39 protein-coding genes and 1 pseudogene are annotated in these 47,451 nt (G+C 42.8%); 15 read left to right on the forward strand and 25 right to left on the reverse strand.

Annotated features, from left to right (window positions below; genetic code table 11):
- On the forward strand, window positions 1-1,820 hold a 1,820-nt coding region (locus V7K41_RS05655; RefSeq protein WP_334846288.1), incomplete at its 5' end, for a DUF4114 domain-containing protein.
- A gap of 142 nt (window positions 1,821-1,962) precedes the next feature.
- On the opposite strand, the gene minE is transcribed toward V7K41_RS05655, so the two are convergent.
- The 6 genes from minE to V7K41_RS05685 all read right to left on the reverse strand — a co-directional run bounded on the left by minE (window position 1,963) and on the right by V7K41_RS05685 (window position 7,194).
- Complete coding sequence (minE, locus tag V7K41_RS05660) at window positions 1,963-2,259, reverse strand: cell division topological specificity factor MinE (protein WP_322674880.1); 297 nt, start codon at window positions 2,257-2,259, stop codon at window positions 1,963-1,965.
- A 35-nt stretch (window positions 2,260-2,294) separates the two neighbouring features.
- Window positions 2,295-3,101 (reverse strand): septum site-determining protein MinD, encoded by an 807-nt coding sequence (gene minD, locus V7K41_RS05665; RefSeq protein ID WP_104908781.1) that lies wholly within the window; start codon window positions 3,099-3,101, stop codon window positions 2,295-2,297.
- 172 nt (window positions 3,102-3,273) lie between these two features.
- Window positions 3,274-4,317 (reverse strand): septum site-determining protein MinC, encoded by a 1,044-nt coding sequence (gene minC, locus V7K41_RS05670; RefSeq protein WP_334846291.1) that lies wholly within the window; start codon window positions 4,315-4,317, stop codon window positions 3,274-3,276.
- A 210-nt stretch (window positions 4,318-4,527) separates the two neighbouring features.
- Complete coding sequence (locus tag V7K41_RS05675) at window positions 4,528-5,850, reverse strand: four-carbon acid sugar kinase family protein (protein ID WP_334846293.1); 1,323 nt, start codon at window positions 5,848-5,850, stop codon at window positions 4,528-4,530.
- A 146-nt stretch (window positions 5,851-5,996) separates the two neighbouring features.
- The gene (locus V7K41_RS05680) at window positions 5,997-6,659 is read right to left on the reverse strand and encodes a hypothetical protein (protein WP_334846295.1); all 663 of its coding nucleotides are present in this window, start codon (window positions 6,657-6,659) and stop codon (window positions 5,997-5,999) included.
- 37 nt (window positions 6,660-6,696) lie between these two features.
- Window positions 6,697-7,194, reverse strand: a complete 498-nt coding sequence (locus V7K41_RS05685) for a DUF29 domain-containing protein (protein ID WP_334846298.1) — start codon at window positions 7,192-7,194, stop codon at window positions 6,697-6,699.
- 148 nt (window positions 7,195-7,342) lie between these two features.
- Here V7K41_RS05685 and V7K41_RS05690 point away from each other — a divergent pair, with 148 nt between their 5' ends.
- From V7K41_RS05690 to V7K41_RS05700, 3 genes are all read left to right on the forward strand, one after another.
- On the forward strand, window positions 7,343-7,564 hold the full coding sequence (locus tag V7K41_RS05690; protein WP_334846299.1) for a hypothetical protein: 222 nt from the start codon (window positions 7,343-7,345) through the stop codon (window positions 7,562-7,564).
- Between the two features lie 491 nt (window positions 7,565-8,055).
- Window positions 8,056-8,532: a hemerythrin domain-containing protein gene (locus tag V7K41_RS05695; protein WP_334846302.1), complete on the forward strand. Its 477-nt coding sequence runs from the start codon at window positions 8,056-8,058 to the stop codon at window positions 8,530-8,532.
- Window positions 8,533-8,635: 103 nt separating this feature from the next.
- Window positions 8,636-9,775 (forward strand): Gfo/Idh/MocA family oxidoreductase, encoded by a 1,140-nt coding sequence (locus tag V7K41_RS05700; RefSeq protein ID WP_334846304.1) that lies wholly within the window; start codon window positions 8,636-8,638, stop codon window positions 9,773-9,775.
- A 209-nt stretch (window positions 9,776-9,984) separates the two neighbouring features.
- On the opposite strand, the gene V7K41_RS05705 is transcribed toward V7K41_RS05700, so the two are convergent.
- The 4 genes from V7K41_RS05705 to V7K41_RS05720 all read right to left on the reverse strand — a co-directional run bounded on the left by V7K41_RS05705 (window position 9,985) and on the right by V7K41_RS05720 (window position 14,252).
- Window positions 9,985-11,274 carry a Glu/Leu/Phe/Val family dehydrogenase gene (locus V7K41_RS05705; protein WP_334846306.1) on the reverse strand — a complete coding sequence of 430 codons (1,290 nt, stop codon included), beginning with the start codon at window positions 11,272-11,274 and terminating at the stop codon, window positions 9,985-9,987.
- A 214-nt stretch (window positions 11,275-11,488) separates the two neighbouring features.
- Complete coding sequence (locus V7K41_RS05710; RefSeq protein WP_334846309.1) at window positions 11,489-12,634, reverse strand: beta-ketoacyl-ACP synthase; 1,146 nt, start codon at window positions 12,632-12,634, stop codon at window positions 11,489-11,491.
- A 90-nt stretch (window positions 12,635-12,724) separates the two neighbouring features.
- A complete protein-coding gene (locus V7K41_RS05715) occupies window positions 12,725-13,525 on the reverse strand; it encodes a peptidylprolyl isomerase (RefSeq protein WP_334846312.1) in 801 nt (266 codons plus the stop codon).
- 157 nt (window positions 13,526-13,682) lie between these two features.
- Window positions 13,683-14,252, reverse strand: coding sequence for a photosystem I assembly protein Ycf4 (locus tag V7K41_RS05720; RefSeq protein WP_334846315.1), 570 nt, complete (start codon window positions 14,250-14,252; stop codon window positions 13,683-13,685).
- A gap of 923 nt (window positions 14,253-15,175) precedes the next feature.
- On the opposite strand from V7K41_RS05720, the gene psbD reads away from it, so the two are divergent.
- The 3 genes from psbD (at window position 15,176) to V7K41_RS05735 (ending at window position 17,921) form a co-directional block, all read left to right on the forward strand.
- Window positions 15,176-16,231, forward strand: a complete 1,056-nt coding sequence (gene psbD, locus V7K41_RS05725) for a photosystem II D2 protein (photosystem q(a) protein) (RefSeq protein ID WP_322694081.1) — start codon at window positions 15,176-15,178, stop codon at window positions 16,229-16,231.
- Window positions 16,215-17,606: a photosystem II reaction center protein CP43 gene (gene psbC / locus V7K41_RS05730; RefSeq protein ID WP_334846320.1), complete on the forward strand. Its 1,392-nt coding sequence runs from the start codon at window positions 16,215-16,217 to the stop codon at window positions 17,604-17,606. Before psbD ends, psbC begins: the two co-directional genes overlap by 17 nt.
- Window positions 17,607-17,735: 129 nt before the next feature.
- Window positions 17,736-17,921, forward strand: a complete 186-nt coding sequence (locus V7K41_RS05735; protein ID WP_334846322.1) for a PCP reductase family protein — start codon at window positions 17,736-17,738, stop codon at window positions 17,919-17,921.
- A 250-nt stretch (window positions 17,922-18,171) separates the two neighbouring features.
- On the opposite strand, the gene V7K41_RS05740 is transcribed toward V7K41_RS05735, so the two are convergent.
- Together V7K41_RS05740 and V7K41_RS05745 are read right to left on the reverse strand one after the other, a co-directional pair.
- Window positions 18,172-19,011, reverse strand: a complete 840-nt coding sequence (locus tag V7K41_RS05740) for an SWIM zinc finger family protein (RefSeq protein WP_334846323.1) — start codon at window positions 19,009-19,011, stop codon at window positions 18,172-18,174.
- Between the two features lie 99 nt (window positions 19,012-19,110).
- Window positions 19,111-22,509: a DEAD/DEAH box helicase gene (locus V7K41_RS05745; RefSeq protein WP_334846325.1), complete on the reverse strand. Its 3,399-nt coding sequence runs from the start codon at window positions 22,507-22,509 to the stop codon at window positions 19,111-19,113.
- 143 nt (window positions 22,510-22,652) lie between these two features.
- On the opposite strand from V7K41_RS05745, the gene V7K41_RS05750 reads away from it, so the two are divergent.
- Together V7K41_RS05750 and V7K41_RS05755 are read left to right on the forward strand one after the other, a co-directional pair.
- Window positions 22,653-23,198 carry a GNAT family N-acetyltransferase gene (locus V7K41_RS05750; RefSeq protein WP_334846327.1) on the forward strand — a complete coding sequence of 182 codons (546 nt, stop codon included), beginning with the start codon at window positions 22,653-22,655 and terminating at the stop codon, window positions 23,196-23,198.
- A 101-nt stretch (window positions 23,199-23,299) separates the two neighbouring features.
- Window positions 23,300-25,456 (forward strand): polyribonucleotide nucleotidyltransferase, encoded by a 2,157-nt coding sequence (locus V7K41_RS05755; RefSeq protein ID WP_334846329.1) that lies wholly within the window; start codon window positions 23,300-23,302, stop codon window positions 25,454-25,456.
- A gap of 155 nt (window positions 25,457-25,611) precedes the next feature.
- Here the strand turns inward: V7K41_RS05755 and V7K41_RS05760 are convergent, their stop codons facing one another.
- From V7K41_RS05760 to V7K41_RS05775, 4 genes are all read right to left on the reverse strand, one after another.
- Window positions 25,612-25,821, reverse strand: a complete 210-nt coding sequence (locus V7K41_RS05760) for a type II toxin-antitoxin system HicB family antitoxin (RefSeq protein ID WP_334846330.1) — start codon at window positions 25,819-25,821, stop codon at window positions 25,612-25,614.
- 15 nt (window positions 25,822-25,836) lie between these two features.
- Window positions 25,837-26,067, reverse strand: coding sequence for a hypothetical protein (locus V7K41_RS05765; protein WP_334846332.1), 231 nt, complete (start codon window positions 26,065-26,067; stop codon window positions 25,837-25,839).
- Between the two features lie 199 nt (window positions 26,068-26,266).
- On the reverse strand, window positions 26,267-27,394 hold the full coding sequence (locus V7K41_RS05770; RefSeq protein ID WP_334846334.1) for an NACHT domain-containing protein: 1,128 nt from the start codon (window positions 27,392-27,394) through the stop codon (window positions 26,267-26,269).
- Complete coding sequence (locus V7K41_RS05775) at window positions 27,360-28,082, reverse strand: hypothetical protein (protein ID WP_334846336.1); 723 nt, start codon at window positions 28,080-28,082, stop codon at window positions 27,360-27,362. Before V7K41_RS05775 ends, V7K41_RS05770 begins: the two co-directional genes overlap by 35 nt.
- Before the next feature lie 148 nt (window positions 28,083-28,230).
- On the opposite strand from V7K41_RS05775, the gene V7K41_RS05780 reads away from it, so the two are divergent.
- Window positions 28,231-29,055, forward strand: a complete 825-nt coding sequence (locus V7K41_RS05780; RefSeq protein ID WP_334846337.1) for a Uma2 family endonuclease — start codon at window positions 28,231-28,233, stop codon at window positions 29,053-29,055.
- A gap of 82 nt (window positions 29,056-29,137) precedes the next feature.
- Window positions 29,138-29,992, forward strand: coding sequence for an HIT family protein (locus V7K41_RS05785; RefSeq protein ID WP_334846339.1), 855 nt, complete (start codon window positions 29,138-29,140; stop codon window positions 29,990-29,992).
- 755 nt (window positions 29,993-30,747) lie between these two features.
- On the opposite strand, the pseudogene V7K41_RS05790 reads toward V7K41_RS05785, so the two are convergent.
- Window positions 30,748-31,428 (reverse strand): annotated as a pseudogene (locus tag V7K41_RS05790) (Uma2 family endonuclease); the annotation flags it as partial.
- An 804-nt stretch (window positions 31,429-32,232) separates the two neighbouring features.
- Between V7K41_RS05790 and serA the strand changes: the two are divergent.
- The 3 genes from serA (at window position 32,233) to V7K41_RS05805 (ending at window position 36,332) form a co-directional block, all read left to right on the forward strand.
- Window positions 32,233-33,813, forward strand: coding sequence for a phosphoglycerate dehydrogenase (gene serA / locus V7K41_RS05795; RefSeq protein ID WP_334846343.1), 1,581 nt, complete (start codon window positions 32,233-32,235; stop codon window positions 33,811-33,813).
- Between the two features lie 182 nt (window positions 33,814-33,995).
- Entirely contained in the window at window positions 33,996-34,916 is a 921-nt protein-coding gene (prmA, locus tag V7K41_RS05800; protein ID WP_334846345.1) for a 50S ribosomal protein L11 methyltransferase, read from the forward strand.
- A 123-nt stretch (window positions 34,917-35,039) separates the two neighbouring features.
- The gene (locus V7K41_RS05805; RefSeq protein WP_334846347.1) at window positions 35,040-36,332 is read left to right on the forward strand and encodes a hypothetical protein; all 1,293 of its coding nucleotides are present in this window, start codon (window positions 35,040-35,042) and stop codon (window positions 36,330-36,332) included.
- 94 nt (window positions 36,333-36,426) lie between these two features.
- Here V7K41_RS05805 and V7K41_RS05810 read toward each other — a convergent pair whose 3' ends face one another.
- A complete protein-coding gene (locus V7K41_RS05810; RefSeq protein WP_334846349.1) occupies window positions 36,427-37,626 on the reverse strand; it encodes a DUF4159 domain-containing protein in 1,200 nt (399 codons plus the stop codon).
- An 81-nt stretch (window positions 37,627-37,707) separates the two neighbouring features.
- A complete protein-coding gene (locus tag V7K41_RS05815) occupies window positions 37,708-38,742 on the reverse strand; it encodes a phage tail protein (RefSeq protein WP_334846351.1) in 1,035 nt (344 codons plus the stop codon).
- Between V7K41_RS05815 and V7K41_RS05820 the strand changes: the two genes are divergently transcribed.
- Window positions 38,734-38,991 carry a hypothetical protein gene (locus tag V7K41_RS05820; protein WP_334846353.1) on the forward strand — a complete coding sequence of 86 codons (258 nt, stop codon included), beginning with the start codon at window positions 38,734-38,736 and terminating at the stop codon, window positions 38,989-38,991. The two genes, V7K41_RS05815 and V7K41_RS05820, sit on opposite strands and share 9 nt — an antisense overlap.
- A 60-nt stretch (window positions 38,992-39,051) precedes the next feature.
- Here V7K41_RS05820 and V7K41_RS05825 read toward each other — a convergent pair whose 3' ends face one another.
- From V7K41_RS05825 to V7K41_RS05850, 6 genes are all read right to left on the reverse strand, one after another.
- Window positions 39,052-41,277 (reverse strand): putative baseplate assembly protein, encoded by a 2,226-nt coding sequence (locus V7K41_RS05825; RefSeq protein ID WP_334846355.1) that lies wholly within the window; start codon window positions 41,275-41,277, stop codon window positions 39,052-39,054.
- The gene (locus tag V7K41_RS05830; protein WP_334846357.1) at window positions 41,274-41,687 is read right to left on the reverse strand and encodes a GPW/gp25 family protein; all 414 of its coding nucleotides are present in this window, start codon (window positions 41,685-41,687) and stop codon (window positions 41,274-41,276) included. The genes V7K41_RS05825 and V7K41_RS05830 overlap by 4 nt, the downstream gene beginning before the upstream one ends.
- 675 nt (window positions 41,688-42,362) lie before the next feature.
- A complete protein-coding gene (locus V7K41_RS05835) occupies window positions 42,363-42,860 on the reverse strand; it encodes a PAAR domain-containing protein (protein ID WP_334846358.1) in 498 nt (165 codons plus the stop codon).
- A 57-nt stretch (window positions 42,861-42,917) separates the two neighbouring features.
- Complete coding sequence (locus tag V7K41_RS05840) at window positions 42,918-44,651, reverse strand: VgrG-related protein (protein WP_334846359.1); 1,734 nt, start codon at window positions 44,649-44,651, stop codon at window positions 42,918-42,920.
- A gap of 68 nt (window positions 44,652-44,719) precedes the next feature.
- The gene (locus V7K41_RS05845) at window positions 44,720-45,295 is read right to left on the reverse strand and encodes a CIS tube protein (protein ID WP_334846360.1); all 576 of its coding nucleotides are present in this window, start codon (window positions 45,293-45,295) and stop codon (window positions 44,720-44,722) included.
- A gap of 33 nt (window positions 45,296-45,328) precedes the next feature.
- The coding region (locus tag V7K41_RS05850; protein ID WP_334846362.1) for a hypothetical protein at window positions 45,329-47,451 on the reverse strand (2,123 nt) is incomplete at its 5' end.

Genomic DNA, 47,451 nt, shown 5'->3' on the forward strand with positions numbered 1-47,451 from the left:
GTTTTGCCTTTGCGGCGTTGAAAGAAGATGGTTCTGTGGTCACTTGGGGCAATAGTTACTCTGGAGGAGATAGCAGTACAGTCACTAGCCAACTTGCCTCTGGGGTAATCAACATTTCCTCTCCCTTTGACCCCATCGGACTAATCGTTGCAGAAAATAGTCCAACTAATATCGCTATCGGCACTTTCAGCAGCGTTGACCAAGACACAGGTGACACCTTTACCTACAGCTTAGTCTCTGGTACTGGCAGCACTGATAATGATTCCTTCACGATTAACAGCAATCAACTGCTAATTAATGCTTCCCCAGACTTTGAAGCTAAGTCTAGTTACAGCATCCGTATCTGCACCACAGATCAAACTAATTCATCCTACGAAAAAGCTTTCACCATCAAGATTACTGATGTCAACGAGACACCAACCTTACAAGCCGTCACCCCTGCTAACCTGATAAATACCGCCGCTAACGACACCTTTACTGACATTACAGACACCCTTGTCGGCGCAGACCAAGACATTGGCACAACCCTTGTGTATGGCATCACAGATGGTAATGTCACTGAAAACACCTCCACCCTGGACGGCAACTACGGCACTCTCAGCCTCAACACTGAAACTGGGGCATACACCTACACCCCCCATGCGACTGCCATCAATGCTCTGACTACCAATGCCTCTGATAATTTTACTTTCACAGTTAGCGATGGTGATTTGAGTGCTACCCAGCCGTTTGCCATCAACATTACTGATGCTAATGACACACCTACCACTACCGTGGTTGATACCAATGACACACCTCCCACTACCGTGGTTGATGCCAAGTTAATTAATAGCACCAATGATATCTTTAAAATCGACGCCAGCGAGTTCACCAAAGTCAACATTAAAATCAAAATTAAAGGACGCAGTTCCAAATTAGTCAACGAATTCGGTGTCTTCAGCGTTGATGACAGCCTTGGCACTATCGACGGCATTGCACCAGATGCAGCAGGTTATCAAGAAAAAGCCCTCTCTAGAGCCAAAACCATCTTCTCAGTTATCGCCAACAACCCCACAGGTTTTAATCCAGAAGACCTCAGCCGCATCCTCGATTTGCAGGGTGGTACACAACTGCGCTTTTATTTGAAGTCTCAAGGTAACATCATCTTCTCTAGTACCACTACCCAAAAAATCACTTCCCAAAGCGAAGGTGGCTTCACTTTGGGGTGGAAAGATGGTTCCCGTGGCAATTCCGTTTTTGACGACTTGCAAGTGAATATTCAACAAACTGATGAACAATTACCCATCGGTACATCTTTGCAAGGAGAATCACAAGGCGAAGCCCTTGATTTGCGGAATTTCGGCACTGACAGCCTGATTAGTGGGACTTTCATTGTTAACCGCGAAGCATCTTACAACAATTTTGTTGGTTTTTATAAAGTTACTAATACTGATGGTGGCATTGATACTAATGGTGATGGCACAGCAGACATTCTCCCTGGACAAGCGGGTTATGTACAAGCGGCAATTAACTCACGGGTAACTGATATTGGCTTATCGGTAGGTAATCAAGGTACGGGAAACTACAATGGCAACTTTCAAGGCGGCGGTATTTATGTGCCATTCTTGATTGTCGATGGTAAAGTTGATGCTTTGTTAGACAGCAATTCTAGCAATGACCCAACAGTTTACTTTACCTTCTTGGGTGCCAATGCTGACAAGACTCAGCACGTCAAGATGTTAGGTGATAATGTCTTTGGTTTTGAGGATCTCTCTGGTGGCGGCGACAAGGATTACAACGATGTCATTGTCAAGATTAATTTGACTCATAACATCGCGTAAGTATAGATCGGTATTAATCTAAAACCCCGCTTTTTAAAACAAAGCGGGGTTTTGCCATTATACAGTATCTCTCTTCTGCCACTCTTTGGCTGGGCAATCTCTCTACAACTATTAACCTAAATAAAAATACTCAAAATTATAACTACAGAGACTTGTCACCTCTTTCCCATTCAGGTATGGCGCCTTTGACCCGGCGGATGGGTAAATTCGCAATTAAAGCTGTGGTTCGTTGGTTGCTTTCTAAAGAGAACTCTAAGCCCTCTGTCTCAACTTCAACATAGCGACAGACTACATCTAGGATCTCTTTCCGCATTTTTTCCAACGTTTGAGGATCTATATCAGCGCGATCGTGAGCAATCACCAATTGCAGGCGACGTTTAACTTGAGTTCGACTGCTATCAGGGCCGCGAAAAAAAAGTTTTTCTAGAAGTTCAATCATTACGAATAGTTCGGGGGCGGAGACTGGAAAATAAATTAAACAATCTTTGTCCTGAACAACCTTCGTATCCGGGCGAAGATGCTGTCTTGGGACGAGTCGATCTCCAGAAATTCGACACTTTCCCCTTCTAATCTACGAGCAATGTTCTCAAAGGCTGTGGCAGCTAAAGAGGGATTTTCCGCTAACACTAAGGGTTCGCCGCGATTGGTAGATACAATAACACGCTCGTCGTCAGGGATTACCCCGATGAGGGGAATGGCGAGAAGTTCCTGAACATCTTGCACTGACATCATATCATTTGCTTGCACCATTGAGGGTCTGATGCGGTTAATTATTAAATGAACACGCTTGATACCTTGTGCTTCAAGTAACCCCACTACCCGATCGGCATCACGAACTGAGGAAATTTCTGGTGTGCTGACAACTAGCGCTTCTTTTGCCGGGCCGATCGCATTTTTAAACCCATTTTCAATCCCGGCGGGGCTATCAATTATCACGTACTGATATTTTTGCGCTAGTGCATTCACCAATAACTTCATCTGTTCGGGTGTGACTGCATCTTTGGAGCGATTTTGGGCTGCCGGCAGGAGTACGAGATTGGGTTGGCGCTTATCTTTCACCAAGGCTTGTTCTAAACGGCACTCTCTGGCTAGGACTTCTACCGCAGTATAAACGATGCGGTTTTCCAGCCCTAACAGCAAATCCAAATTTCTCAGACCAAAATCCGCATCAACCAAAGCAACTTGACGCCCCATTTTGGCTAAAGCCATACCCAAATTTGCTGAAACTGTGGTTTTACCCACTCCTCCTTTACCGGAGGTAATCACAATAATGCGAGTCATGATAGAAATGCGGTCAATGAGGGTTCAGGAAATATAAAACAGTAAATTGCAGTATAAAGTATGAAGTATCGTATCAAGTATGAAGAAATATCTGTTCTCCCTGATGAGGGTGAGGCATGAATATTTGTTTTATTTCATCCTTACTTATATACTTCATTCTTTAAGTAAATATTTATGGTTCTTGATTGCTCTTGGTGAATTGGTTTCTGGAAAAATCAGTCGCCCTAGCGATACGAATTCCTTGGGGCGTAATATGTGCCACCTCTGGAGAAAACTGCATTGGCGGTTTTTCTGGTGCTCTAGCTACAGCATCTGCAATTCGCAGTTGGGTTGGTTCCATTTGCAAGGCCATAATCAGACACTCACGATTGCCTCCAGCCCCAGCATGAGCAATTCCACGCAGACGACCCCAGATAATAATATCTCCATCTGCAATTACAATACCACCTGGATTTAAATCTCCCAAGAGAATTACTGTCCCAGGATGACGAATTTCTACTCCAGAGCGGACTGTCATTTCTAAATAGAGGGCATCTTCTTGGGGGATGGCTGTAGCTGTTGGCTCGGAATTCAGGGAAGTTACGGGCTGTAATTGTTCTACTGAATACCCAGATGTCACGGCAGCGATCGCAGTTTGCCGCCGACTGGTCGAGACAGATATCAGTCGGAGTTGGACTTCACTTAAAGCCTCGGCGAGTTCTTGGAGTTGTCTGGCATCTACCAAACGGTCTTGTGCCATTAAATGCACAGGTGTATTAGATACACGGAAGCGATCGCCTGCACTCAGACGTTGCCTTATTTGTTGCCAAATATCAGACCAAGTGAGTTCTGAGGCAGATACTTGAGATTCCGAGGGCAAAATTAATAAAAGTCGTCCCTCCTTACTCTTTAACTGGACTTGACTATTATCATTTACACGATGCCCTGGTAATGCTAACTCATCGGGATTTAAGTCAGTCAGGATAAAATCCGATCCGGCATCAGTATTTGTTGACTCTACATCTGGGTTAGCAGAATTTGACTCTACATCCCCAAGAACAGTATTTGATTTTAAATAAAGCAGGACAGATTTTAACTCAGCATCCGGGAGGATAGAATCTGACTCTACATCAGAAACAGTAGAATTTACCTCTATCTCAGAAAGGATAGAGTTTGATTCTGCATTAGGAAGTGCAGAATTTGACTTTAGATTGGGAATCGCAGAATCAGAAGTCATGCAGTACTAGCCAAAAGACAACAGATTTTAAATTTTAGGTCGCACCTTTGGTGCGCTGACAGCGCAACTTGGATTTTGGATTTGTGTCACTCACAAGGGGTGTTGGCGTAACGGGATATTAGTCCGACATTAACCAAAAGACTCTTTAATCTAAAATCGTTCGACTGAGCGTAGCCGTTCGCGCAGCGTTCCGCAGGAAAGTTTAAAATCTCAAATTGGTACGGTCAACCTCTCATAAACTGTCACCAAGGCATCAGCATCGCCGACATTACCTGGAAACAGCACCACAGGCAAATCAGGAAACTGGGGATGATCGGATGACGTTAACACCATTGAACAACCAGCTAAAATTTGACCGAGTAAACGGGCTGAAGTTAAAGCTAGTCCAGTACTCAAGACATCGTTTGAAGTAATGCCACCCTTGCTGATTAAGAATCCTATATCAGATGGTAAACCGCGCACAATATCCATCAATAAACTTGAAACTTTTTCCCCAAACTCCAATCGTGTCTTGACATCTTTAAAATTTAGTTCCTGACGGCTAGTATAAACCACTGGTGTTTTGCCAGCTTCGTGTGCTGCTCGTGTACTTTCTTGAATTTCAGTTAGTAATGCCGCAGATTGATTTGGATCGTCAAGTAATCGCGTTACATTCAATTCGATTCCTACAGTTCCCTCTACTTGCAACAGCGCCTCTAATTGCTGGGTAGTTTTTTTCACATGAGAACCAACAATCACCGCACCTGGTTTGCCTTGGCGCACGTACTGTGCCATGTTTTCGGCGGCAATGGGTTGGGGTGGTAAAGCGGCTAAAGCCGTTAAAATACTTGCTGCACTGCGAAACAGAAAGCGTTTCCCTTGACTTGCGGCTGCTAATATATCTACTGCAAAGCGATTGAGATCGGCTTGAGTTTCACCATCGACGACAGCGCACTGATTACCATGAAGTTGTAACAATCGTTCCAAACTACCAGCGCGAATATCAACAAGGAGAAACCTTTCTACAGCTTCGGCACTAATTCGTCCTTGAGTCTTTTCTTCGACGTACTTGGGTAAGTAACTGTGATGGTAGCTGAAGACTGAATCACGGGCAAATTCGGTTTCATGGACTGGGGTGGGTACACCGCCAATAATTAAGTAATGAACGCTATCGCAGGTGATGCGTCCGCCGTCAAAAAATGCTGGTACGAGAAAATGAGCATCAAAGGGGCCAAGTTCTTGGGCGATCGCATCTGTTTCAATAGGATAATGTCCCCGCAAAGTAGAATCAGAACGACTGACAATCAGAAAATCGTCAATTCCTTCAGCATTCAAAGCGATTTTCAGGTTGTGGCAAACTTCTTTGGTGACAGATGCAGCTGACTCTGGCGTTAGCGATCTAGTATTAGTCAGCACAAAGAAAATCGGCGAATCATCCTGCAACCCACTGCGTAAAGTCTCCACATCCCAGTGCATTAACAGCAAGCAGCTGTGGACTGTTTGAGAACCTGTAGGGTCATCATCCAGGACAATTATTTTGGGTTTGTTGCTCATTTAAGTCAACGGGGCGATTGTTTTCTGGGAAAGTGTTGGGCGAGTAGAAGTCACTATTACATAAGCGCGTGGACTAATCAAAATCAAGGGTTTTCAACCTGTGGAAGCAGGTAAAGTCTTGTGTAGCCACTTTTACAAACATTCTCTTAGCCTTTTTGCAATTTTCTGATTTCTGCTTGCACATCGATCGCAATTTGCAATGATTGATTTAGCAGTTGAGCATATTCGCCTGCTTGACTACTAACTTGTAAAGCTCGCAGACTGGCTAAATTATTTACAAATAACTCTTGATTATTAGCAAGCAATTTTTTATTATCTCGCAAAATTCGTTCCGTTTTCAGAGCGCGGACTAAATCTTCTCTAATTAGTTGTAGGGCGGCGGTTACTTTATCTCGGTCATGGATACTGCTTTCTACGTTTCCTGATGCTGCCAATTGGTCATTAATATCGATGGCAGCAACCAGGTCATGATATTTATCAACTTCATCTAAAAGTATTGTCAGTCCTTCAGGACAGGTTAATTGTCGCCACAGCCATCGCCCGACTAATATCGGCATTGGCACTAAAATTAGTAAAAGAATTCCTAGTCGAATTGAAGAACCAATTGTTGGCAGAATAATAAAAGCGTAAACAAAGCCTACAATTATTGGCGTTAGCGCCAGCGTCACCAGCAGTTCATTGATAAAAAACCCTAATCGCTTTTTGCCATCTCGCAAAACTGAGGGTCGAAAAACGTCTTCTGGATCGAACCCAGTCAAACGTCTTAGTTCCCCCTTACTAATTTCCAAGCCTATTAAGTCCGGCTGCACTGCATACTCCTATGGAAACCCAAGTTGCGTATTCATTTTAATCGGGTTTACCGTGATGATTGTGGTTATATTCAGGAAACCAGTTTTCATCTAAGATTTGTTCTAAAGAGCCAATGGGTATACAGGGGAATATGTCAATAGAAAGTTGAGAGCGATCGCTTGCTTCTTTCCTTGCATCTTCATAACATTCATCAAATATTTCTAAAATGTAAGGTTTTAAGCTAGGACTATCTTGAAGAGCTTTTTTAATCTCTCTGCGAAAAGTCCTGATTTCTCCTTTCCAATGTCCTTGATTACGTTCTCGTTCATTATCCCAACACTTGAGTTTTAGTAGATGTTCAAGAAGCTTAATTAATAAACTTTCAATTGTTCGCTTCTCCTTTCTACCCATAGTTTCTAATTCTTCTAACAAATTATCTAAATCAACAGCAGAAAACTGTCCAGCGTGAAGTTGGTTTATAGTTGTCCTCAGCCACAGGTAATAATCTTGGTCGTATAAACTTTGAGTTGCTGGTTGTATTATTGGTGTCACCATACAATAGCCAAACTCCTACTATTTTTTTTAATTTAGCTCAATTGAGCTTCTATGCAATTGGAAGCCCAAGTTGCGTATTTATTTTAATCGGTTTTGGTGTGGATGAATTTCTTTAGCCAGATCGACTTAGGGTAAACACCAACTCAGTGTGACTCGCACCCCTCCATTAGGCAAAGTTAACATTTCCCATGCACCATCTGGAATTTCAGAGGCGATCGCTCATCGTCTTCATATATCGCTCAGGGCTGTTCAAAATCATATCCAACACCTCAAGGTAAAATTGGGTATCGATGAAGTTGAGCAAAAAGATATCAATTCCCGCATCGCCCTTTGTATGAAAGCAATTCAGAAAAAATTATTATCATTTTGATTGAGGTTGTAATCCTTTATCCGGTAAGCACAAGTTAAGTGTCTATTCTAATCGGCTTTACCGTGATGATTGTGGTTATATTTGGGAAACCAGTTATCATCTAAAATTTGTTATAAAGAACCAGTGCATATCAATTGGAATATGTCAATAGCAATAGTTTCTAATTCTTCTAACAAATTATCTAAATCCACAGATGAAAACTGACCAGTGCGAAGAGTCCCTTGTATAAACGATTGGTCTGTGTGGAAATCTTCAATTGGTGTTTCAACTTCGGGTCGTAGCCTTTGCTAATGCTCTATACTCAGCATCCATCATGCTGAGGTTATGAATTTCAGTTATGGTGCAATACCGAAAATATTCCTTAAGTCTAAATTAAAGCTTACTCAAAGAATGAGGTTTTCATTTCCAAAGTCATTGAGAATATACGAGTTACCATTCATCAACCTCCAAATTCTCATCTCTAGAAATCAATAATTACTTAAGGGGAAAAAATGGCTAAAACTAAAGCTAAAGCAATAGATGTTCTTGCATTAATTGAAGCAGAGCATCGTAAAGTTGAGAAGCTTTTTGCAGAAGCAGAAAAAGCGAAGGGCGCAAACCTAGTTGATCAATTCAATCAAATCTATATAGCATTGATCTTAGATGCAAGAATTAAAGAATTAGTCTTTTACCCAGCTTTACGAGAATACGCAGAAACTGAACAATATGTTGAAGAAGCTAAAGAAGAACATGAAGAAGTTTCAGTTATTTTAGAAGAAATTAAGGCGCTTAAGCCTACTAACCCTCAGTTTAAAGAAAAAATGAGCGAATTGAAGGAAGCACTTGAGCATCATGTAGAAGAAGAAAGCAAAATTTTTAATGCTGTACGCGAATGTATAAGTGATAAAGAGCTAACTGAATTGGGACAGGAGTTTCAAGAAACTCAAGCTAAGTTGGTGTCAAATGTAAAAGCTGCATTAGCAATGTAGTAATGCACTTTTTTCTGAGTGTTTGCATAAAAAGTTAGCCATAATTTGTACGTAATTAGGGCATTAAAATTACCAAGCTATTCATTCATTATCAGGTATAAATATGACTGCTACAAATGGTAAAGACAAAATTCGTTACGCTGTTGTTGGTTTAGGTTGGTTTGCCCAAGAAGCCGCCTTACCTTCCTTTGTCCACGCCGAAAACTCAGAATTAGTGGCGCTGGTTTCAGATGACCCCACTAAAAGCGAAGAACTGAGCAAAAAGTATGGCATTAATCATACTTACTCTTACGAGGAATATGAAGACTGTCTGGCAAGCGGCGAGGTTGATGCAGTTTATATTGCGTTGCCCAATCACTTGCATTGCGACTATACTGTGCGGGCTGCTAATCAGGCAATTCATGTGTTATGTGAAAAGCCAATGGCAGTAACAGAAGAAGAGTGTGAGACAATGATTAAAGCTGCCAATGACAATAATGTGAAGCTGATGATTGCCTACCGCTTACATTTAGAAGAAGCCAATTTACAAGCAGTAGAAATTGTCCGCTCAAAGCAAATCGGTGAACCACGAATTTTCAACTCTGTTTTTACTCAGCAAGTAGAAGAAGGTAATATTCGTTTACGAGATGTCACAGGTGGTGGCACGCTCTATGATATTGGCATCTACTGCATTAATGCTGCACGCTATCTATTGCAAGATGAACCAATTGAAGTATTTGCTGTAGCTGCCAATAACGGAGAAGAACGCTTTAGCGAAGTGGAAGAAATGACTAGCGTCATTTTGCGTTTTCCCAACGAGCGATTGGCAACATTTACCTGTAGCTTTGGAGGGGCAAGTGTTTCGACTTATCAAATTGTAGGTACTCAAGGCGATTTGCGAGTAGAATCTGCCTATGCTTGGCAGGGAGAACTGAAGCATTACCTAACAATTAATGGTGAAACCCAAGAGCGGACTTTTGAGGATCGCGATCAACTAGCAGCGGAATTTACCTACTTCTCTGATTGTATTCTGCAAGATAAAAACCCAGAGCCATCTGGTACGGAAGGATTGATTGATGTTAGTATCATTCAAGCACTTTACCAGTCAATTGAGACGGGTCAACCTGTGCAGATAGAAACTCGCGATGCCTGCGGCGGTAAACTACGCCATCAACGTCCCACATTGGCTCAAACTATTGAGCGTCCTCCTGTTGAGGAGACACCAGACTTGATTCATGCTGCTGCACCTTCTAGCGAGTCATAAGGTAGCTTTAAAATATCCTTGACCAAATAATATCAGCTTGGTGAGACAAGTTGCTCTGAGTAACTGGTTAAAGGTGGGGAAACTTCCGCTATCGTGTACTACTCATGTTATAGCGATCGCTCAATAAAAAAGGCAGATAAATCAATGGCGGTTCAAGTAAAATTACTGCCGACAACGATTTATTCTGCCTCATGAACAACTAAAACAAATTAAGGATAAAGACCTCTGTCAGTTAGTGCCTGAGCCACTCTACCTACCCCCAATGTGTAAGCTGCTAACCTTAAAGAAATTTGGCGTACTTGCGACTGATGAATCACCTTGCGGTACGCTTGTACCATTAAATGTTCCATTTCGCGGTTGACACGCTCCTCATCCCAAAATACGTAAGAAAGACCCTGCACCCACTCTAAATAACTCACCACTACACCGCCAGCATTCGCTAAGATGTCAGGTAGCACTGTCACACCCCGCGCCTCTAACGCCAAGTTAGCCTCAAGAGTAACCGGGCCGTTAGCTGCTTCTGCCACAATCTGCGCCTGCACCTGATTCACATTTTCTTCAGTAATTTGGTTCTCCAAAGCCGCTGGTATTAAGACATCACAGGGTAAAGTTAATAAATCTGCATTGCTAATTGGTACAGATTGTGGGAAACCCGCAATACTCTTGCGATTTTCAGCAGCGTAGACTTTCAACTTGGGAATATCAAGACCAACTTCAGAGAATATTCCTCCAGCACCAGTTGAAACCGCGATAATTTTCGCGCCTGCTTCATATAATAATTCTGCTGCGGCACAGCCGACGTTACCGAAACCCTGAATAGCTACTCGCACTCCTGCCAAGGATTTACCTCGATCTGCTAGCGCCTCACGTACAGTAATCATCACGCCACGTCCAGTTGCCATTTCTCGCCCTAGAGAACCACCAATCGAAAGGGGTTTTCCAGTTACAACTCCTGGTACAGCATGACCAACATTTACAGAGTAAGTGTCCATCATCCAAGCCATCTCACGGGCAGAAGTACCCATATCTGGCGCAGGAATATCTACGGAAGGCCCAATATCTTTAATCAACTCGCTGATATAACGGCGGCTGATTCGCTCTAATTCGCCAACACTGTAGCGTTTGGGATCTATAGCAATGCCACCCTTTCCACCACCGTAAGGAATACCTAACAAGGCACATTTCCAGGTCATCAGCATTGCTAAAGCGGATACTTCCCGCAGTGTCACAGCCGGATGGTAACGAATTCCACCCTTGTAGGGGCCTAAGACATCAGAGTGCTGTACGCGGTGTCCAGCGAGAACTTGTATTTCCCCATCATCTAGCTTCACGGGAATGGAAACTGTGACAACCTTACGCGGATGGCTGAGAATTTCCAGCAAACCCTGATTTAAATTTAATTCTTTAGCTGCCGCTTCTAAGTAGCTACAGGCTTGGTCAAATGGGCATATATGCGCCGGAGAAGCAGGTTCTGACAGCAATAGAGATTTTGAAATCATAAAATTTTCTCCTAATCACGGTATCTTTACGAACCGGATATCATTCTGTAACTAGCTTATCCTTTTTTTTGGAGTAAATCAGAATTTTGTAGTTTTTGTTACAGTTTTATCTTTTATATTCTGATATAGAAAAAGCATTCAAAAATTACTGTTACTAGGGGCGCACTGCTGTGTGCCCTTTAATAAAAATTTATATATTAAAACCTAAAAATTTTTACCTTGCCAATGCGATCGCAGCATTCTGTCCCCCAAAGCCAAAACTCAAACATAATACCTGTCGAGTTTTACTTAGACGTGCTGCGGTCACGATATCTAAATCAAACTCTGGCTGCTGCAATCCTAAACAAGGTGGTAATATTTGATGCTTTAGCGCCATGAGAGAAAAAGCTACACCTAAAGCTCCAGAGGCTCCTAGTGTATGACCTGTGCTTCCCTTGGTGGAACTAACTGCCACGCCTTGGGGAAACAAACGCTGGATTACCATACTCTCCATCTGGTCATTTAGCTGGGTAGCTGTGCCATGAGCATGAATGTAATCGATATCGGTTGGTAATAGACAACTACGTTCTAGACATTGTTTGATGGCAGCGATCGCACTTTTGGCTTCAGGTTCTGGTGAATTACTATGATATGCGTCGTTGGTTAAGCCAAAACCGCGAATTTCACCATACACTTTTGCTTGACGCTGCTTTGCAAATTCTGCTGATTCTAAGACAAACACAGCTGCACCTTCACCCAACACTAAGCCTTCCCGATACAAATCAAAGGGATAAGCCCCAGTTTTTGCTAAAGCACCCATCTGCTGAAACCCAGCTAAAGTTAAGGGTGTAATCGGTGCTTCTACTGCACCTGCGATCGCCTGTTGACATTGCCCAGTTTGTATAAGTAAAGCTGCTTGGGCAATAGACCAAATTCCAGTGGCACAAGCTGCCATTGGTGCCAAAACTATCCCCGATGCACCGATTTGTCGCGCAGCTGCGATCGCATTTATATGAGGTAATGTATCTAGCCAATTTCCAAAAGAGGACACGGGAAAATTCTTCGCGTCGCTATGCATTTGCCGCGCTAGCATTTCCCAAGACGCTTGATAAGAGCGACTCGATCCAATGACGACAGCACAATCAGTTAAAGGTGGAACTAACCCAGAATCTTGTAAAGCAGAAGCAACAACCATCTGAGTTAACATTGTCAACTCAGATGGTTGTTGACCAATCAAACCTAGAGGAAGTGGTGTAAGTTCTGGAAACGGTTGATGTAACCGAATTCCAGATTTACCTGCGATTAAATTTCGCCAACTATCCTCTAAGCTTCCACCCAAAGCGGAAACTAGACCAATACCAGTAACACAAACCTTAACCAATCTGAATTTTAGGAGTAAAGAATCTTCCGCTATTCAAACATTCAATTCTTCATTTTGAATTTTGAATTTTGAATTTTGAATTGATTTCTCCTACTTTCCAGGTGTTTTCAGGTTTTCAGCACCTTGGGTGACTTTAGCGGAGTCAATGCGATCGCCTTGCTGAATTTTGTTTACTACATCGAAGCCTTGAGTGACATTGCCAAACACGGCGTAGTTACCATCCAAGAACGCCAAATCTGCTAAAGCGAAGTAAAACTGAGCAGAAGCAGAGTCCGGTGATTGCGATCGCGCCATTGCTACTGCACCCTGCTTATGGGGTAATACGACGGGTTGAGCAGTAGCATCAAATGGTTTATTGTAAATCGGAGTATCTGAACCTTTGGGCTTAACTTCTAAAGGTATATAACGAGCATTTCCTGTTTTGGGGTCAATATAGCTACCTGTTCCCAGTCTGTCTGCTGGAACTTTCGGGTCTTTGCTTTGAGGATCGCCCCCTTGAACCACAAACGGTTGGGGTTCGCGCACAACTCGATGGAAAGCTAAACCATCGTACACACCCTTTTGCACTAAATCTACGAAGTTGCCGGCTGTAATGGGGGCATCAGTGCCATCTACTTCGATAGTAATCGGCGAACCTTTAACCGCGATCACCACAGTAGCCTTGCCTTCTAGTCTTGGTAAATCTGTTATTCCAGGGATACTCTCACTAATAGTTTGAGATACAGAAGTTGCTTCAGTAGTTGCCTTAGTGCTTGCCTCGCTTGTGGTCGAGGTAGCTGTCGAGTTTGGAGAAGAGCTATTAGAAGCGACTTGCTGTGTTGAACATCCTCCCAACATTAAGGCACTGATAATCACAAGAGAAAGTAAAAATTGTGAAATTTTTAACCGCATTGCCTGTTACCGATTTAACCAGAGTATCTTATCGTTTTGAGGGGCATTGGGCATAAGAGGCAGAGGGGCAGGGAGCAGGGAGCAGAGGGGAAAGAGGTAATTTTTATTCTTCCCCTTGCCCCCTGCCCCCTGCTCCCCCTCTTCTTCCCTCACTCCCTTACAATCCTTCTAACGATACTTCCAAAAAGCGGGCTAACTTTGCGCCTTCTGTTTCTAACTCTGTTAAAGATAAGGGTTGTCCAACCCGTGTTAAGGGTATATCTCGCCGTCCCTTAATGCGTAGATAGAGGGCGCGACGGGGGTTAAGACCTTCTTTTACGTCTATTAGTACAGATTGGACATCTTCTATGCGGCTATCAATCTGAATTCGGCGGTTTTTGCCAGGAAACCCCCAGCGGAAAATTTTGATTGCACCAGTTTCCCGATCGAATTCGTTGTAACCGCCTCCAACATCCAATAAAATTACTAGCCACAGGTATGTGGCTAATAGCAAGCCAGCTACACCATATAACCCCATCACTAATCCTTGGGGAACGAATACCAGTTGAGTAGGATCGGAAACTATGAGTAAATTAACTTTTAAATAACTGGATATTCCAGCCAATAAAAAGCCGCTTGCTCCCAAGGTAACGATAGTTGCCCACCAGTAGTTACTGAACCGACGAGAACCGAGAACATTTTGGTGCAGGAGGCGATCGCCTTTGTTAATCGTTGTTGATGTCGTCATTGAACTACCATTGCCCGTGAGATACTCGCTGTGACATATTCGCACACTGAATGCTTTTGCTGCATAGAGTGCTGGCTCTCTGTGCCAATCCGGCTATTGCTTAGGAGGCACTAAAGCTCTGTTTTAATAAGTCTACGGGAACCCTACCGCAGACTATAAATTTTTTCCTTTGTATCCGACAAATTTTACTGTCCCGGATGATGCTGGCTTACTTGAAACTACGGAACAAACCACTTAGGCTATTTGTATTAGTCAAGATGTGCCAACTTCCTTTTTCCTTATCTAACGTTTCACATAGGTTTTCTAGAGGTGTATCAACGACAGTGGCGGCGAAGTGACCATCCACATTTTACCAAACATCGTTGACAAAAATTCAACTGCGCCTTTCCATGTTCCTGCTACCGATATAATTTTTTAGAGAATGTTGTACTATTTCTTCACTCATGGCTGAAAAAAATTCTTTTTCCTTAGCCCTGTGCCCCCTTTATTGCCTGCTCCCCTCTCCCTGTCTCTTTTTGACCTCTTGAAATGAGTTACCTACCTACGTCCATCTGCATTAAATTTTTTCAGATTTCTGAGAAAAGTTGTGTCAAATTGTAAAAATTCTGATATTCATATTATTTATAAGGTTCGTGTTTCATAGCTCATTTGCTTTTGCGTATCAGGCAAAAACCCTGATTAATGTGATAAGTTAAGAATCATTAAGTTACCACAAGCTAGATTACTAGCCGATGGTACGTGTAATGTCATAACCCTGAGAAATAATGACTTAACTAGTCAGCAAGCTCTCAGAATCCCAGTTGGTTAAAAGCAATTGAGATTGTCAAAAAAAACGTTAATTCCTCACGGCAGTCGGTTACACTGGCTCTCCGTACTGTCTTAGAAACGTTGCAATTTTAGTAAAAAAAGAGGATTTTGCTCTAATGACCATCGCAGTTGGACGCGCCCCCAGTAGAGGGTGGTTTGACGTTCTAGACGACTGGCTCAAGCGCGATCGCTTCGTATTCGTAGGTTGGTCAGGGATACTATTGTTCCCCTGCGCCTTCCTAGCACTAGGCGGTTGGCTGACCGGCACCACCTTCGTCACCTCTTGGTACACCCACGGATTAGCCTCCTCCTACCTAGAAGGCTGTAACTTCCTGACAGTGGCAGTATCCACCCCCGCCGATAGCATGGGACACTCCCTATTGCTGTTGTGGGGGCCAGAAGCTCAAGGCGACCTCACCCGTTGGTTCCAATTGGGTGGTTTGTGGCCATTCGTGGCACTGCACGGAGCCTTCGGTTTGATTGGCTTCATGTTGCGGCAATTTGAAATTGCGCGTTTAGTAGGGATACGTCCTTACAACGCCCTCGCCTTCTCGGCTCCCATTGCAGTATTCGTCAGCGTATTCCTGATGTACCCCTTGGGACAATCGTCGTGGTTCTTTGCACCCAGCTTTGGGGTGGCTGCAATTTTCCGATTCCTACTATTCCTGCAAGGGTTCCACAACTGGACACTCAACCCCTTCCACATGATGGGTGTTGCTGGCGTATTGGGTGGTGCTTTATTGTGCGCCATTCACGGAGCCACAGTCGAAAATACCTTGTTTGAAGACGGTGATGGTGCTAACACCTTCCGTGCCTTCAATCCCACCCAGTCGGAAGAAACCTACTCAATGGTGACAGCAAACCGTTTCTGGTCACAGATTTTCGGGATTGCTTTCTCAAACAAGCGCTGGTTGCACTTCTTTATGTTGTTCGTACCAGTCACAGGCTTGTGGATGAGTGCCGTCGGCATCGTCGGTTTAGCACTCAACCTGCGGGCTTATGATTTCGTCTCCCAAGAATTACGGGCGGCTGAAGACCCGGAGTTTGAAACCTTCTATACCAAAAACATTTTACTCAACGAGGGTATCCGCGCTTGGATGGCTCCTCAAGATCAACCCCACGAACAATTTGTATTCCCTGAGGAGGTATTACCACGTGGTAACGCTCTCTAATAGACCAAATATCTTAGGCGGCGCTGGACGCGACCAAGAATCCACTGGATTTGCTTGGTGGTCTGGTAACGCACGTTTAATCAACCTATCTGGTAAACTGCTGGGTGCTCACGTTGCCCACGCTGGTTTGATTGTATTCTGGGCGGGAGCGATGACTTTGTTTGAAGTCGCTCACTTCATTCCTGAAAAGCCCATGTACGAGCAGGGCTTAATCCTGTTACCTCACCTTGCCGCTCAGGGTTGGGGTGTTGGTCCTGGTGGTGAAGTCATCGATACCTTCCCCTACTTTGTTGTCGGCGTACTTCACCTAATATCCTCAGCCGTCCTTGGCTTTGGCGGTATATATCATGCCGTCCGTGGACCAGAAACTTTAGAAGAATACTCTTCTTTCTTTGGTTACGACTGGAAAGACAAGAACAAGATGACCAACATCATCGGGTTTCACCTGATTATTTTGGGAGTCGGTGCATTGCTTTTAGTATTAAAGGCAATGTTCTTTGGTGGTTTGTATGACACCTGGGCACCAGGCGGTGGTGATGTTCGGATTATTACCAATCCGACATTGAACCCAGCAGTTATCTTCGGTTATGTAATCAAGTCTCCCTTCGGTGGCGAAGGCTGGATTGTCAGCGTTGATAACTTAGAAGATGTGGTCGGTGGTCACATCTGGATTGCCTTAATCTTAATTGCTGGCGGTATTTTCCACATTCTTACCAAGCCTTTTGCTTGGTCACGTCGTGCATCCATCTGGTCTGGTGAGGCTTATCTCTCCTACAGCTTGGGCGCTCTTTCACTGATGGGCTTCATTGCCTCAATCTTCGTTTGGTTTAACAACACAGTTTACCCCAGCGAATTCTTCGGCCCTACTGGCCCAGAAGCTTCTCAAGCTCAAGCTTTGACCTTCTTGATTCGTGACCAACGCTTGGGTGCTAACGTCGGTTCTGCCCAAGGCCCTACTGGTCTAGGTAAATATCTGATGCGCTCTCCAACTGGTGAAATCATCTTCGGTGGTGAAACCATGCGCTTCTGGGATTTCCGTGGTCCTTGGTTGGAGCCTCTACGCGGCCCCAATGGTCTTGACTTAGAGAAAATCAAGAACGATATTCAGCCTTGGCAAGCTCGTCGCGCTGCTGAATATATGACCCACGCTCCTCTGGGTTCTTTGAACTCCGTAGGTGGTGTGGCTACCGAAATTAACTCCTTCAACTACGTATCTCCTCGCGCTTGGTTGGCGACTTCTCACTTCGTATTAGGATTCTTCTTCCTAGTTGGTCACTTGTGGCACGCTGGTCGCGCACGGGCCGCGGCTGGTGGTTTTGAGAAAGGAATTAACCGTGATACTGAGCCAGTGATGTTCATGGACGACCTTGACTAGGTTGTAAAGTTTATTTCATCACTGACAACTAAATAATTTAAAGGCTCTTGCATAAAAGCAAGGGCTTTTTTTATAGGAAAATTAGTAATCTATTAATTAAAGTAAGCGACTTACCAAGGTAACTAATCTATGAACGACTCCAATTTTATTGATGCTTTGCGATGGACATCTGAAGCTAAGGAAAAGTTACAAAACATTCCTTTTTTTGTCCGCTCTCAAGCTCAAGCCAGAATTGAACAGCTGGCTCGTGAAGCAGGCCAAGATGTTGTGACTGCTAATTTGGTAGAACAGGCTAGGCTTGAGTTTGGACAATAAATCAGGAATCAAAATACAGAGTTTAGAATTCAGAATTTGGTAAATACTCTACTTATAAAGCAATACAGTTCAGTTAAGCATTTCTTTCTTCTCTTCCTTTGCGTTCTTTGCGCCTTTGCGGTTCGTTAAAAAAATTACTTTGATAAAGAATTAAGCCTTAACTGAACCGTATTGACTTATAAAGGGATAGAGTTTTAAGGCGAGAATATTCCAGTCAATTTAATTCATAATTACAAATTACGAATTAGTATCAACTTCCTCCTATATTCATTGCTGCTAAAACAGCCTTCTGGCTTACATCTCTGTAAACCGTATTCAAATACTTCATTACCACATCACTCGAAGTTGAATTTACTGCATTTTCCTCTTCCTTCGCTAGGGGAACCGCTCCCAATACATCTAATATCGTCTCGTCGGTACTGGAGGGCACAATAACTACCAAGGATGACTCTAGTGACTCATTATATTGCCAAAAAGAATCAATTTTTACTGAGTATTTGTTATTAGGAATTGACTGTTGAACATCAGGTGTTTCTGTCGGATTGGGTTGAATCTTGGTACTACGTAACTGACGCAAATCGCTGATAATTTGCTCTTTGGTACGTCCGCGTAATTGAAATAGTACAAAGGGGTCTTCACTGAAACGATCGCCTAACTGATAGTACAGGGCACCAATATGTTTACAGGGATTTGCTTTATCAGGACAAGAGCATTTACTCTGGACATCACCAAGAGTAAAAGGAAATATCGAAAGACCATTAGCTGTAAATACTTCTTCTATATTTTGTGGCATTTCTCCTGCTAGTAGCTTGGCTGCGAAAATTGCCCTTTGGGACATGGTTTCAATTACATAACCCCACTGTTCATCGCTAAAAGGTTCAAGGGAAAGGGAAACTTTATAAGGTTCTACTTCACTACCTTGTACCCTAGCCAATACTTTTGCACCTTTAAATTCAATGCTCAAAACATTTCCTTGACGAGCATAATTTCTCGCACGTTCTAAACGCTTTTTAAAGCGATAGGAATCTAACAAATCTAGCCATTGTTGTGACCACCATTCTCGACTAGCTTGTAATGTGTAATTAGTCATAATCAATTCAAAAAATTGGTAATGTGCCGCGCTAATTTTGACGGGTTTTTAGTGAGCGCTTTAGCACTAAAATCAAGGACTAAAGTTCACACCACAAACTTATTCTGCATCATCGTCAATTACTGCACTGCGGTCAAGTAGTAGTAAGTTACGAAGTTGGTCTGTATCCAGTTCAGTTAACCATTCTTCACCAGCACCTACAACTTGTTCAGCTAGTTGTTTTTTACTTTCAATCATGTCATGAATTTTTTCTTCTAAAGTGCCAGTGCAAACAAATTTATGTACTTGCACATTCCGAGTTTGACCAATCCGAAATACTCTATCTGTAGCTTGATTTTCTACGGCTGGATTCCACCATCTATCAAAGTGGAATACATGATTTGCTCGTGTTAAATTCAGTCCTACTCCACCCGCTTTTAGAGAAAGAATCATAATCGGTGGTCCTTGAGGATCGTGTTGGAAACGGTCGATCATTTCCTCCCGTTGTTTTTTACTGGTGCTGCCATATAAAAAGAATATTTCTCGCCCAAGCTGTTTTTCTAAATAGGGTTTAAGTAATTTACCCCACTCAGCAAATTGTGTGAAAATTAAAGCTCTATCGCCTTCTGCTAAAACTTCTTCTAACATTTCTTCTAGCCGCAGAAGTTTGGCTGAATTATGTTGCTCTAATGTCGCTTGTTTCAAATATTGGGCTGGATGATTGCAGATTTGCTTGAGTTTGATTAGTAAAGCCAAAATCATCCCCCGACGTTGCAACCCTTCAGCAGATTCTATCTCTACTAAAGATTGTTCTACTACTTGTTGATAAAGTGCAGCTTGTTCGCCAGTCAGACCGCAAAATACGGTCATCTCTTGCTTATCTGGTAAATCTTGAATGATGTCGCGATCGCTTTTCAATCGCCGCAGTATAAATGGTTGCACTAATGAACGTAACTGAGTCAAAGAAGCGGTATCACCATACTTTTCTATTGGCATAGCAAACCGCCTCTGGAAAAATTGCTTATTGCCTAAATACCCAGGATTGAGAAAATCCAAAATAGACCATAATTCTTGCAGTCTATTTTCTACTGGTGTCCCGGTCAACGCAATCCGAAATGTAGCTTCTAATTGGCGCACTGCTTTTGACTGCTTCGCCTCTGGATTTTTCACATTCTGGGCTTCATCTAAAACTATTATTTGCCAAGAGATACTTTGCAATGACTTGATATCTCGATGAAGCAGTGAGTAGCTGGTAACGATTAAATCGTGTTTTTTTACAGCTTCTAAAAATGCTTTGCCTTTTGGGCGTTTGTCACCGTGATATTGCAAAATTTTCAGGCTTGGTGCAAATTTATTGACTTCCCTTTCCCAATTGCCTAAAACCGAAGTTGGACAAACTAGCAGTGTTGGATTTTCTAGTACATCTTGTTCTTTTAAATGTAACAAAAAAGCAATAAACTGAATAGTTTTACCGAGTCCCATATCGTCTGCGAGACACGCACCCAAGCCCCAACGTTCTAAGAAGGACAGCCAAGCAGCACCACGTTCTTGATAAGGTCGCAACTGCCCTTTAAAGCCTGTTGGTGTGGGTAAAGGTGCGTAGGCGCAGCCCGTCGTAGACATCGCTTGATTATTTGTTAACGCCCCAATCAACTCTTGCAATGCCCCAGATGCATCAAAGCTGACGACTGGTAACTTTTCAATTGCCTGAGTATCTCCTGTACTCAGACGCAAAGCATCTTCCAGGGAAAGGGCCATTTGGTCTTTGCGAGTGGTAAAAAAAGTTTGGGCTGTCTTGATATCTTGGGGTCGCAATTCTACCCACTCACCATTAATTTCCACTAGCGGACTATTTAAAGCCACAAGTTTATCAAATTCGGCTTTGGAAATAGTTTGTCCGCCAATTGCCAATTGCCATTGGAAATTCAGCAGACTCTGCAACCCCAAGCGTCCCTGTTTTGTCTTTGGAGTTTCAGCAGTAATTTTTAAACCTAAACGATTTGCCCAGCCTTCACGATTCGCTAAACTGGGAGGCAAAATTACTCCCAAACCACTGTCTTCCAACCTCCAAGCTATAGCTTTGATAAACTCATAAGCTTGGATGGGGGTGAGGCGAGAAAATTGGGGATATTCAGTTTCTAAACTGGGTGCGTAGGCGCTTTGTGCCTTGTCGCCAGACATCGTTGGATATAATCGGGAAGCTACCCCCAAACCTCGCAAAAATGTTTCTTGTGGTTGGTCAATTGTCCGATTTTCATAAACTAATTTTTCAACTGGATTGTTCCAAATAGTTGCTGCATCCACTAAAAACTCTGGATTGTCAGCTGCTTGCAAAAAATACGCCAATGTCCAATCTGTTTCGCCAGACTCTGGAGAACGCAGTTGAAAACAGGTACGAAATAGTGTTTTAAGAGTTAACTGGTATTGTAGGGGCATAGTCCAAGCCTTCAATGCCGCTTCCAGTCGTTCCACTTCAATTGCATCTGCATTAACTGTACCAGATGCACTAGTTAAGGCTTGCAACCACTGTTGCACTCCAGATGGTAAAGATGCGTAGGCGCTGCCCGTCGTAGACATCGCCTTAGCTTCAATTGGAGGTTGAGAACCTACCATGTCTCGCACTTGGGCATCTATCGTACTGTTGAGAAATCCCAAAAGTAATTCTTGAGGTTCAACGGGAAAGTCTACATAAAGTAGGGATTGGCAAAACTCTTCCCCAGTCCTCAGTCCCCAGTCCCCAATCCCTAGTCCCCAGTCCCCAGTCCCCAATCCCTCCTGATAAGTACGACAAACCAAGGGCATATTCGCAGAAAATTTTTCTATGCGGGTTCCATCTACAGCACTATCTACGAGTACTTGCCACTTAGCAGCAAATGCACCATCTGATTGTTGGTCAATTGTTGGTAAAAACTTACACCGGGAGATTAAATCTAAACTCCATCGGGCAACCTGCGACCAAAAGCGTAAATCTCCACCTAAAAAAGCATCTTCTCCTTTCGCAGCATTTAGGGGAACAGCAGCGAGAAATTTTACTGCTTCGCTGGGGTTAAGACAAAAACCCTCAACTCGCCACGGTTGTAAATATTGCGGGGAATCTGTATTTTCCCCCAAGCTGGCAGAATGTACAGGAAAAATCGCTACTGTTCCTTCATCACTTCCTTCTGGGATATAAGTTGGTAGGGCAATGATTTGAGAGTGCGTTGGTAAACCGATCTTAGTGGCACTAGCGGCTTTATGCGTTAGCGTAGATCCTCCTTTGGAGGTTCGCCCAGTAGTTGCGATCGCTTTGCTCGCCGCAGGCATCGCAACTTGGGGTTGCTGAATGAAGTTGGTAATTGCCATATTCTGGGAACGCAACCACTCACTCAACTCAACTGATGTCATTGCCAATGGATGTAGTGCTATATCTCCAGATCCACTAGACTCGAAATTCACTCGTGGCGATCGCCAAGTTTCCCCCCAAATAAATAAACAACCATTTTGATTTTTTAGTAACCAATTACAGTGTAAAATCGCCATTTGCTAACTACTCAGATTTTCCCAAAACTCCAGAATTAAAATCGCAATTTTTCTACTTTTTGCATCTTCTCAAGAAGATTTATTGGCTAAGTTTCTCATATAATAAATATTTAAGTAATTATTCCACATAAACATTGTTAATAATGAATTTTCCCCTAATTAAAGTTTTAAAAAACGGGATGTTAGTGGAACTGGATTATATGCATCCTCAAGAACACGAGGTTGTAAGAGGGTTACTCAATCTTGTAATTGTTGAAGGTAAAACCTATCCCCAAAAGCAACCCCTCTCTCCTACAGAATTTTCAGCTTACTGGTTAAGCAAAGATGCCTTTGTTGTCAGGACATCTGTTGTAGATCCTACACACAAGCCAAAAGAAATATTAGGGGCGTTTTATTTAAAGCCAAACTTTCCTGGTCGGTGTAGCCATATTTGCAACGCTGGTTTTATTGTACAACCTGGATTACGCGGTCAGGGTTTAGGACGGTTCATGGGAGAGGCTATGCTTTCGATAGCAGCAAACCTGGGCTACGAAGCAGTGATGTTTAATTTGGTCTTTGAGACTAATATACCTTCAATTACACTTTGGCAGTCGTTAGGATTTGAAATTATTGGACGAATTCCGGGTGCGGCGAAACTAGAGAATGGGCAGGTAGTAAACGCGCTAATCTTATATCACACTTTGCTTTGAACGACTTGTCTATCTTTGTATGTACAAGAAGTCAGCCATAGGGCATAAATGTTAGGATTGCCACAGAAAGAGAATAGCGAAAGAGAAGGGAAAAAAACTGAATGGCAGAAGTTGATAAGTCAATATCCTTCGATGGAAGGGATATTCGACTGAAAGTAGGTCTACTAGCTCCCCAGGCAGGTGGGTCGGTTTTGATAGAATCAGGGGACACATCCGTTTTAGTGACGGCTACGCGATCGCAAGCCAGAGAAGGCATTGATTTTCTTCCCCTGACTGTAGATTATGAAGAAAGGCTATATGCCGCTGGTCGGATTCCTGGAGGGATCATGCGGCGAGAAGGTCGCCCACCAGAAAAAACAATTCTCACCAGCCGTCTTATAGACCGTCCCCTGCGTCCTTTGTTCCCTTCATGGTTGCGGGATGACCTGCAAGTTATTGCCTTAACGCTGTCGATGGACGAGTTAGTGCCACCCGATGTGTTAGCAGTTACAGGTGCTTCCATTGCTACCCTGATTGCTCAAATCCCCTTTAATGGGCCAATGGCAGCAGTGCGGGTTGGTTTAGTAGGAGATGATTTCATTATTAACCCCACTTATGCAGAAATTGAAGCCGGAGACTTGGATCTAGTAGTAGCTGGTTCGCCACATGGCGTAATCATGGTGGAGGCGGGAGCTAATCAGTTGCCAGAGCGAGATATTATCGAGGCAATTGATTTTGGCTACGAAGCTGTGCGGGATTTAATCAAAGCCCAGCAAGATTTAGTAGCAGAACTGGGTCTGGTAATAGTGCAAGAAGCACCACCAGAGGTAGACCCGACACTGGAAAATTATATCCGCGATCGCGCTAGCGGCGAGATTAAGAAAATCCTGTCTCAATTTACTTTCACCAAACCAGAACGCGATGCTGCTTTAGATGTCGTCAAGAATGAAATTGCGACGACAATCTCCGAAATGCCAGAAGCAGACCCAATTCGAGTTGCCGCAACCGCAAATAGTAAAGCACTTGGTAATACTTTTAAAGATATTACTAAATACTTCATGCGGCGGCAAATCGTCGAAGATAACGTTCGCGTTGATGGTCGTAAACTTGATGAAGTACGACCTGTTTCTTGTTTAGTTGATGTCTTACCAAAGCGAGTTCACGGCAGCGGTTTATTTAACCGAGGACTAACTCAAGTATTATCCACTTGTACTCTAGGTACACCTGGGGATGCTCAAAACCTCAACGATGACATGCAGCTAGATCAGCACAAGCGTTACCTGCATCATTACAACTTCCCGCCGTTCTCAGTCGGGGAAACCAAGCCAATGCGGGCCCCAGGAAGGCGCGAAATTGGTCACGGGGCATTAGCAGAGCGATCGCTACTACCTGTGCTACCGTCAAAAGAACAATTTCCCTACGTGATTCGCATCGTCTCGGAAGTACTTTCTTCCAACGGTTCCACCTCAATGGGTTCAGTCTGCGGTTCCACCCTCGCCCTGATGGATGCTGGTGTACCAATTCTCAAACCCGTCAGTGGCGCGGCAATGGGTCTGATTAAAGAAGGGGACGAAGTACGAGTTCTGACCGACATCCAAGGCATTGAAGACTTTTTGGGCGACATGGACTTCAAAGTTGCCGGGACGGATGCCGGGATTACCGCCTTGCAAATGGATATGAAAATCTCCGGTTTGTCCTTGGACGTTATTTCTCAAGCCGTCCACCAAGCTAAATCAGCCCGGTTGCACATTCTGGAGAAAATGCTCGCCTGCATTGACACGCCACGCACTGAAACCTCAGCCTATGCCCCACGTCTGCTAACAGTCAAGATTGATTCAGACATGATTGGTCTGGTGATCGGGCCTGGAGGCAAGACTATTAAGGGGATCACAGAAGAAACTGGTGCAAAAATTGACATCGAAGATGATGGCACCGTGACAATTTCCGCTGTGGATGAAAACAAGGCCAAGAGAGCCAGAAATATCATCCAAGGCATGACCCGCAAGTTGCACGAAGGGGATGTCTACGCAGGACGCATTACTCGGATTATACCGATAGGTGCATTTGTGGAATTTTTGCCTGGAAAAGAAGGCATGATTCACATCTCCCAACTAGCTGACTACCGCGTTGGCAAAGTTGAGGATGAAGTAGCAGTGGGCGATGAAGTGATTATCAAAGTGCGCGAAATTGATAACAAAGGTCGGATTAATCTCACCCGCTTGGGTATTCACCCAGATCAAGCAGCAGCAGCAAGAGAAGCAGCGGCGGTGAATCGGTAACTCGATTTGGGATTTTAGATTAGATTAAATCTAAAATCCGCGATGCCTATCGTGAAGGCATCGCCGTATGCTTCTCTAATCTGACAAATTACGAATTACGTAGCTTGCTTTTCGCCTTCTCTACGAGACGCTACGCGAATGGCGAGTATTACGAATTATTTTAAGGACTTTTCTAGCGTTTTTGGCTCTGGTAGAGGTTGACCGTCTGCCAAAGATGATTCAATTAGCATTTCTAAAACTTCTTGAGCATTTTTGAAAGCTTCTTCGTAAGTATCTCCGTGAGTATGACAAAATCCCCATTCAAGAAGACTCACAACAAAACACTCATCTTCATCAGACCACTGAATAACGATTGTATATTTCATTCTTCTGAAACATAATTACGAATTACTAATTTTTAACCCCCAGTCTTTTACCCGACCCTTAGCAACATCTTTTTTACCCCTCTCGAAGGATTCAATAAATCCAGGAATATCAACTAACTCTTTGGTAGCGTCTTCACTTTCTTTATCTGCTAGATAAGCTAAGAAGTCAGCAACCAGTTCTAGGCGTTCTGAAGATAAGCCATCTAGATATTGGTTGATTTGTTGACGAACTTCTGTGTTGTTCATATTTTTGCAACTCTTTTACTTCTCTAATTCTGCCAACTTCTGTTGAGCAAACTCTCGCACTTCCTTATCTATGTCATTCTCTGCCTTGTCACGCAACAGTGGTAAAGTCTGTGGATGCTGAGGAAATTGCTTGATAATTATCTCCAGTACAATGCGCCGAGGGTTGGTTTTATAGTTATACTTACGCTCAAAGGAGTCATTAAATAAAGTTGCGATCGCGCAATTGTTTCATCAACCGTCTGGCTTTATCTCTAGCATCACTCACTGGTATGCTTTGCAGATATTTAGTGAAGATTGCTTCTAAATCATCTGCATAGATAAAGTTGCCAGCTAAACCTTTTTCACTGGTTTGCATTTGATAAGCAACTTGACGCAACATTGCCTGTTTATCTTTATAATCAATAATGTCCAGACGCTCATCCGGCTTTAAATTGCGTCCCTCGTCCCAATTATGCAGCAGAACCTCTGAAGCATCTTTATACAGTTCACTTCTATCTCTGGGTAATTCTCGCTTGAGATTGAGAATTGCCATCATCGTTAACAGCAGAGGATTTTGTGCTAGTTCGGCAATCGCTTTCGATTCATTAATTACTCTTTGTAGACGCTCTCGTTTGATATTTTTATCTCTTTCTTCGGCTTGGCTAAAAGTTTTATCATGCCAACGTTCAATAAAATCTTGAATCTGTGCTGGTTCTAAATCTTGCAACATGAAGTGGCGAAACTCTGCATCTCGCAATTGTTGCTGCTTATAGCCGATAATCCGAGAAGTGACAATTACTTGCACATCGGGATATTCATTAGTGAAGCGATGAATAGAGGTAATTACTTCTTCCCGCTTCGCCGATTCAAAGATTTCATCCAAACTATCAAACATGACTAAAGCGTTACCAGCCTTTAGTTGCTCATGCAATTTATGCTGATTGAGGTGATAGAAACAATTGGGACTATTATGGTAAAATTGGAGAAAGTTATTACAACTACCCGCATCGCGATCGCGCATATAATGGCGTAATTCAATCAGCAAAGGGATTGGCAGATTAAAATCATTTTCTTCGAGAGTTTTTTCTACCCAGTCCAACGCTAGATATTGCAACAATGTAGACTTACCGGAACCAGGATCGCCTAAAATAACTAGATAATTCTTGCGTTGCTGATCTCGGACAACATCTAATACTGAACGGATTGGCTGCTCAAAATAATTGCGTTTATAGCCTGCAAATTCTTCTTGAAATTTTTCTATTTCAAACTCCGCATCTAATTGGTTACTCTCTTGTAGCCTGCGGAGATGTTCTTTAGGCAGTTCTAAAACCTGATAAACTTGCCGCACATTTTGCGGGATAAATAAACATTTGCCATAAATTTACCGGATGTTCGCGGGATGTAGTTTCTAAGCTATCTAACTTCAGATTGCCGTAGCGTTCACGAATAGTTTCTAAATATTGTGGTAAATTAAAATCCTTGGGAATATCAGCCTTTTCTTTTAAAGTCTTGTCAATACTAGATAAATTTTGAAGTTCTAAGATATAACGTAACTCTTCTGAATCCGAAAGAATATCTTGAACTTGGATAAGATACTGTTCTGTAATTGTTTGCCAGTTAAATTTAGGTGGGAGAGGTGCAAGTTGAAGTCTTTTCCAACTATCTGCTAGGGTTTTAAAATCTAGAGAATCACATTTAATATCAAAAGCCTGACCAAGAATTTCTTTAACCGATTTATCACGGATAAATATCTTGATATCTTCAGCATAATTTTGAATTTCACCTTCAGGAAGTTTGCAACGAACCTTTAACTGCTGCTGCATCGCTTGCAAAAATTCTGTCAGCGCCATAACTACAGCTTTCTGAAGCGGTTCTTGCTTAAAGGGCGCGGTTACAGCATTATTAAAGATATTTTTGAAAAAATCTTTAGCATAGTCCTTAACTAAATCTTTGAAAAATTCTTCGCTGATAATAGTTTTGACAAGAAATCCAACCGCTTTTTGACCTATCCAAAGAGTGAACCACTCAACTATCATACTCACTCCTGCTAAGTGTTTGACTACGAGTATATACACTAGTCAAAGAAATATTTCCAGATTGCTGGGTTTTTAGCTTAAAAGCAACATTAGCTGAAGATTTGTTAAAAATAACTAATAACTGTGCATTGATATTAGGAGTAGTTTTATGGTTTTACAAGTTAACCCCATCCAGAAAGAACCTACTGTTACTTGGGAAGCACTTCCAGCCGACTTCATTTTACCTGACGATCCAGTGGAAAATATTCAACAACCTGCGATCGCTGCTGCGCTTACCGATGCTTTAGGAAGCACAGGACGCATCCAACCTCAAATGCTGATTGGCTCTAATTTTGGACTTGTAGCCACAGTCAACAAAAAAATTGTCGTTAAAGCCCCTGACTGGTTTTACGCCCCTCAAGTGCAGTCTGTAGGAACAAATGTAGTTCGTCGCAGCTATACCCCAAATTTAGAAGGCGCTGCTGTGGCTGTAGTGATGGAATTTCTCTCAGACACAGAAGGTGGAGAACTATCAGTCCGTTCAACTCCACCCTACGGTAAACTCTATTATTACGAAAAGATTCTCCAAGTTCCAACCTACGTAACCTACGACCCCTACGAACCAAGCATAGAACTACGGTGCTTGCAAAATGGACAATATACCTTGCAGCAAGCAGATAGCAATGGACGTTACTGGATTCCTGAGTTAGAGTTATTTCTCGGAATTTGGCAAGGTGAAAGATTATGTCAAACTATGAATTGGCTGCGCTGGTGGGATACAGAAGGAAATTTGCTGTTGTGGAGCAGCGAACAAGCCCAACAAGAACGCCAACGTGCTGAACAAGAACGCCAACGTGCTGAACAGGAAAGCCAACGTGCTGAACAGGAAAGCCAACGTGCTGAACAGGAACGCCAACGTGCTGAACAGGAACGCCAACGTGCTGATATATTAGCAGCTAAGTTACGTGAGTTAGGTGTTGACCCTGATGCGTAGGCGTAGCCCGTCGTAGACATCGCATAACTTAAACAAATGCTGGGAATAATAATTTTGGGACATCAGCACCAAAATTCATTCCATGAAACAGCAAAAAAATCAATTTAGTCATCTTACTGCGATCGAAAGAAGTTATCTCTCATTTCCGGCACAGTTTTTATTAAATCAAAATCTGCTCCAAGGCAAAATACTAGATTTTGGTTGTGGCTTTGGTAATGATGTTAAAATCTTGCGCCAAAAAGGTTGTGATATTACAGGCTATGACCCTTATTATTTTCCAAAATATCCTGATACTAAATTCGATACAATAATTTGCTTTTATGTTTTAAATGTTTTATTTACCGAAGAACAAACTAATGTTCTTATGGAAATATCACACTTATTAAAACCAGGAGGCAAAGCTTATTATGCTGTAAGAAGGGATATCAGAAAAGAAGGTTTTCGAGAACATTATGTTCACAAAAAGCCTACCTATCAGTGTATTGCCAAACTTCCCTTTACTTCAATTTGCTTAGATGAATATCGAGAAGTATATGAGTATATTCACTATAATCATCAGCGAAATTCATCTAACTATTGTATATTCTGTAATCCCCATAAAACTCTCAGACTATTAACTGAGTCAGCAACTGCTTATGCTATTTTTGATGGCTATCCAATAAGTAAAGGACATATTTTGGTGATTCCCAAACGTCATGTTAGCAGTTATTTTGAGCTACCATTTAAAGAGCAATCTGCTTGCTGGTTTATGGTGAACAAAGTACAAGAAATTCTCAAAGCAGAATTTGAAACTGATGGCTTTAATGTAGGAATGAACATCAATAGAGCCGCAGGTCAAAATATTATGCACGCTAGTATTCATATCATCCCTCGTTACAAAGGTGATACTGTCTCTAATAAAAGTGGAATCAGAAACGTTATTCCTAAAAAGCAATAGTTTTTCTGTAATAATTCAGGATTCATAATTTTGCTGTAACTTTACTGCTTTGAAGTAATTATGAAAATTACTGCAACATCATGACTTGCTCAAACTTAAGTTTCGGGTGGAGTGGCTATGTTTCCAGATCCTGGAAAAACCACTGATGAGTTATTGCAAGTAGTAGATCAAGCGCTATATGCTGCTAACTTATACCATTTTACCAAATGAAAGATACAAATATTTTCTCCTCTGCTTCTCTGCTTACCTAAATGTATCAACCTTAAAGTGAAATGGTATTAAGTAAGTGGGCAGAATAAAACCGAGCTGTGTGAAGAAAAGTAAATAAGGCTCAAACCCTTTTTCTCCCTGCTCCCTGCCCCCAGCAAGAACTGCCTTATCCTAACAAGAATTATTTACGCCCACCTACTTACATGGGCGCAATTACATCAAGCGTGTGTAATCTAATTGATGAGATGTAAAAATTCCAACAATCATTTATGAAAAATACATATATCTAACAAAACCTAAAAATTAGGTTTTGTTGAAAATATTGCAAAATATTTCAGTTAAGTCAGATTATCTGGATCTATTCCGAGCGCTCTTAATTGTTTTGCCAACTGTTGAACCCGTTGTTCTGCAACATCAGCGCGTTGTGATTCTTGTTGAGCGCGTAGTGCTTCTTGTTGAGCGCGTTGTGATTCTTGTTGAGCGCGTTGTGATTCTTGTTGAGCGCGTAGCGCTTCTTGTTGAGCGCGTAGCGCTTCTTGTTGAGCGCGTTGTGATTCTTGTTGAGCGCGTAGCGCTTCTTGTTGAGCGCGTTGTGATTCTTGTTGAGCGCGTAGCGTTTCTTGTTTTACTTGTTCTGCGGGCGTGAGATACCGTTGTCCTTGCTCATCATACCAATACATCCATTCCCGCGTTACACCACAATAATTTCCCCTTTCGCAACCAATTCCCAGTCCAATTTCTGGTAGCCAAACGGGGTTTTCCTCTTGCAATTCATACTTACCATTAACTAACTTATGTACTTCCAGATGCGGTTTGCGGCGGCGGCGAGAGGAATAAATCACGTAATAAAGTACACCTAAAGCCTCATATTCATCCAATTTAGTAGTGTATTCCTTACGATAATTTTGGGAAACTACTTCTAGGACGAAAATCGGTACAACATTTTCATCCCACAGCACATAACTAGGACGCAGTTCCTCATCATAAAACCGCTCTACTCCTAAGCTCAAAAACCCATCTGGCACAATTGGCGGTTTATCAGGGTGATAATAAATACCCATATCTATCGCAAACAACCAGTCCATGCGTTCTGACCAAAGCATCAGCAGAATCGCCTTTAACAAGCCTGGTATCAATTCTTGCAGTTCATTATCCACAGGCGTTTCATCAGAGTCTGGTAGTTCCTCGCCTGAGGGCAAGTACCTTGGCAAGTTGTACTCTAACATGGCTGGTTTTCCCAAAACTCAAAGGATATTTGGCTCTATTTGGCTCAACAGAATTATAGCGATTTATCCCCTTGCAATGTCATTAGTAGTCTGCCTCATCGATCGCGAGGCGTGAACAAGTTCGTAGTCAGGACTTTAGTTCTGGTTTTTTAAGCACTAAAATGCTTACTACAAACCCTCAAAATTAGCTTGACAAATTACTAGTTTACTACTGTATATTAAGTACTCCACTGGCACTAATTGGTAGTTTTTAACTACTAAACAATCCTAAATCTGGCGGAATCATGAATAATAAAATTTATTTGATACCTAAATTCTAATTGTCACAATCCGATGATCTTGATGAGCCAATGTTTTGCTTTGACTAAGGGATACCACTTGTGGTATTGACAAATAGACGAGATTCGACAGATATATTAGTTACTAGCTCGTTTGGTGGTTGTGCATAGCATTGCCTCAGCTAAAGTTGCAGCCCAGTCAAGCATACAAGCGTTTATACCCCACCAAGGAAGTTGCTTCAGCCGATAAAATTTTGGTAACTCTTAACTATTAATAAATATATCGGTGCTTAGTGCTATTCATGCTTTATATTTAGCGACAGGGTGGTGCAAACAGCTAACTTATGTTCAAAAACTTAGAAAGCAGTGCCCATCGGGAGCAATTCACGCTTCAATACTATCAGCACGTAGTGTAAGTAAAGGTTAAGTTGATATTCAAACGAATAATTTTTGCTGAATTGCGACAGATAAAGACTAAACTAAAAAGTCTTGTGCAGCAAAACCTGTAGCTTTAAATGAAGTAATCATGTCTAAGGTTCTTGTCTCTGATTCGATTGACCAAGCTGGAATTGACATTCTTTCGCAAGTTGCTACCGTTGATGTCAAACTAGGTCTAAAACCAGCGGAACTGATCGCAATTATTGGTGAGTATGACGCGCTGATGATTCGCTCTGGTACGCGCGTCACTCAAGAAATCATTGAAGCCGGCAGCCAGCTAAAAATCATCGGTCGTGCTGGTGTGGGTGTGGATAATGTGGATGTTCCCGCTGCCACACGCCGGGGAATTGTGGTAGTCAATTCTCCAGAGGGAAATACAATTGCCGCCGCCGAACACGCGCTAGCGATGATTTTGGCTTTGTCCCGCCACATTCCCGATGCTAACGCTTCGGTGAAACGCGGTGCGTGGGATCGCAATAGTTTTGTTGGTGCGGAAGTCTACAAAAAAACTCTCGGCGTTGTCGGTTTGGGTAAAATTGGTTCCCATGTTGCCGCTGTAGCTAGGACAATGGGGATGAAACTCCTAGCTTATGACCCTTTTATTTCTACAGAACGAGCCGAACAGATTGGCTGTCAGTTGGTGGAGCTAGATTTACTCTTCCAGCAAGCAGACTATATCACCCTCCACATCCCGAAAACCCCAGAAACTACTCACTTAATCAATGCCACAACCCTGGCAAAGATGAAACCCACAGCCCGGATTATCAACTGCGCTCGTGGTGGGATCATTGATGAAGTAGCTTTAGCAGCAGCTTTGAAAGCGGGTAAAATCGGTGGTGCAGCCTTGGATGTGTTCGAGTCAGAACCACTGGGTGAATCTGAATTGCGATCGCTAGGTAAAGAAATCATCCTCACCCCTCACCTGGGAGCCTCTACTACAGAAGCTCAAGTGAATGTGGCCATTGATGTTGCCGAACAAATTCGCGATGTCCTTTTAGGACTACCAGCACGTTCAGCCGTCAACATTCCCGGACTCGGCCCCGATGTGTTGGAAGAACTCAAACCCTATATGCAACTAGCAGAAACTCTCGGTAATCTAGTGGGACAACTAGCTGGTGGAAGGGTAGAAGTACTCAATATTCGACTGCAAGGGGAACTCGCAACCAACAAAAGTCAGCCTTTAATCGTCGCTGCCCTCAAAGGACTACTTTACCAAGCTTTGCGGGAACGAGTAAATTACGTAAATGCCAGCATAGAAGCCAAAGAACGCGGAATTCGGGTGATTGAAACCCGCGATGCTTCTATTCGAGATTACGCCGGCACACTGCATCTAGAAGCCACGGGTACTTTAGGTACTCATTCTGTTACAGGTGCTTTGTTGGGTGAGCGGGAAATCCACCTCACTGACGTTGACGGTTTCCCGATTAACGTCCCACCCAGCAAATATATGTTGTTTACCCTGCACCGCGATATGCCGGGGATTATCGGCAAACTTGGTTCCCTACTCGGCAGTTTTAATGTGAATATTGCCAGTATGCAAGTAGGTCGTAAAATCGTCCGTGGTGATGCCGTCATGGCTCTGAGTATAGATGACCCTTTACCAGAGGGCATTTTGAATGAAATTATAAAAGTCCCTGGTATTCGGGACGCATATACAGTAACACTATGAGTGCTGAGTGCTGAGTAACGAGTGCTGAGTGAATAAAAGTTAGGAGTGAGTAGTGAGGAGTTAAAAGTTAAAAAGCAAAACTCCTAACTCTAACTCTAACTTCTAACTCCTAACTCCCTCAAACTCAGCACGGGCTAAACGCCCCGCTACCGCTAACAGCACTCACGACTCAGCACTTAAAAATGGCAAACACTTGGTGGGAACTAAATATTTTATGTGAGCCAGACTTAGAAGACTCGATCTTTTGGCGACTGGAAGATTTTGGCTGTCGTGGTACAGCTAGTGAAAATAAAGGAAATTCATCTTTAGTCAAGGCTTATCTGCCGACAATCCAAACGCAGCTACTAGATTTGGCAGCGCTGTCGTTATGGCTACGTCAAGATGCTCTCTGTGTTGGAATTTCATCTCCTTCCTTGCAATGGCAATTAATTGATGAGGAAGATTGGGCGACTAGCTGGAAACAATATTGGCATCCACAAGAAATAGGCGATCGCTTCCTAATTAACCCCGCTTGGCTACCATTACCAGAAACAACCGAACGGTTAGTCATTCGCCTTGACCCTGGTGTAGCATTTGGAACAGGCAACCATGCCACTACTCAGCTATGTTTGGAATCCCTGGAAATGCGGCTAAGTGGAGTTCCTCAGTCCTTTGTGGGTAATAGTGGCAAACATGAGCATCTGGTAATTGCGGATATTGGCTGTGGTTCTGGTATCCTTTCCATTGGGGCGTTGCTACTGGGTGCAGAAAAAGTCTATGCAGTGGATACTGACCCTTTGGCGGTGCAATCAACGATCAGTAATGGTGCGCTGAATGATATTAGCCCAGAACGTTTACTACCTGCACAGGGAAGTGTAGACGTTTTGACAAAACTAGTTGAAAGCCCAGTTGATGGTATTGTCTGCAATATTTTGGCTCATGTGATTATTGAATTGATTCCAGAAATGAGTGCGATCGCTAAACCTGAAACTTGGGCAATCTTCAGTGGTATTTTACTGGAACAATCTAAAGCTGTTGCTGACGCTTTAGAAGAAAATGGTTGGGTTGTCGCTACCCTGTGGAAACGCAAAGAATGGTGTTGCTTAAATGTACGGCGTTCTTAACCCAGTAGAAAAGTAATCCTAAATCATTCGTAAACAATGATATCCCCGCCTTCATAAAAGTTGTCGGGGATATTTCAGTGACATAATATATAGATTAACCACTATTGACTTTTGAAACTAGCGATGAAAGAACGGCTACAAATCCACAAAAAAGCTGACTCATCCGCTTATTCCTCAGAGCAAAGTCAGTCGCAATTGCATCTGTTAACTACTCACTCTCAACTTGGCTCCAACAAGCCTATAGTACAGGCAAAGGTAGAAAATCAGAAATTTCAACAATATCAGTTTGAGGCAACGAAACTCCAAATACAGGCCAAGCATGGCACGATCGCGCCAGAGGGACAAGAGCGACTCACTGTATTGCAAACAAAAATGAATGAGTCGTTGCAGCAAGCAAAGGAACACTCTTCCCAGTTTGGTCATCACCTGAGCAAAATGGCAATAAAACGTGCTGATGGTGTGTCATCGGCACAAATGCAACCACTAATACAGCCAAAACTCACTATTGGTCAATCAGGAGATCGATATGAGCAACAGGCGGATAGAGTCGCTACTTCTGTAGTTAACCAAATCAATAGAGCTACTTCGGAAAACCAGGACGCACAGCAGACAACTTTACCAGCTAATAAGAACGAACAAGCAAAGTCTGAAGAAATATTAGCAGCAAATAACTCAGCAGATAAAAAACAAAAATTTTTACAAGAATACTCGCTAGCCAAAACACTAGTAAATGGCATAGATGACACATTACCACAAGATAAAATCCTGGAACAACTTTTCAAAAATTTTGTAAATATCCAATTTCAATACACAATGGTGAGCAAGAGTCCAGAAACGCTCTTAAAAGGCTCTCCAGAAGGAGATTGTCAGACATTAGCCCGTGCTTTTAAAAAAGTTGCAGAAGAATATTTTGGGATTGAAAAAATAACAATTGAAAGTATCGCCAAACCTTTTTTGAGTGAAGCTGGAGCTACCCCATACCAAGGGAAAAAGCCTAATTGTGATGACGGGAAACGATGGTTTTTCCAAAACCATTATTGGGCTAGCTGGAATGGAAAAATTTATGATGTTTTATTCCTCAGCAATAAACGAACCGAAGCTGATATGGCAAAACAGGTGCAACCACTCACATCAATGTTGATGCCTGAACAAGAATACTATCAAACAGAAAAAGGAAAAATTGTATATCCAATTGTCAATAAGTATTCCACTGTAGAGGTTGCGATGTTTGAGAAACTGAAAAACTTTGTTAATAATCTTGGTCAGTTTTTCTCCAACAGTATGGGTGCGATCGTCAATAAAATTCGGTCTTTATTTGCCCAAAGTGGAAACAATACCAGTGGTTTTGATTCTCTAATGAGAGAACTTGAACACGACAAAAATAATACTGCGATCGCAAACAACCAAACCCAATAATTCCAACTTGATATTGTCAGGTGGAAATTGCTCAAAAATGTTGGCATCTATTTCAATATGATTCAAAGCAATGTCCAGCCTACTAATTTGCCTTTCACCACTGCCCGGAATTATCTTCTTGTTGCAGCCCAATTAACTGTCGCCGCTTCCAAGCATAGTGAAGAATATTAATTCCTAATTCCTGAGCTGTACGAATGGTCAATCTGGGTAAACTCAAATCTCTATCCAATCCCCAAGCAGTTGCTAAATCACCAATTGCTAAAATAATTCCTCCACCGATTAATAGTTTAATCTGCTGTTGATTAACCATTGGCAAGGCAGCAAATAAGAAAGGTTTTGTCCTTAAAGGATGACTCCGTTGCAATTCTTCTAAAGGTCTTAAAGGACTCTCTAACTGTTGTGCCAAAGCTTGAGTACTCTCAATCAAAGGATTAGCATTTGTTGGCGCATCAACTAGAAGCACACCACCTAAATTTAAGTAATTTCTGAGAGATTCAAATTCGAGACTATTTAAAGATATAGCTTGTCCACCTGTAAGATAAAGGATGTCATAGTCTTGGATATTTTCTGCTAAAGAAACCTGACCTGGTTCATCAGCCCCTCGCAAACTTGGGTATAGGGGTTCTACTGCTTGTAACAAATACGAAAGGCTGAAAAAATTACGCGCACATTCGGGATCGCTATGATTCGCCTGCGCCATACATACAAGTGCTTGGGGACGCATTTGTGCCTGACGGCGATAACGCAAATCAATATTGTTATATCCAGGAAAGAAAGCATCCGCAGGTTGGGTAATGTCAGTATGTTCTGGTTGTAGGAGTATTCGACATATTTCTATTTCTGAACTGGCTGGTGTAGAGTTTATTTGGTCAATTCGATAAGTTTCTTGAACAACATCTCTTTGCTGTCCGCGCCGCAATTCATCAGGATCTACATAGCTAACTACTAAGTAGATCGTGAGCGGTTCAGAACTTACTACTTCTAGATCGATAGGAAAATCATAAGAAGTCGGTACAACAATTAGATTACCTGCTAAATCAATTGCAATACCAGGTTGAATTTGTACCCAACGTCCATCTCGATATTTAGCTTCAACTTGGCTTGGAGCAGTCACATCTCGCACGCCTAAACCGCAGACAATTCCTGGTTGATTTAAACTTTGATATTGAGCATTTTGCCGATTACGGTGGTAATCATGGGCTGTGCGCCAGCGTTCCGCATTGATTAATAACCCGTCTGCGGCTTGCAGGCGTTCAAAAGATTTTATTGGTGGGGGTGGGAAAGGATGGGACATAAGTAATTCAAAATTCAAAATTCAAAATTCAAAATTTAAGAAAAGCTCACGGAAAGTCGTAGAGAGAAGAAGTTGGAGATTTTATTGGTTGGGGGGGGTTTCGATAGATAATTCATAAGTACAAAAAGCAGGTTTTTCTTGTTCTATTATTCTTTGAATAAGTTCTTCGTTGAGAATGCCACTAGAAATATTTGAGCGCAAACGTACTATAAAATGATATGGTTGTCCACCTGCTAAAACTGCATTTCCTAATTGTGCATCTCCGATAATGAAACTTGGGCCAAAAGGTTCTGTAATACTAATGTGTTTATCAGCTTCATTAGGTAAATCTTCGTCTAGTGGTAAACCAGTATAAAGATGCAAGTAAAGACGCAATCCTTTACGAGTTCCTCGCCAGCGATAAAGTTCTACAGCTCGGCGAATTAAACGCCGTTGTTGCTGGAGATCCCAAACAGAATCTACTTGCCAAGCAACCCAATGAGCCATAAAGGGTAGTAATGCTTGCGGTGCTGTCAAAGGATCGAGGTTTGCCCACATGACATTATAACTATCAACTATTGGTTGAAAAGCTTGCTCAAATATTTTCATGAAGCGACCAATAAAATCCACTTCCCGATACAAAATTGGCAAGAATTCCATGTAGGCAGTGTAGGGACGGATATATAAATCGAAATACTCGCTTCTCTCAATTTGTTCGTTGTCCGTGCCTGGGTCTATATGTAGGGTAACTAGGCTGCGAAAATTGAGAGTTAGTTTGTCTTTTTTTCCAGGGGAAATCGCTTCTCGATCTTCAAAAAATGTGTCGGGAATTGAGAAGTAGAGGACAGCATCCATTTGTCCACGAGGAGGTATTTCACTGCCTTCTGTGCCAATTTGACACCACTGGGATGGAAAGTTTCCTTCAACGCTTAAGCTTACGCGCAAAGGACGTTGTTCTAAGTTTTGCACCTGCACAATCATCTCGCTGGGATGTCCGGGATGCAAGAGCAAACTACGTCCAGCTACATCCATGTTTTCTGCATTTGCAAACGCTAAACCTGCCACAGGTAAAGCTTCGGGAATTTGCATTGGCGTTAATTGAATGCTTACAGCTGGACTAGAGCGACTTTGAACCATAGGATTGGGGACTGGGGACTGGGGACTGGGGACTGGGGACTGGGGACTGGGGACTGGAAACTGGGGACTGGGGATTGGGGACTGGGGACTGGGGATTGGGGACTGGGGACTGGGGACTGGGGACTGGGGACTGGGGACTGGAAACTGGGGATTGGGGACTGGGGATTGGGGACTGGGGACTGGGGACTGGGGACTGGAAACTGGGGATTGGGGACTGGGGACTGGGGATTGGGGGAAAATAACTACTGACAAATGACAAATGACGAATGACAAATGACAAATGACGAATGACAAATGACAAATGACAAATTACGAATTACGAATTATCTGGATGTCGTGATTTGAACGCAGATTTGTGTCAGCCCAGGAACATATCAAACCTTCCGATCCTGGATCGATCAATTGTTCTGGCGATGGTTGTCGTCGCCAATTTTCTCCTTGCTTGCGGATGGGAAACAGCAAGACGGGGCCTAAATGACGCACGCCTGGGGTTTGTTGGAGTAATACTACAATATCCGATGTATAAACTGGTCGCCCAAAGGGCCATCCTTTGCCGTCGATTCCTCCAGTTAATGGATTTAAATATTTATACAGCGATACCCTTAAATTCCGGCGAATTTCTTCTCTAGCAAAAGGGTTGTTGTATGCTGGCTCTAAAGCAATTTCTGTCTGTACAGAAACACCTACGTAATTTGGTTCTTCTAATTCTATTTGTACCCCTAATAACCGTCTTTCATCTAAGTAACTCAAAATTTGCTCTTGAAGGGCATTACTGAGGGCAAAATCTTCTGGTGTCATGCCATTGCCTTGCACGATCGCATCTGTATTGGCATAAGGAACTACCAGTAAACTAACTATACCAGCTTGTCTTTGAGAATTCGCTGGCAAACAGCGAACACGAGCGATCGCACCATTCCCTGCTTGTTGAGCTAAAACTTCAAAATCTTCAGCAGTGACGGCGCGATCGCGTGTACGAAGGATGCGGGGAGCCTTCATCACAGCTTGTTCCAGCGATTCGGCATCCGCACCATTGATTGCTGGTACACGATTGACCACACTAGCAACATAAGGATATGCAGACTTCAAAAACTGGATTGCCCCAGTTTGAACATTACCTTCTCTACCACCGCCTGTACGATAAGCAACCATCCTAATCTCTGAGCCACGGGGAGGAATCGCCCCGTACTGGTGTTCAGATTGATTGTTTTCCAGGGTACTAACTTGTACAGATGTGTCATCTAGTGATGGTTGCTGGATTCGCGTTGGCGCAGCCTGCCGCAGGCTTCGCATCTGGGTATGCTGTTTAAGTTGGCTAGGTTCTCGAATCAGCGGCCCAAATTGGATTGTACCAGTCAGCGAATCAATGGTGTAATGAAAATGATCCGGCCCAGAATCAGCAAAATCTCTCACTTCAGTCCACTTCTGAGGCAATCCACCAGCGGGAGTAACTAGAATATACTCATTTTCTCGGCGTTCTAAAATTGGTGCGTTTTGTAATTCAAAAGTCTGACCGGGTGTACCATCACTAATTCCTAAGCGCTCATCTTCAATAAAGGTACTGTGACTAGCCCTAACTGTACCGCCAATTGACCGCACTGCTAAACCAGTTATTCGTGGTGGACGATTGTAACCAGATTGATTGGCTTCTGTAGTCATAAAGCTACAACGTAGCCAACGACCCCGGTAAGAGGTAAAGTTGGTCACAGGCCAATTTGGCGGTAAATGCAGACGCACATCTGCCCCTTCAGAGGGATTACCACCCTGTTCAGCGAGTTCGTAAAAACTGAAGCCGCGAGTTTCGTCATCTGACTCTTGGAATAAAACTGGTTGCCAATGTTCTCCATCCCAGGCTTCCCACTTCCGAGGCGGTTGATTGGGGTTAATACCAGCAGGCGTAGCTGCGGCTCCTTGAAAAGTAATATCTAGAACATTACCATCTAGAGGAGCATCAGAAGCGATCGCTAAATAAAAGCAGTTACCAGGCTGAGGTTCCTCTTCAAATATCGATTGTTCATTGCCTGTCCAGAAACCGTTAGATTCACGAGTCCATGTACTTGTGACTCTTTCTCGCAGAGATTGGGGAATGTCTTCGGTGGTTTGGGCAGTTAAGAAGTGTTGTATGCGCGGGTTGCCGATAATTAGAGGAAAATCTGTACTAAAGGTAATACTTTCTGTGGTTTCAGTTTGGATAGTTGAAGCTTCTAATCCTGCCGGAATAGTATAGGCTTCAGGTAGTGCAGCACTTAAATAAAAAGTTAATTCCGTGCGGGCTGGTGCGGGAGGCTGAAGACGAATACCCAGTAATTCTAGGAAAGCTACATAATTTTTTCGAGGCACTTGGTTAAATCTGAGCAACATCTGGTCAGTTAACCAAGCAAATAACTCAATTAGCGTAATCCCTGGATCGCTGAGGTTGTGGTCTGTCCATTCTGGACAGTAGCGGGGAATACGCATTATACATTCATCCACCAAATCATCAAAGGCGCGATCGTCTAAGTTGGAAGAAGGTAATTTTGGTAGAAAGTCAAAGTTCACGATTCCTCCCCAGCTGAAACCAAATAATAAGGATAAACAAAGCTATAAATATCGGGACTGTCTTTGAGTCGATAATTGATGATGATATCCACTCTGCCACGCACAGGGTCGGGATCGGTGAGAACTTCATCAACAATAATTCGTGGTTCCCAAACTTCTAACGCTTCCAAAACATAAAGACGGATTTGCAGCAAGGTTTCGCTATTCAAGGTTGCAAACGCCAGTTCTGACAAGCGAGATCCAAATGTCGGTCGATAAACCCGCTCACCTACTCCAGTGCGGAGGATAATCCAAATAGATTCTTTAACTTTTTGATCTTCACGGCTAAGTTGTATCCCACCTTGCACACTTAAATGCAGTGGATAAGCCCAACCTGTTCCCAAATACTCTCGTTGACCACCATAAACCATATCTGGCACTTAGACAGCTGTTACGTGGATATCTTCAAAGATATCGGCACAGAAGGTTTAAGCCTATTCGCCAAAGGTCGAGGTTGAAGAGGCAGGGGGCAGGAGGCAGGAGGCAGGGGGCAGGGGGCAGGGGGCAGGGGGCAGGAGGCAGGGGGCAGGAGGCAGGGGGCAGGGGGCAGGGGGCAGGGGGCAGGGGGCAGGGGGCAGGGGGCAGGAGGCAGGGGGAGAATCAATATGCTTGGGTTAAGAAAATTCCTCAGTGTAGGCAGGCTGTTCTTGAGCAGGGGAAGCAGGGGAGGCAGGGGAAGAAAAATAGGCTTATCCCAAGCGTATTGGGGGGAGAATGATTTATAAGTGTAATTTGGTATAAATTAAGATTCATAACCGAGTCTTTGATACTCGTGGACGAGTCTTTGATACTCGCGGACGAGTCTTTGATACTCGTGGACGAGTCTTTGATACTCGCGGACGAGTCTTTTATACTCGTAGACGAGTCTTTTATACTCGTGGACGAGTCTTTGATACTCGCGGACGAGTCTTTTATACTCGTGGACGAGTCTTTTATACTCGTGAATGAGTCTTTGATACTCGTGGATGAGTCTTTGATACTCGTGGACGCAGATCAGAATTCCACTTCTCTACCCCCCGACTCGCTCATCCCTTCTGCCTCTGCAATCAACCGCCAATCAAAACAGTGGGATTACCTTTGATAATTTTATTTGGTGGCCCTAATGCTTCTATAATAGTGTCGCCCATACGACAGGCAGGCAGGTTGTTAATCAAGACTGTCTTGCTACCGTCAATTACAACACCGGGGCCATGTGGAGGTACAGGTGAGGGTGTAGCGCAATTATGAATATCAGCACCTGCCGCAGCAGAACTGATTGCGCTACTCATGGTAGTTGATGCTGTTGTCTTTGTAGTTTGTTCGGCAGCTAGGGCAGCAGGTGCCCCTGGTGTACCAGCCGCCGCCTTAGTAGCAGTCTCAGCTGCTAAGACAGTCGCATCAGAAGATGTTTTGGCAGATAGCAAAGCCGGTACTGCTGCTGCAAGCACACCCCGCCACGCAGGTAAAGACCCAATCAACACATTGCGACTACCTGGGCCTCCTGTCAATACTGGCGGTAAGGGATGCGCTACATTGTCGGTAATTCTTGCTGCTGGTCTACCCATGACAACCTCCTATAGTGTTTTTCATTACTAAACTTCAAAATAATCCGTAATTAGTAATTAATTAAGGCGAATCATCGCACCTTTAACTGTAATTACACCCTTGGCTGAAATGTCTATATTTCCAACAGCATCTAATGACAGATTGCCTTTTGATTGCACTGAAATAGACCTAGCGATGTCATCCATTTCGATTGTATGACCGCCTCTAGTTTTAATTAATATACGCTTTTGACTATCATTGAGATAGATTCTGTGACCGTATTTAGTTTCTAGGCGAATACCTGTTTTACTAGTTAGTTTATCTTCGTCAATAAACTGTAAAGTATGTCCGACACGAGTTGTAAAGGTGCGTAATCTTACGCCACGTTTTGTAACTGAGTCACGCACCTTTTCCGGTGGTGCATCTTTTCCATTCCATACTCCGCCAATTACATAGGGACGGTGGATATCGCCATGCTCAAAACCTACCAGTACTTCATCGTCTATCTCTGGTAAACAGTCGAAACCTCTATTTTTCCCTGCTCCCAAAGCTACAACTCTTGCCCAGTCACTTGTATCTTTTTCTGTGAGGGTAGGAAACTTGACCTTCACTCTACCCAACGCCTCTGGGTCTTGGTTATCAGTCACAATTCCCACTAATAAAGTCTCAGATGGTTGTAGGCGTTTTTCTGGAGATAAAGTTGTGAATAAGTCACCAGAACGTAGTCCCCGCACGCTGAAATCAGTTTTATAAACACGCTTACTGAAGAGATGGCGTGTTTCTGTAACATAATACTTACCACTATAGCGATCGCCCATACCCTCAAGAGTAACAACTCGCCCCGGTCGAATCTCAGGATTACCCTCTGCCTTGGCATCTGCATAAACAAATTCTCCTCCCAGTTCATCACACAGAGCCTGAGCCATAGTCTTTGCTTGTTTCGCGCTGGCAACGGGTTTATCTACAACAATCATTTCCTGGGACTTAAGATTGGGAAATGCAGTACTAGTACTAGTTCCTAGCTTATTACCTGTCTGGGTTATTTGGTTCTCTTTCTTAGCTGTTTGGGTAATCAATTGTTTCTTGGTATAGTCCCAGGCACGTACTTCCACAGAACTTACCTGTTCAGCACTGGTGACGCGAGTACTAAATTTATTAATATCAATTAGCCATTTTAGTGGTAAAGCTCCCTGAGCTTTTGGTTTGCAAAAATTCATTTTGCCATCTGTCATAAATAGTTCAAAACCAATGCGAGCAGCCCTTTCCCGTAAAAATTCCATATTAGTTTGGTTTTCTTGGAAGACATATTTATGGACTTCGCCACTTAGGTCTATATTGCCAAGTTTTATTCCTACTTCTTTAGCTATTTTTTTGACTATATCGCTATCCCTTTGATTCAAAAAAGAACGATTATAACGACCTCTGTGAAGACGATGGGAAATATCATAGCCGCGAACAATGATATCAGCTTCAGATTTTTCATTGAAGTGAACTTCCAGACCCGTAATTTCGCCTTCAATCAGAATTTTTTCTTTATTTTCTTTAAAATTCTGATCTAGAGTAGTACTCTCACTGAAACCTAACTTCACTTTCTTACCAATCTTAAATACCTGCTCATATCGCCAAGGTTTGTTTTGTTGAGGGTTAGAAGCAGGAATATAGCTATTATGTACTACTAACGTAAACATTGCTGGCAAATGAAGGCTTTCTTCTATGCTGATTTGCAGCAAATCTTTCATCAATTCTGAAGAATCGCTTAATCCTTCTATCTGGATTGTTGGTTCACTTAAATAAAGACTTTGTTTAGGCATAACTATTCTTTTAGAACTATGAAATGTTCAGATTAGCCTTGAATGATAAATGATTGATAAATTAGTATTTATCGCTTTGGTGACTTCGGTTGATCGGTTTTTCCCACCTTTTGATTTGCCTGACGATCTGCGCCTTTAGAAGCTGATGCTTTTCCTTTAGGAAGATTATTTTTATCTACTTCTTGCAAGGATATATCTACCAGTGCTCTAACTGGTGTGCCATCAGTTAGGAACATATTTAAAGTGTAAGTTAGACTTGTGATTACACAATAAAAATACTCTGATCCCCATGTCAATTTGTAAACAGGTGGTCGCTTATCCGGCGATCCTTTAATAGTTTCTACACCTTTTTTAATCTTGTCTATGTACTTTGTCATGACTGACTCTTTCGTTTCATAGGTATCGTAGAGTAACTGTTTTAGTGTGAATTTATAAGGTTCAACGCCAGAAAAGTTAACTTTAGGGAGAAGTTCGGTACCTCTATTACCTTGTTGACTCTCCCATTTAACAGTTCGACTAAAACTAATGTCTGTGGGATTAAACATGAATTCAATATTTGGTGCTTCACCGTTATGAGCTACAAGTTTGGCTTTCTCAAGTTGCGGTTGAGACTTTTGAATAACAATAATTGCTGGACTTGCCATTTGAGTTTTTCTCCGAAAATTATTGAATGGTATTTACCAAGGTAATCGACCTGAGTGACCGCCATGACGCTCTCGCTCAATTTCTATCCGTTGCCGTAATCTGTTATAAATTTCACGGGCTAGAGCTTCAAGATCAGCCGTATCATCTTTATCATCTTCTTGAGAAGACGGGGATACGCTCTCTATCGTCTCAGTTATTGGTTCAATTTTTCTAGATATGTCAGGTAGAGTTACCTCTCCACCATCAGCAAAGCCTCTAGGTGAAAGAAGGTGTTTAGCAAAAACTTGTGGCGATTCTGAAACATGAGAAGATTCATAATTTTGGCTGTTAGATTCCACATCACTAAAGTTGAAGCTAGGGAATTCATCATTATTTCCATTTAGTAAATCTTCCACACTTGACCATTGAGAAGGTGTATTTGACCATTGAGAAGATGTATTAGTGCTAGGATTTGCTTTTCTGAAAATCAGGGGAGGTGATGAGTATTGAGGTGAAGGTTCATCCACATGAATTGTTTCGTTTTGAAGAGGATTAAGCTGTGGAGAATTTAGGATAGAAAGCTTCTGTTTTCCAATATCCAACCCCAAAGAAGAAGGAATTAAAGAATTGGATACATCAGGGGAGCGAGTCTCAGCACTTTTTAGTTGCAATGAAGTGTCTGGAAAAGAATCGACTTTAGTCGGGGTTTCTGGAGAGGTTATTTCTTCTGGTTCTTGAGCATTGGGTGTCTGTAAACTTGGAAGGATGATATCGTGCGGTGTTCCACCAGTGTTGATGTGATGCAGTAGAGGTAAATTCTTCTGTGCATCCCTGGTATTAATCACAAACTCCCCAGGCGTAAGCATTGCAGGTACTGTATCCGAGGATGCTATCTGGTAACGATTTTCAATGTGGGAGTCTATGACATGACCACCAGTAGCATAACCTTTAGGCGCTGGTAAATTTTCTGCGATCGCATTTTGCTTTTGCTCAACTTTAGGTGGTGTGTTTACCTCATTTTGTGGAGAAGTTGCTTCTTCTGGGATATCTCGATTATCTGAGGTATCAACAAGGGTTGATATTTCAGGATTTGTTACCGTAAAGGGAAATTCTGATTCTACTGGTTGTTCATTGTCAATAATTTTCCTGAAAATATTCTCAGTTTCAATGATTTCAGGCGATGTGGCGGGAATTGGTGGTGTGTAGACGCCTAGCGGCTTGTCGTTAGACATCGCAGTTTCAGCAATCTCAGGTGATATGGCGGTAACTACTGCTGCTTCACCAATTTCAGGTGGTGTGACAGTAATTCTTGGTATTTCAGCAATTTCAGGTGGTATGGCGGTAACTCTTGGTGCTTCAGCAATTTCAGGTGGTGTAGCGGTAATTCTTGATGCTTCAGCAATCTCAGGTGGTATGGCGGTAATTTTTGGTACTTCAGCAATCTCAGGTGGTATGGCGCTTACTGGTGCTTCAGCAATTTTAGGTGATATGGCGGTAACTACTGGTACTTCATCAATCTCAGGTAGCGCTAAGATAGGATAACTTTCTGTAGACTCGCTGGTAGTATTCTCAATATTGGTGTCATGTTCCAGCGAAGTCACATTTGCTGAGACATTTGAAACATTAACCGCCATAGCAGATTGTGACTCTGAAGTGACTAATTGTTCATTGCTATCATAGTATCTGAATAAACTAGGTGTGTCTTCAATATCGGCTGAGGTAGGTGTTAACTGAACAGGCGCACTGACTGGAGACTCACTCGTAACATTAGAATCAATTTCTTGTTGTACTGTAACAGGACTTTTTACAATTGAAGAATCAGAATTAGGTACAGCAACATCCGCTTTCGGCGCAAAGCTATCCACCCCGATAATATTTTCATCGTTCGCCAAAGGATGGAGTAAAGTAGGTGCTTGATCGACATTAGCTGAGGTAAAAGCTGGCGATAAAGCTACTGAAGAATCAGAATTAGGTACATCCGCTTTCGGCGCAAAGCTATCCACCCCGATAATATTTTCATCGTTCGCCAAAGGATGGAGTAAAGTAGGTGCTTGATCGACATTAGGTGAGGTAAATGCTGGCGATAAAGCTACTGAAGAATCAGAATTAAGTACATCCGCTTTCGGCGCAAAGCTATCCGCCCCGATAATATTTTGATCGTTCGCCAAAGGATGGA

It is taken from the genome of Nostoc sp., assembly GCF_036917415.1.
Taxonomy (GTDB): Bacteria; Cyanobacteriota; Cyanobacteriia; order Cyanobacteriales; family Nostocaceae; genus Nostoc.

Coding starts and splice junctions, on each gene's coding strand:
- V7K41_RS05775 (WP_334846336.1), bottom strand. CDS start 28,082: ATGATAGTTGAGTGGTTCACTCTTTGGATAGGTCAAAAAGCGGTTGGA.
- psbD (WP_322694081.1), top strand. CDS start 15,176: ATGACCATCGCAGTTGGACGCGCCCCCAGTAGAGGGTGGTTTGACGTT.
- V7K41_RS05700 (WP_334846304.1), top strand. CDS start 8,636: ATGACTGCTACAAATGGTAAAGACAAAATTCGTTACGCTGTTGTTGGT.
- minC (WP_334846291.1), bottom strand. CDS start 4,317: ATGACTTCTGATTCTGCGATTCCCAATCTAAAGTCAAATTCTGCACTT.
- V7K41_RS05705 (WP_334846306.1), bottom strand. CDS start 11,274: ATGATTTCAAAATCTCTATTGCTGTCAGAACCTGCTTCTCCGGCGCAT.
- V7K41_RS05720 (WP_334846315.1), bottom strand. CDS start 14,252: ATGACGACATCAACAACGATTAACAAAGGCGATCGCCTCCTGCACCAA.
- V7K41_RS05685 (WP_334846298.1), bottom strand. CDS start 7,194: ATGGTGACACCAATAATACAACCAGCAACTCAAAGTTTATACGACCAA.
- V7K41_RS05675 (WP_334846293.1), bottom strand. CDS start 5,850: ATGAGCAACAAACCCAAAATAATTGTCCTGGATGATGACCCTACAGGT.
- V7K41_RS05735 (WP_334846322.1), top strand. CDS start 17,736: ATGAACGACTCCAATTTTATTGATGCTTTGCGATGGACATCTGAAGCT.
- minD (WP_104908781.1), bottom strand. CDS start 3,101: ATGACTCGCATTATTGTGATTACCTCCGGTAAAGGAGGAGTGGGTAAA.
- V7K41_RS05785 (WP_334846339.1), top strand. CDS start 29,138: ATGAAACAGCAAAAAAATCAATTTAGTCATCTTACTGCGATCGAAAGA.
- V7K41_RS05780 (WP_334846337.1), top strand. CDS start 28,231: ATGGTTTTACAAGTTAACCCCATCCAGAAAGAACCTACTGTTACTTGG.
- V7K41_RS05750 (WP_334846327.1), top strand. CDS start 22,653: ATGAATTTTCCCCTAATTAAAGTTTTAAAAAACGGGATGTTAGTGGAA.
- V7K41_RS05755 (WP_334846329.1), top strand. CDS start 23,300: ATGGCAGAAGTTGATAAGTCAATATCCTTCGATGGAAGGGATATTCGA.
- V7K41_RS05805 (WP_334846347.1), top strand. CDS start 35,040: ATGAAAGAACGGCTACAAATCCACAAAAAAGCTGACTCATCCGCTTAT.
- minE (WP_322674880.1), bottom strand. CDS start 2,259: ATGATTGAACTTCTAGAAAAACTTTTTTTTCGCGGCCCTGATAGCAGT.
- V7K41_RS05845 (WP_334846360.1), bottom strand. CDS start 45,295: ATGGCAAGTCCAGCAATTATTGTTATTCAAAAGTCTCAACCGCAACTT.
- V7K41_RS05810 (WP_334846349.1), bottom strand. CDS start 37,626: ATGTCCCATCCTTTCCCACCCCCACCAATAAAATCTTTTGAACGCCTG.
- V7K41_RS05715 (WP_334846312.1), bottom strand. CDS start 13,525: ATGCGGTTAAAAATTTCACAATTTTTACTTTCTCTTGTGATTATCAGT.
- prmA (WP_334846345.1), top strand. CDS start 33,996: ATGGCAAACACTTGGTGGGAACTAAATATTTTATGTGAGCCAGACTTA.
- V7K41_RS05840 (WP_334846359.1), bottom strand. CDS start 44,651: ATGCCTAAACAAAGTCTTTATTTAAGTGAACCAACAATCCAGATAGAA.
- V7K41_RS05830 (WP_334846357.1), bottom strand. CDS start 41,687: ATGGTTTATGGTGGTCAACGAGAGTATTTGGGAACAGGTTGGGCTTAT.
- V7K41_RS05760 (WP_334846330.1), bottom strand. CDS start 25,821: ATGAAATATACAATCGTTATTCAGTGGTCTGATGAAGATGAGTGTTTT.
- V7K41_RS05695 (WP_334846302.1), top strand. CDS start 8,056: ATGGCTAAAACTAAAGCTAAAGCAATAGATGTTCTTGCATTAATTGAA.
- V7K41_RS05815 (WP_334846351.1), bottom strand. CDS start 38,742: ATGGTTCAAAGTCGCTCTAGTCCAGCTGTAAGCATTCAATTAACGCCA.
- V7K41_RS05765 (WP_334846332.1), bottom strand. CDS start 26,067: ATGAACAACACAGAAGTTCGTCAACAAATCAACCAATATCTAGATGGC.
- V7K41_RS05745 (WP_334846325.1), bottom strand. CDS start 22,509: ATGGCGATTTTACACTGTAATTGGTTACTAAAAAATCAAAATGGTTGT.
- V7K41_RS05740 (WP_334846323.1), bottom strand. CDS start 19,011: ATGACTAATTACACATTACAAGCTAGTCGAGAATGGTGGTCACAACAA.
- V7K41_RS05835 (WP_334846358.1), bottom strand. CDS start 42,860: ATGGGTAGACCAGCAGCAAGAATTACCGACAATGTAGCGCATCCCTTA.
- serA (WP_334846343.1), top strand. CDS start 32,233: ATGTCTAAGGTTCTTGTCTCTGATTCGATTGACCAAGCTGGAATTGAC.